The following is a 55,014-nucleotide window of genomic DNA, read 5'->3' as shown; positions in this document are numbered from 1 at the left end:
TTGTGGCGGCGCTGCGGGCGCAGAACGTGGTGCAGCCTTCCGGCACCATCCAGACCGGCGACGAGAAGCTGGCGATCGACGTCTCCGGCGCCTTCGGCTCCGAGAAGGACATTGCCAACATCAATTTCGCGGTCAACGGGCGCATGCTGCGGCTCGCCGACATCGCCACCGTGCGGCGCGGCTACGCCGACCCGCCGCGCCCGATGTTCCGCGTCAACGGCGAGCCGGCCATCGGCCTCGCCATCGCCATGAGCGAGGGCGGCGACATCCTCCAGCTCGGCCGCAACGTCGACAAGGCGATGGCGCAGATCACCGCCGAGCTGCCGATCGGCATCGAGCCGCATCTGGTGGCCGACCAGGCGGTGACGGTGGCGGGCGCGATCTCCGAATTCATGGAATCGCTCTGGCAGGCCATCGTCATCATCCTCGCGGTCAGCTTCATCGCGCTCGGCGTGCGCGCCGGGTTGATGGTGGCGCTGACCATCCCGCTCACGCTGGCGGGCGTCTTCGCCATCATGTGGATGATGGGCATCGACATGCAGCGGATCTCGCTCGGCGCGCTGATCATCGCGCTGGCGCTGATGGTGGACGATGCGATGACCACCACCGACGCCACGCTCGGGCGCCTCGCGGCCGGCGAGAAGAAGGAGGTGGCGGCGGTCTTCGCCTTCAAGACCTACGCCTTCGCCATGCTGGCGGGCACGCTCGTCACCATCGCCGGCTTCGTGCCGGTGGGCTTCGCCGCCTCCTCGGCGGGCGAATACACCTTCACCCTGTTCGCGGTCGTCACCATCGCGCTGCTGGTGTCGTGGCTGGTGGCGGTGATCTTCGCGCCGCTGATCGGCCTCGTCATCCTCAAGCCGCCGAAGAATGCCGGCGGCGAGCCGGGGCGGGTGATGCGCGTCTATCGCGGCTTCCTTTCCGCCGCGCTCACCGCGCGCTGGGTGACCATCGCCGTCACCCTCGGCCTGTTCGTGGTGTCGGTGCTGCTGATGCCGCTGATCCCGCGCCAGTTCTTCCCGTCTTCCGACCGGCCGGAGCTGCTGGTCGACCTGCAACTGCCGCAGAACGCCTCGATCTACGCCACCGAACGGGCCATGCAGCGGCTCGACGCGGCGCTGAAGGGAGACCCGGATGTCGAGCGCTGGAGCGGCTATGTCGGGCGCGGCGCCATCCGCTTCTATCTCCCGCTCAACGCCCAGCTTCCCAACGACTTCTTCGGGCAGGCGGTGGTCGTCGCCAAGGACGTGGCGGCGCGCGAGCGGCTGCACGCCAAGCTGGTGAAGCTGCTCGCCGACGACTTCCCCAATGTGGTGAGCCGCGTCTCGCCGCTGGAACTCGGCCCGCCGGTGGGCTGGCCGATCCAGTACCGGGTGATCGGGCCCGATCTGGCGCAGGTGCGCGACATCGCCTTCCAGCTCGCCGAGGTCATCGCCGCCGATCCGCTGACGCGAACGGTGAACTATGACTGGATCGAGCCGGCGCGCGAGATCCGCATCCGCGTCGACCAGGACCAGGCGCGCCTGCTCGGCCTGTCCACGGAGGCCATCGGCTCGGTGCTGAACACGGTCGTCACCGGCGCCCCGGTCACGCAGGTGCGCGACGACATCTATCTCGTCGACGTGGTGCTGCGCGCCACCGACGAGCAGCGCGTCTCGCTCGACACACTGCGCACGCTGGAAGTGCCGCTGCCCGGCGGGCGCACCGTGCCGCTCAGCCAGTTCGCCACCTTCGACTACGAGCAGACCTATCCGCTCGTGTGGCGACGCGACCGGCAGCCCTCGCTGACCGTCCAGTCGGACATCGTCGAGGGCGAACTGCCCGAGACGGTGGTGCAGCAGCTCACCCCGCCTATCGAGGCGCTGGCCAAGACGCTGCCGGCCGGCTATCGCATCGAGACCGGCGGCACGGTGGAGGAGAGCGCCTCCTCGCTCGCCTCGGTGATCGCGGTGGTGCCGGTCATGCTGCTGATCATGTTCACCGTGCTGATGTTCCAGCTCAAGCGCTTCTCGCTCACCTTCCTGGTAGTGAGCGTGGCACCGCTCGGCCTGATCGGCGTGGTGCTGGCGCTGCTGGTGTCGAGCCGTCCGCTCGGCTTCGTCGCCATCCTCGGCGTGCTGGCGCTGATCGGCATGATCATCAAGAACGCGGTGATTCTGATCGGCCAGATCGAATCCGAGCGCGCCGGCGGCAAGAATGTGCGCGAGGCGGTGATGGACGCGTCCTGCGCGCGCTTCACGCCGATCATGCTGACGGCGGTCTCCACCGTGCTCGGCATGATCCCGATTGCCCCGACCGTGTTCTGGGGGCCGATGGCCTTTGCCATCATGGGCGGCCTGCTGGTCGCCACCATGCTCACGCTGATCTTCCTGCCGGCGCTCTATCTGGCGGCGGCGGGGCGCGAGCGGCCGGCGACGCCCTGAACGGGCGCCGCCCTCAGGGAACCGGCGCGGGTTCGGCGGGCTCGGCGGCCGGCGCTTCCGGCTCGGGCACCGGCGGCGGCGCGGCGGCGGGCGTGCCGCCGGCCGGCGCCGCTGGCGCCGACGTCGGGCCGATGCGCTCGATCATGTAGGGAAAGAACGGGTTCGACGACATGCGCACCAGCGCGTCGAGGCTGACGATCAGCGCGCCGCGCTCGCCACGCACCGCCATGGCGCCGAGTTCGAGCCCGAAATTCTCGGATGGATCCGGGTGCGAGCCATAGAGCCCGTCCTCCGGCGGGAAGGGCAGGGCGACGTGCGAGAGCGAATAGACGTCCGGCGGGTAGCTCAGACCGAGCGGGCGCACGACCTCCTCGCTCGACCCCGCCGCGATGCTGCGCTCCACCACGAGGTCGCTGCCGGCATCCTCATTGGTGACGATCACCGTGCGGAAATTGCGCGGCAGCGGAGGTAAGAGGCGCAGCAGCGCCGAATAGGAGGTCGCGCGCAGCAGCGGGCCGAGCTTGGTGTTGCGGTTGATGTCGAACAGCACCAGCTCGCTGCCATTGCTCGGGAGCTGGCTGTAGAAGGCGTCGATGATCGCCCGCGTCGAGACGGTGAAGTCCATCACCGACTGGAAGGTGAGCGCCGGCGCGAGGTCCTTGAGCCGGCCGGCGCGCGCCTCCCGCGTGATGGCGGCCTGTAGCGCGCGCGTGAGCTGATGCGACTGCACCGCGCCGTTGACCGGGAAGCTGTTGTACTTGAAGGGGTTGAACTCCGGCACGATGCCGAGCCACGCCGCCTTGTCGAAAGCCGGCAGCAGGGCCGGCAGGGCGGCGAGGCCGGCAAAGCGGGCAAAGCGGGTGATGCCGATCATCGGCGATATGAGCACCAGCCGGTCCGGCCGCACGAGCTTGTCGTCACCGAGGGCGTCGAGCGCGTATTTCAGCGCCAGCGCTCCGCCATTCGAAAAGCCGACGATCTCCAGCTTCTTGCCCGGCGCGCGGGCGGCGGCCTCGCGCACGGCGAGGCGGGTCGCAGCCAGCCAGTCCTCCCATTCCGCGGCGGTGAGGCCGGCGGGCACGGTGCCGTGGCCGGGCAGGCGCGGGGCGACGACCACGTAGCCGGCCTCGGCGTAGCGCCGTCCGACATGGCGCAGGCTGTAGGGCGAATCCGTCAGCCCGTGCAGCAGCACCACGGCGCCGACCGGCTCGCCCGCCGGCAGCAGCTCATAGGAGCGGTTGAAATTCTGCGTCAGGCTGGGGGGATAGACGACGCTGCCGGCGAAGTAGCGGTTGGAGGGGATGCGCTCGTCCTCCGGCAGCTTCTGCACCACCTCGGCGATCACCTCGGCGAAGAGCTTGTCCTCGCGGGCGAGGTAGCCGGCCCAGTCGGCGGCGTCGAGCTCGGCGATGCTCATCTCCTCCGGCACGAAGGTGTGCCAGGCCTCCAGCGGCGCGCCGGTCTGGGCGAACCACACGCGCATGCCGAGGAAGGCGACGAAGCCCAGCACGAGCAGGATGACGAGCCAGCGGACGGTTCTCTTGAGACGGGCGAACATCAGGCGGCGGTCTCCGGTGCGGGTTCAGGCGCCGCCTCCTGGCGGCCGGACAGCAGGCGGGCGATCCAGCGCGTGCTCTCGGCCTCCTCGCAGAAGGTGAGGGCGGCGATGACCAGCGGCACGCCGATGAAGGCGCCGGAAAGTCCCCACATGAAGGACCAGAAGAACACGGCGAACAGGACGAGGAAGGGCGAGATGGCCAGCGCCCGTCCGGCCATGCGCGGCTCGATATAGCTGCCGCTGAAGAACTGGATGACGTTCATGGCGAGGAAGACCAGCACGGCGGTCTCCCACGAGCCGAACTGCGCCAGCGCGAACAGGGTCGGCAGCACGGTCGCCACCAGCGGGCCGATGAAGGGGATGTAGTTGAGCGCGAAGGCGATGACGCCGAAAGCCGGGGCGAGGTCGAGCCCCAGCGCCGCGGTGACGGCCCAGACGAAAAGGCCGGTGAGCACGCTCATCACCGTGCGCACCATCATGTAGGTGCGGAACTTGGCGGCGGTCGCGGTGCAGGCGCGCACCAGCATGCGGCCTCTCTCGCCCGCCTCGGCGATCAGCTTGGCGCGCACGATCTCGACTTCGAGCAGGCCGAGCATGACGAAGATCAGCGTCACCACGCCGAAGCCGACCATGCCGTTGAGCCGGCCGGCGGCCCCCTGGAAGAAGCGGATCAGCCAGGTGGCGTTGAAGGTGTCGGCGAGCATGCCGGCGGAATAGAGCCCGAGTTCCTCCAGCCGTGCGGCGGTCTCGGTGTAGAGCGTCTGGAAGCGGGCGGCGTTGGCGATGAGCCAGCGTCCGGCCTGGCTGAAGCCCCAGACGCTGACATAGGCGAGGGTGGCGATGACGAGGATGGTGGCCGCCAGCGTGATCGCCATGGCGAGCAGCGCGGGCAGGCGCTGCTGAAGCCGGAGCTGGAGGGGCCAGACCAGCGCGATGATGAACAGCGCGAAGGCGACGGGCGCCACGATCTGCCGGGCGAAGAACACCGCCCCGGCCAGCAGGACGAAGGCGATGAGGCCGAGGAAGACGGTATTGGCGCGGGAGGTCATGAAAGCCTGCAGGTCACGGGGGCTATACAGGCGGATATCACGCCGGCCCGCCGGTAGGAACCTGCCACCCGGTCGGGGTGGTCCTTCGTCAGGCTCCCCGCCCGCGACAGATGGCCGGAAGCACTGCTTGATCGGGTGAGCCACACGCTGGCGATCGCAGTGAGGTGGCAGGTCGACGGCGGGGCGGGGAAACGCCGGCCGGCGAAGGGCTATTTATCTATGGGTTTAGTAGCTTATAATCCGGACTCCGTACATAACGCGTTCAACACCCAACGCGGGCGCCCTCGCGGCCTTCGTGGCCGCCGAACTGTCGCAAGGAAGATCCGAATGACCCTCTCATCGACGGCCGACGACGGCCTGAACGTCCTGTGGTTTCTGCCCACCCATGGCGACGGGCGTTATCTCGGGACGAGCGCGGGCGCGCGCGAGACCGATATCGACTATCTGCGCCAGGTGGCGCAGGCCGCCGACCGGCTCAGCTATTACGGCGTGCTGATCCCCACCGGCAAGAGCTGCGAGGACAGCTGGCTGGTCGCCTCCGCGCTGGCGCCGGTGACGAAGCGCCTGCGCTACCTCGTAGCGGTGCGGCCCGGCCTTGCCTCACCCACCCTCTATGCCCGCATGACGGCGACGCTCGACCGCATCTCCGGCGGGCGCCTGCTCATCAACATCGTCACCGGCGGCGACCCGGTGGAGAATGCCGGCGACGGCATCTTCCTGAACCATGACGAGCGCTACGAGGTCACCGACGAGTTCCTCCAGGTCTATCGCCGCCTAATCGCCGGCGAGCATGTCAGCTATGCCGGCAGGCACATCAGGGTCGAGGACGCCCATCTCCTGTTCCCGCCGCAGCAGGAAGGCGGGCCGGCGCTGTATTTCGGCGGCTCGTCGGAGGCGGCGAACAAGGTCGCGGCCGAGCATGTCGACAAGTACCTCACCTGGGGCGAGCCCCCGGCGGCGGTCGAGGCGAAGATCAAGCAGGTCCGCGCGCTGGCCGAGGCCGAGGGCCGCAAGGTGAGCTTCGGCATCCGCCTGCACGTCATCGCCCGCGAGACCGACGCCAAGGCGTGGGAAGCGGCCGAGGATCTCATCCGCCATCTCGACGACGACACCATCGCGAGCGCCCAGAAGGTATTCTCCCGCCTCGATTCGGTCGGACAGGCGCGGATGTCCGCCTTGCATGGCGGGCGCCGTGATAAGTTGGAGATCAGCCCGAACCTATGGGCCGGCGTCGGGCTGGTGCGCGGAGGTGCGGGCACCGCGCTGGTCGGCTCGGGCGAAACGGTGGCGGCACGCATGCGTGAATATGCCGATCTCGGCATCGACAGCTTCATCCTCTCCGGCTACCCGCATCTGGAGGAGGCCTACCGTGTGGCGGAGCTGGTGCTTCCGCGCCTGAAGCTCAACCACTCCACTGCGCAGGCGGGCGGCAAGGTGAATACGGGCCCCTTCGGCGAGACTATCGCCAACGACTATCGCCCGCCTATCCGCGCGGCGCAGTCGTGAGCGCCACGGCCCAGAACGGGGAGGTGCGCGTCCCGGTCGCCATTGTCGGCGGCGGGTTCTCCGGCGCCGCCGTCGCGTGGCACCTGTTGCGCCAGCGCCCCGAGACGGAGCGGGTGATCGTCGTCGAGCCGCGCGCCGAGATCGGGCGCGGCCTCGCCTACGGGGCGGCCGATCCGAGCCACCGGGTCAATGTGCCCGCGACCCGCATGTCGCTGATTCCCGACCGGCCCGAGCATTTCAACGAGTGGTTCGAACGTTCGGGCCTCCTCGCCGCCGATCCCGACGCGCGCATGCCGGACGGACGCAACTTCCCCGCCCGCGCCGCCTTCGGCGCCTATGTGGCGCAGGAGATTGCCGCGCTGGGCGAGCGCGTCGTCCATCTGCGGGCGAGCGCGACCGAGGTCGTGCCGGTCGCGGACGGCTACCGCATCCTCGCCTCGGAGGGGACCCAGGTGATCGCGCGCGTCGTCGTGCTCGCCGTGGCCCATGTGGCGCCGAGCCCGCCCGCCGCGCTCGACCGCGCGCTCACCGGCCATCCCCGTTATGTCCGCGACCCCTGGCAGACGGAGAGGCTGGAGGCGATCCGCCCGGACGACCGGGTGCTGATCGTCGGCACTGGCCTGACCATGGCGGATATCGTGGCGAGCCTCGACCGGCTCGGCCATCGCGGTGAGATCGTCGCCATCTCGCGCCGGGGCCTGCGCTCGCGCGGCCATCCCGCCGAGGCGCACGATCCCTATGGCGACTTCACCGACCCGCCGGCGCGCACGACGCGCGAACTCGTCGCCCGGGTGCGCGCGACGGTCCGCGCTGCGCAGGCGCAGGGCAAGAGCTGGCACTGTGTGCTCGATCAGGTCCGCCTGCAGGGCAGCGCGATCTGGAAGGCGCTGCCGCCCGCCGAGCGGGCGCGGCTGCTGCGCCATATCCGCCCGTTCTGGGATGTTCACCGCTTCCGCATCGCCCCGCAGGTCGAGGCCGGGCTCGACCGTCGCCTCGCCGAGGGGAGGCTGAGCCTGCGCGCCGCCTCGCTGAAATCGGTCGAGCGCCACGGCGAGACGATCGAGGTCGCGCTGCGCGCGCGCCGCAGCGGTGAGGTTTCCACCGAGCGGTTCGACGCCGTGGTGGTGGCGACCGGGCCGGCGCATGGGCGCGTCTTCGCAGACTCGCCGGTACTCTCTGCGCTGGCGGCCGCCGGCCTCGCCCGGCCCGACCCGCTGCGGCTCGGCATCGACGTGACGCCGGACGGCCGCGCCATCGGCACCGACGGCACGGCGCGGGACGATCTGTTCGTCGCCGGCCCGCTGGCGCGTGGCACGGTGGGCGAACTGATGGGCCTGCCTGATGTGACCAACTACGCCATCCGCATCGCGGCGGGCGTCACTGCCCGGCTCGACGCTGAGGCCGTGCCGACGGTGCACCTCGCGGTCGAGGCGCCGTAATCGCCGCCTGAGTGGGCGGTGAGGGACTGTCCCTCACCGTGCATGCCGGGCGGAAAGGCTCTTTCGGCGAACAGAAAATAATCTACTAGAAAACTAGAAAACTAATTGACGACCTCCCCGCCTTCTGGTGTCATCACATCAACGACGCAGGGGCGCCGCCGACAGGCGGCGGGAGGGCAGGGGCCCGCCGGCGTCGTGCATGGGGGCACTTCAATGACCTGGACCTGTCGACGCGGCTGAGCGCCGATCTTCCATAACCCGCAGGACACCAGACGGCCACGATGAGGCGCAACGGCGCGCCCCGACGGCCCCAGACACGGAAATTCGCAACATGTTCAAGCTTTCCCGACGCGGCGTTTTCGCCGCCACGGCCGCGCTCGGCCTGCTGGCCGCCGGCTCCGGCCTCGGTGCCGCGCAGGCCGCCGAGCTGACCATCGGCTACCAGACCGGCGCCGACCCGGCCAAAGTTGCCCAGGCCGCCGGCGCCTATGAGAAGGCCACCAAGGCCAGGATCAACTGGCGCAAGTTCGACAGCGGCGCCGACGTGATCGCCGCCATCGCCTCGGGCGACGTCCAGATCGGTTATGTCGGCTCCTCGCCGCTCGCCGCCGCCGCCAGCCGCGAACTGCCCATCGAGACCATCTATGTCGCCGCTCTGCTCGGTGATGCCGAGGCGCTCGTCGTGCGCAACGGCTCTGGCATCGAGAAGCCGGCGGACTTCAAGGGCAAGAAGGTCGCCGTGCCCTTCGTCTCCACCACGCATTATTCGCTGCTGGCGGCGCTGAAGCACTGGGGCGTCGATCCCAAGAGCGTCGAGATCCTGAACCTGCGCCCGCCGGAGATCGCCGCCGCCTTCACCCGCGGCGACATCGACGCCGCCTATGTCTGGGATCCCGCGCTCGGCAAGATCAAGGAGAACGGCAAGGTCTTCGCCTCCTCCGCCGACGTCGCCAAGTGGGGCGCCCCGACCTTCGACGCCTGGATCGCCCGCACGGACTTCACGAAAAAGAATCCCGAGGTGGTCGCCGAATTCGTCAAGGTGACGGCCGACTCCTACGCCGACTACGCCAAGAACGGCGCGAGCTGGACCGTGGGTTCGCCGCAGGTCGCCGCCATCGCCAAGCTCACCGGCGCCAAGCCGGAGGAGATTCCCGAGCTGCTGAAGGGCAACAAGTTCCCGCTGCTGCAGGACCAGCTCTCCGAGGCGCTGCTGGGCGGCGGCACGGTGGAAGCTATCGTCGCCACGGCGAATTTCCTCAAGGAGCAGGGCCGCATCGAGGCCGTGCTGAAGGACTACGGCCCCTATGTCAGCCGCGCGCCGGCCGAGCAGGCCGCCAAGCTGAACTGAGCCTTCCTTTTCCGACCTCCTGAGTTCCCGAGCGCTGCGGCTGGGTGAGAGTCCGCAGTGTACCTTGGCCCGGCATGCCTCGTCCCTCCGGCGAGACGGCCGGGCCACTTTCTTCCTTTCGAGCCGCGACTGGAACGGCGGGCCCTGCAATGAAGCTGACGATCTTTCGACTGGGTGTGAGCTTTCCCGCGCCGGACGGCGGGCAGAACAAGGTTCTCGACGATATCGGCCTGAGCGTCGCGCCGGGCGAGTTCGTCGCGCTGCTGGGCGCCTCGGGCTGCGGCAAGTCCACCCTGCTCAACGCCGTGGCAGGCTTCCATCCGCCGACCAGCGGCGAGATCTGGGTCGACCGCCGGCGCATCGAGGGGCCGGGCCGCGACCGCGGCGTGGTGCTCCAGACCGATGCGCTGTTCCCTTGGCTCAATGCGCGCCGCAATGTCGGCTTCGGCCTGCGGCTGCGCGGCGTCGGGACAGCCGAGCGCGACGCCCGCGCCGAGGAGGCGCTGCGCCTCGTCGGGCTGGAAGGCAAGGGCGACCACGCGGTGTGGCAGCTTTCCGGCGGCCAGAGGCAGCGCGTGAGCCTCGCCCGCGCCCTCGTCGCCGATCCCGACATTCTTCTGATGGACGAGCCGCTCGGCGCGCTCGACGCGCTGACCCGCGAGCAGATGCAGGATCTGGTGCTCGGCGTCTGGCAGCGCACACGCAAGACCATCCTCTTCGTCACCCACGGCCTCGATGAGGCGCTTTATCTGGGCACCCGCATCGTCGTGCTGGCCGGGCGACCGGGGCGCATCGTGCTCGACGAGCCCGCCGCCTTCGGGCGTGCCGCGCTGGCCGATGGCGGCGGCGGGCGCATCAAGTCCACGCCGGAATTCGCCGCCGCCCGCGAGCGGCTGCGTGAGGTCATCTTCACCGGAGCCGAGCCATGAGCCCTTCCTCGCCCGTCGCGGTGCCCGACATCGCGGTGCCCCTCGTCGTGCTGGCCGAAGGCGTGCCACGCGGCGCCGAATCACGCGCTGCCGCCGCCCGGCAGGTCTCCCTTCAGCCCCGTCCCGGCCATGCGCGGCTGTGGATCTCCGCCGCGACGATCACCGTTCTGCTGGCGTCCTGGTGGGCGGCGAGCGCCTCGGGCGCAGTGCCGGCGCTGTTTCTGCCCTCGCCGCAGAGCGTGGCGAGCCGGCTCTGGCGCATCGCCACCGAGGGCTTCGTCGACGCCACGCTGGCCCAGCATCTGGCGGCCAGCCTGTTTCGCGTGTTCGCCGCGCTGGCGGCGGCGCTGGTCATCGGCGTGCCGGCGGGGCTCGCCATCGGCCTGTCGACGGTGGGGCGCGGCATTCTCGATCCGATCATCGAATTCCTGCGGCCAATCCCGCCTCTCGCCTATCTGCCGCTGGTCATCATCTGGGCCGGCATCGGCGAGACGGCAAAGGTGCTGGTGATCGGCCTCGCCATGCTGCCGCCCATCGTCATCGCCACCGCCGCGGGCGCGCAGGGCGTGGCGAAGGACCGGCTGAACATCGCCCGCGCGCTCGGGGCGACGCCGGCGCAGCTCCTGCGGCTGGTGGTCCTGCCCTCGGCGCTGCCCTCCATCCTCACCGGTACGCGCATCGCGCTCGGCGCCGGCTGGTCGACGCTGGTGGCGGCCGAGCTGGTCGCGGCGACGCGCGGCGTCGGCTTCATGATCCAGTCGGCGGCGAATTTCCTCGCGACCGACGTGGTGGTGGCCGGCATCGTGGTGATCGCGGCCGTGGCCTTCGCGCTGGAGCTCGGCATACGCCTGCTGGAGCGCGCGCTGGTCGGCTGGTCGCGCCACGCCTGAGCCCCGCAGCGTTCAACCGGGGACGCGGCCGCTGCTTCCACCCCGGGATGCCGCAGCGGCAAGCTCTGTTACGGCCGGGACATATGCGCAACACCTTGTGCGCGTTTGATCCGCGCGGGGGGCGCTGGGCCTCTGCCGGGTTAAACTGCGTGAGACGATGGTCTATCTTGCCCCGATCGGCCGGGGCGGCGATTGCAGCCTCCGGACGCAACGACAAAAGTCGACCAGAACGAGGGGGATGCGATGGGAGGGCTGCTGGCCTTCAGCCGCGTCATTGACGGGCTGAACGAGAAGTTCGGCTGGATCGCGGATTACTGCGTGCTGTTCGCCTGCCTCATCAGCGCGGGCAACGCCACGGTGCGCTATCTCCTGAGCTACAGCACCAACGGGCTGCTGGAGATCCAGTGGTATCTGTTCGGCGCGGTCGTGCTGCTTGGCGCGCCCTATACGCTCAAGCGCAATGAGCATGTGCGCGTCGACCTGCTCTACATGTCGGTGTCGCCGCGCGCCCGGCTGTGGATCGACACGCTCGGCTTCACGCTGATCCTGATCCCCGCCGGCATCTACCTGTCCTGGCTGAGCTTTCCATTCTTCTGGCAGTCCTTCGTCTCCGACGAGGTGTCGCAGAATGCGGGGGGGCTGATCCTCTGGCCGGCCAAGCTGCTGCTGCCGCTCGGCTTCGCGCTCCTCACCATCCAGGGCGTCTCGGAGCTGATCAAGCGCGTTGCGGCGCTCACCGGCGCCATCGAGATCGAGACCGACTACGAGAAGCCGCTGCAGTAGCCGGCCGGCACGCCGAAGCGCCCGCCTTCCTCTCCCTTTCCCGACGCGCGAGCCCCGCATGTTCTCCTACGGCGTGATGCCCCCGCTGATGTTCGCCGGCATGATCTGCTTCATGATCATCGGCTTTCCCGTGGCCTTCTCGCTGATCGCGGTCGGGCTGTTCTTCGGCTCCATCGGCATACTCACCGAGCATTTCCATCCGAGCTTCCTGCAGGCGCTGCCGCTGCGCTTCTACGGCATCATCTCGAACGACCTGCTGCTGGCCATCCCGTTCTTCACCTTCATGGGCGCCATTCTGGAGCGCTGCGGGCTCGCCGAGGATTTGCTGGAGGGTACCGGCAAGCTGTTCGGCCGGGTGCCGGGTGGGCTCGCCTATGCGGTGATCGTGGTCGGCGCCATCCTCGGCGCCATCACCGGCACGGTGGCGGCCTCGGTCATCGCGATGGGCGTGATCTCGCTCCCCGTCATGATGCGCTACGGCTACGACCAGAAGCTCGCCACGGGCGTCATCGCGGCCTCCGGCACCATCACCCAGCTCATCCCGCCCTCGCTGGTGCTGATCATCCTTGCCGAACAGCTCGGCAAGCCGGTGGGCGACATGTATCTCGGCGCCATCGGCCCCTCGATGCTGCAGGTGCTGATCTTCCTCGCCTATGTCTTCGTGCTCTCGCTCATCAAGCCGCACCACATGCCGCCGCTGCCGCCGGAGGCCATCGGCGAGGGCGGCTGGCCGCTGGTCAAGCAGGTGCTGTGGGGGATGATCCCCTCCATCGTGCTGATCATGCTGGTGCTCGGCACGCTGGCCATGGGCCTTGCAACCCCGACTGAAGCCGGCGCCATGGGCGCGGTGGGCGCCATCGTGCTGGCGGCGCTGCATCGGCGCCTGACCTGGCCGCTGGTGCGTCAGGCCATGGCGTCCACCGGTCGGCTGACCGCCATGGTGGTGTTCATCCTCATCGGTGCCACCGTGTTCAGCCTTGTCTTCCAGGGCATGGACGGTGCGCTGTGGATCGAGCACATGCTCTCGCAGCTGCCCGGCGGCCGGCTCGGCTTCCTGATCTTCGTCAACGTCTTCGTGTTCTTCATCGCCTTCTTCCTCGATTTCTTCGAGATCGCCTTCATCATCGTGCCGCTGCTGGTGCCGGTGGCGATCAAGCTGGACATCAACCTGATCTGGTTCGGCGTCCTGCTGTGCGTGAACATGCAGACCGCCTTCATGCATCCGCCCTTCGGCTTCGCGCTGTTCTATCTGCGCGGCATCGCGCCGAAGTCGATCCGCACCTCGCAGATCTACTGGGGCGCGATCCCGTGGCTGTTCATGCAACTCATCCTCGTGGTCGTGGTCATCATGTGGCCGGATGCCGTGACCTACTGGATCAGCGCCGGGCCGACGGTCGACCCGGCGACCATCGAGCTGAACATTCCCCAGTTCGAGCCGCCCCCCCTCAACATGGGCCCGCCGCAGTTCTGAACCCTTGATCCCTCCCGTGCACCGCGCGGGGGAGGCGAATTCACCGCGATTGTGACTTCCGGTCTATAGGGCCGGGCGGGAATCTGCGCGATAAGGCGGCCCGGCGCCCCGCCGCCGGACAGCCCGCCGGTAGAGCCAACGCACGGATTCCGTCATGAGCATGCACGCCCCCACGCCGGAGAAGGCCGCCGCCTCTCCGCATCCCGGCATGGGATTTCGCGAATTCGTGCTGTTCATCGCCGGGCTGATGGCGACCAACGCCATCGCCATCGATTCGATGCTGCCGGCGCTGCCCGCCATCGGCCATTCGCTCGCCATCGACACCGCCAACCACACCCAGCTGATCGTCACGGCCTATCTGCTCGGCTTCGGCGCGGCGCAACTCGTCTACGGCACGCTGGCCGACCGCTTCGGGCGCCGCGCCGTGCTGGTGTTCGGCCTCGCGCTTTACACCGCCGCCTCGGTGGGGGCGATCTTCGCCGGCTCGCTGGAGGTGATGCTGGCGGCGCGGGTGCTCCAGGGCGTCGGCTCGGCCTCGACCCGCATCCTCGCCATCACCATCGTGCGCGACTGCTATTCCGGCTCGCACATGGCGCGGGTGATGTCTCTGGCCTTCCTCGTCTTCCTGTCGGTGCCGGTGCTGGCGCCCTCCATCGGGCAGGCGATCATGATCGTGGCGCCGTGGCGGGCGATCTTCCTCATGCTGTGCCTGCTCGGCGTCGTGCTGCTGGTATGGACGCTGTGGCGCCTGCCGGAGACCCTGCACCCGGAGGATCGCTCGCCGATCTCCTTCGCGGGCATCTCCCATGCCTTCGGGCTGATCGTGCGCAGCCGCGTCACCATCGGCTACATGCTGGCGATGACGATGGCGATGGGCGGGCTGTTCGGCTTCATCAACTCGGCGCAGCAGATCTTCGCCGACGCCTTCAAGTCCGAGGAACTGTTCACGCTGATCTTCGCGGGTATCGCGGTGTTCATGGCCGCCTCCTCGCTGCTCAATGCCCGCGTGGTCGAGAAGCTCGGCATGCGGCGGGTCTCGCATTTCGCGCTGGCCGGTTATCTCGGCGTCACGCTGGTCCACGCCGCCATCGTGCTGGCGGGGGTGGAGAACATCTGGACCTTCTCGGCCCTGCAGGGGGCGATGATGTTCTGCTTCGGCCTGATGGTCTCAAACTTCAACTCGATGGCGATGGAGCCGGTCGGCCATGTCGCCGGCACTGCCTCCTCGGTGCTCGGCTTCGTCAGCACGGTGGGCGGGGCGCTGTTCGGCTTCGCGCTGGGCCAGCATTTCGACGGCACGACGCTGCCGCTGACGCTGGGTTTCGTCGCGCTCGCCCTCGGCGCGCTGGTCTTCGTCCTGTTCGCCGAGCGGGGCCGATTGTTCCGTGCTGATGTTCCTCTCTCGGATACCTCTAGCTGACAGATCATCCGGAGTCTCTTCTGCCGACGATGGAACGCATCTGCGTTCCATTCGTTAAGATGCCGCGAACGACGGCTAAGGGGCGACAGGAGAATACGATGATACGTCATGCGATTATTGCAGCTTCCCTGCTTATTGCCGCGCCTGTAGTGGCGAATGCTCAGGACGGTGCGGGCACGGCGGCCGGCGCGACGACCGGCGCCGTTGGCGGCGCGCTGGTCGGCGGCCCGGTCGGCGCGGTTGTCGGCGGCGTCGCCGGCGCGGTTGTCGGCGGCATCTCGGATGCCCAGCGCAGGCCGTTCCGCCAGTATGTGGTGGAGGAGCGCGTACCGTCCTACGCCTATGAGCGTGAGGTCGTGGTCGGCGCCGAGCTGCCGGCGTCCGGCGTGCGGTACTACGAGGTGCCGGCCGAATACGGCACCACCAAGTACCGCTACACCGTGGTGAACGACCGCACCGTGCTGGTCGATCCCTCGACGCACCGCGTCGTGCAGATTATTGAATAAAGCTCGCGGCCGGGAAAACCTGCCAGCAACGTGCATCGGGCCGCCCGCTGACAGTGGGCGGCCCGTGACGTTTCCGGAGTTGCCCCTTCGGGCTGCTTTCTAGCCGACGGGCGGCAGGGAGGTGGCGCGATCGGGCTTCGCGTTGCGCGGCGGGAACATGCGCCGGGCGGCCGGCGACTGGGCGAATTCCAGGATGAGGGCGCCGAGGTCGGGCTCGTCGAGCAGCAGGGCGGCTTCATCAGGGGCGACCCATAGCTGCGCGCGCTCGTGGCGTTCGGGCCAGTCGGCGAGTTGGCGGCGCACCGCCAGCGGATAGACCGAGACCTTGGCGAGCGCGAAGAAGGTGTCCATCCGCTTCCAGTAGAGATACTGCCCGATGCGCTTGCGGCCGATCTCGCCGACGACGCCGGCTTCCTGCCGCGCCTCGATCTGCGCCGACTTCCAGTCCTTGCGGTTCTTCATGGGCCAGCCCTTCGGGATGACGGCGCGCTGGGTTTCGCGCGAGGTCATGATGAGGATCTGAAGCTCCCCATCTTCCGCGAAGCGGAACGGCAGGGCGGCGACCTGCTCAACAGGCCGTCCAGTTGCCGTATGCCGTTTTATCTGTTTGCTCTTGGCCATGACTGCTAAATGAAATCCGCTTTGCGCCGAGGGCGCTGTTCGTCAATCTCCTGACAGGTAAACTCGCAGCAGGATGATGATGCGGCCATGACGACGGAACTTCTCCTGCTCGCCTGGACGCTCGTGCTTGCCCTTGTGCAGGTAACGCTCCCGGCCGTCTTGCGCAACCGCGAGACCGGCATGGAGTACAATGCCAGCCCCCGCGACGAGCCGGGCCCGCCGGTCGGTGTGGTCACGGGGCGGCTGCGGCGCGCGCAGGCGAACCTGTTCGAGACGCTGCCGCTTTTCGCGGCGGCGGTGCTGATCGCCCATGTCGCCGGCCGCGAGGGCGCGCTCACCCTGTGGGGCGCCTGGCTCTTCCTCGGCGCGCGCCTTGTCTACCTGCCGCTCTACGCCTTCGGCATACCCTATCTGCGCTCGCTCGCCTGGCTGGTCTCCGTCGGCGGGCTCGTCCTCATCCTCCTCGCCGTGCTGCGGCCGGCGTGACGTTCGCGGTGCCTGCCATGTCGGTCGATTTCGCCTCCTTCGATTTCCTCGTCGTTCCCGGCCGCGAGAATGCCCCGGCCGAGCACTGGCAGTCGCACTGGCTCGGTGCCTTCGCCAATTCGAGCCGGCTGATGCAGGAGGACTGGAGCCGGCCGGAACTGCGCGCCTGGACCTGGCGGCTCAACGCGGCGGTGGAATCGGCCCCGCGCCGCGTGGTGCTGGTCGCCCATTCGGTCGGGGTGGCGACGGTGGTGCGCTGGGCGCAGTCGCGGCCGGGCCTCGCCCGCAACAAGGTGGCGGCGGCCTTTCTGGCGGCGCCGACCAATGTCGACGATCCCGACCCGTCCTTCGATCTCGTGCGCAATTTCGGGCCGATGCCGCTGGCCCCGCTGCCCTTCCCGACGCTGGTGCTGTCCTCGCGCGACGATCCGCGCGTCAAGCCGGCGCAGGCGCGCGCCTTCGCCGAGGCCTGGGGGGCGGATTTCGCCGATGTCGGCGAGCTCGGCCATATCGGCTCGGCGGCGCGGCTCGACATCTGGCCGGCCGGCCTCGTGCTGCTCGGCGGGCTGCTGGCGCGCATCTGAAGGCGCCGCCGCCCGCCGGAGCGCGGGTTTTCAGGTATCAGTGCTGGGCGAGTACCAGCGCGAGCGCCTGCGCGACATGCTTGGTGACGCGCCTTTTATAGCGGCGGTGGACGAGCTGGCCGTTATGGTAGACGTCCTGCTCCACATAGAGGTTGGTGCCGTCCCAGCGCAGGATGTTGTCGGACTCGGTCGTCTCGATGACGCCGATATCGGGCTTGAGCTGTCCTTCCGGCGCGGTCGTGGTCATGCGGTTCCTCCTGCTATGGCGGGGGCGCTCTGCGGCACCCTCGCGCGATGATAGCCGAGCGCGGGGCGAAAGCTATCGGTGGGATTGCGGGTTCACCGGGTGCCGCCAGGCGGCCCGTCGCGACTCTCCGCCGGCTCGATGCGTCCGCGCCGCTGCAGTGCCAGCGCCACCAGCCAGCACATCAGCGCCCAGGCGGCGCCGAGGCACCAGCCGGCGATGACGTCGGTCGGCCAGTGCACGCCGAGATAGATGCGGCTCATGCCGATGGCGAGGGTGAGGGTGACGGCGACGCCGAGGACATAGGCCTTGATCCGCCGTCCGCTCTCCGTGCGCACGATCAGTGCGCCGAGGGTCAGATAGGTCACGGCGGCGCCCATGGCGTGGCCGCTCGGGAAGCTCAGCGTGCTGACGTCGACGAGATGGGCCACGAGGTCCGGGCGCGGACGCTCGAAGCCGAGCTTGAGCAGGTAGCTCAGCGCGCCGCCGCTGGCGGTGGCGGCCAGCACGAACAGCGCGGCGGCACGCTTGCGGTCGACCACAAGGAAGCCGGCCACCGCCAGCGTGATGAGCATCAGCACGGTGGTGCTGCCGAGCGCGGTGACGTCTCCGACCGCGATCTCCAGCCAGCGCGGGCCGATAGGGTCGGCGGGATCGCCCGGCGCGCGGAAGGCGAGCAGCACCGCCTCGTCGAAGGCGTGCGTCTCGCCCTCCACCACCTCGTCGGCGATGAAGGCGAAGACCAGCAGTCCGCCCGCCGCGCCGAGCAGGGCGACCAGCACGCCGATCTCCGCGCCGAGCCGGCGCACCAGATCGGACAGGCGGGCGAGGGAGGCGGCGAGTCCGCTTCGGGCGATAGGGGCGCCGGCGGAAGGGGAAGAGGGGGCGTCAGGCGGCATCGTCAGGCACCGGAAATCGGAAAACGGGGCATGCGGGGAGTAACCCGCGCGGAGCGGGAACCCAAACCGGGTCGCGCGTGTTCCCTTGGCACAACAGCGAGGAGGGTATCATGCTGAAGGGTGGGCTTCTGTGGCTGATCGGCATTCCGCTTCCGATCATCATCGTGCTCTGGCTGCTGGGCTACCTGCACTGAGCCGGCATATGATCACGAGACTGCGAGAAGGCGCCGGATGCCGGCCTTGCCGCATCCGTAACCTTTCCGAGAGAATGTTTTGCGCTACTGTCCGCTGGGGAACGCGCGTCCCAGCGGGTGCATCACCGGAATGCCAATGAACGTCACCGGCAGCCACGACCTGTCGCTCGTGGCTTTGTCGATCCTCATCGCGGTCGCCGCCTCCTACACGGCCCTGGACCTTGCCGGGCGCCTGCCGGAGGCGCGCGGCCGCGCGCGCGACGGGTGGCTGGCGGCGGCGGCGCTGGTGCTGGGCGGCGGCATCTGGGCGATGCATTTCATCGCCATGCTCGCCCTTCACGTCGGCGCGCCGGTTTCCTACGACATCGGGCTGACCTCGGTCTCCTTCCTGCTCGCGGTGGTCGCCACCGGCATCGCCTTCTTCGCGGTGAGCCGGGTGCGGCCCGGCCGGTCGGGTCCCGGCTGGGGCGCGGTGGCGCTCAGCGGCGTGTTCATGGGGCTCGGCATCGTCGGCATGCACTACACCGGCATGGCGGCGATGCGCATGGCCGGCGGCATGTCGCACGACATGCTCTATGTCGGCGGCGCCATCGTGCTGGCGGTGGCCGCTTCCACCGTCGCCGTCTGGCTCGCCTTCCACCGCCACTCCATTGCACAGCGCGCCGGCGCGGCGCTGGCGCTCGGCCTCGGCATCGCCGGCATGCACTACGTCGCGATGTGGGGCGTGACCTTCACCGCCCATGAAGGCTGGCACGCGCCGCTCGGCGGAATGGGCAATGTCGCGCTGGTGAGCGTGGTGACGGCGGCGACCTTCGCGATCTTCGTGGCCGTGCTGATCGCCGCCATGTATGACCGCCGCTTCGCCGTGATGGCGGACCGGGAGTCCGCCATGCTGCGCGCGAGCGAGGAGCGCTACCGCACGCTCTACCGTCGCACGCCGCTGCCGCTGCATTCGCTCGACGGCAATGGCTGCATCGAGCAGGTGAGCGACCGCTGGCTCGACCTGCTAGGCTACCGCCGCGACGAGGTGATCGGCCGCCCGCTCACCGACTTCATGACGCCCGACTCCTCCCGCCGCCGCAACGAGGAGCACTGGCCCCAGCTCGTGGGCAGCGGCGAGCTGCGCGAGGCGGAATACCGTCTCGTCACCAAGGACGGCCGCGTGCTCGACTGCAAGCTGTCCGCCGTCGCCGAGCGTGACGCGCAGGGAAACATCCTCAAGACCTCCTGCGGCCTGATCGACGTCACCGAGCATCGCGCCGCCGAGGAGGCGCTGCGGCAGGCGCAGAAGCTGGAAGCGGTGGGCCAGCTCACCGGCGGCATCGCCCACGACTTCAACAATCTGCTGGCCGTGGTGCTGGGCAATCTGGAGCTGGCCGCCAAGCGCTCGCCGAGCGACGCGCGGCTGCAGACCCTGCTCGACAACGCCATACAGGCCGCCCAGCGCGGCGCCGCGCTCACCCAGCGCATGCTGGCCTTTGCCCGCCGGCAGGACCTGCGGCCCGAACCCGTCAACGTGCCCGACCTCGTGCTGGGCATGGCCGAGATGCTGCGCCGCTCCATCGGCCCCAGCGTGCGCATCGAGACGCGCTTCCCGCTCGGTCTGCCGCAGGCACGGGTGGACGCCAACCAGCTCGAACTCGCGCTGCTGAACCTCGCGGTGAACGCGCGGGACGCCATGCCGGAAGGCGGCACCATCACCATCGCCGCCAGCGAACGGATGGTCGACGGCAGCGACGGCGCCGTCGACCATGGGGCCCTGCGGCCGGGGCGCTATTTCTGCCTCTCGGTGGCCGATACCGGCACCGGCATGGACGAGGAGACGCTGTCGCGTGCCGCCGAGCCCTTCTTCACCACCAAGGGCATCGGCAAGGGCACGGGCCTCGGCCTTGCCATGGTGCACGGCCTCGCCGCCCAGTCGGGCGGCCAGCTCGTCATGGAGAGCCGTGCCGGCCAGGGCACGACGGCGACCATCTACCTGCCCATCGCCGACGCTCCGCCCGTCGTCGCGCCGGTGGCCGTCGTGGTGGCCGACGAGATGGTGCCCGCCGGCAATGGCGGGGCGCAGCGCGTGCTGGTGGTCGACGACGACCCGCTGGTGCTTTCCGCCACCGGGGCGATGCTGGAGGACCTCGAATGCCTCGTGACCGAGGCTTCGTCCGGCGAGGAGGCGTTGCGCATCCTCGAATCCGGCGTCGCCTTCGACGTGGTGCTGACCGACCAGGCCATGCCGGGCATGACCGGCGTGCAATTGGCCGCCGCCATCGCCGCGCGCTGGCCGGACCTGCCGGTGATCCTCGGCACCGGCTACGCCGAGCTGCCGCCCGATGCGCGCGCCGGCATGATGCGGCTCGGCAAGCCGTTCAGCCGTGACGCCCTGCGCCGCGCGGTGATCGGTGCAACGCGCGGTGCCGGCGGCGACAATGTGGTGCCGCTCTCGCGCCACGCCTGAGCGTCGTCGCCCATCGCAGCCCGGCCATCAGGGAATATTGTGGACCGCCGGTGACATTAGCCGGGCAAGAGACTATATCCATTCCGTCCGGGGGAGCCTCGTCAGGAGGCTGAGAGGCCATCGGCGCGCGGCATGCGCGGCATGGCGACCCTTCGAACCTGATCCAGTTGAGACTGGCGGAGGGAGGAGTGAATGACGTCCAACCATGCTGAAACGATACAGGCCCCGAACCGGGCCGCCAATGCGATGCGCGTGCGCATCGTCGGCGGCGGCGTCGCGGGGCTGACCTGCGCGCACGCCTTCGCGCAGCGCGGGGCGCAGGTGACGCTGGTCGAGCGCAAGGCCGCCACCGGGCAGGGTTGCTCCTGGTATGCTGGCGGCATGCTGGCGCCGTGGTGCGAGCGCGAGAGCGCGGAGCCGATCATCGCCGAACTCGGCTTCGAATCGCTCGCCTACTGGCGCGAGACGGTGCCGGACGTGCCGAACGAGGGCAGCCTCGTTCTGGCGCCGGCGCGCGACCTGCCGGATCTGCGCCGCTTCTCCCGCCGCACCGAGGGCTATGAATGGCTCGACGGGGCGGGCATCGCCGCACTGGAGCCGGACCTCGACGGGCGCTTCGAGCAGGGGCTGTTCTTCCCCACCGAGGCGCATCTGGAGCCGCGCAAGGCGCTCGCCGCGCTGACCGCCAAGCTCGTGGGCGAGCATGGCGTGATCCTGCGCACCGAAGAGGATGGCTTCGAGGTGTCGGACGCCGCCGATATCGTGATCGACTGCCGCGGGCTGGCGGCGCGCGACACGCTTTCCGACCTGCGCGGCGTCAAGGGCGAAATGCTGGTGCTCTATTCCACCGAGATTTCGCTGAAGCGCCCCGTGCGCATGCTGCACCCGCGCATACCGGTCTATATCGTGCCGCGCGGCGACGGGCATTTCATGATCGGCGCGACGTCCCTTGAAAATGACGAGCGCGGGCGCGTCACCGGCCGCTCCATGCTGGAGCTGTTGGGCGCGGTCTATGCGCTGCACCCGGCCTTCGGCGAAGCGGAGATCGTCGAGATCGGCGCCGATGTGCGCCCGGCCTTTCCCGACAACCTGCCGCGCCTGCGCCGGCGCGGCGACACGATCTATGTGAACGGGCTCTACCGCCACGGTTTCCTCGCTGCGCCCGCGCTGGCGCGCCGTGCGGCGGAACTGGCCTTCGACGGGACGCAATTCCCGGAGGTGATGGATGAAGATCATCGTCAATGGTGAAACTGCCGACACCCGCGCCGGCACGCTGGCCGACCTGCTCGGCGAGCTCGGGTTCGGCGAGGCCATGGTCGCCACGGCGCTCAACGGCACCATGGTGCGCAAGGCGAAGCGCGGCGACACCCCGATTGCCGACGGCGACCGGGTGGAAATCCTCGCGCCCATGCAGGGCGGCTGACAGGAGACTGTGATGGACGCGATCAACAGGACGGGGACGCTGGCCGATCCGGTCGAATTCTACGGGACCAAGGTCGGCTCGCGCCTCCTGCTGGGCACCGCGCAATATCCCTCGCCCGCGATCCTCGGCGAGGCGATCCGTGCGTCGAGCGCCGACATCGTGACCGTTTCGCTGCGGCGCGAATCGGGGGCGGCCAAGGCGGGCCAGCCCGGTGGCGCGCCTCTCGCGGGCCAGAGCTTCTGGCAGCTCATCCGCGACCTCGGGGTGAAGGTGCTGCCCAATACGGCGGGCTGCAAGACGGTGAAGGAAGCCGTCACCACGGCGCAGATGGCGCGCGAGCTGTTCGACACGCCGTGGGTGAAGCTGGAAGTGATCGGCGAGGACGACACGCTGCAGCCCGACGTGTTCGGGCTTGTCGAGGCGGCGCGCATCCTCTCGCGCGACGGCTTCCAGGTGTTTCCCTACACCACCGAGGACCTCGTGGTGGCGGAGAAGCTGGTCGCCGCCGGCTGCGAGGTTCTGATGCCATGGGGCGCGCCGATCGGCTCCGGTCGCGGGCTCAACAACCCCTATGGCCTGCGCTCGCTGCGGGCGCATTTCCCCGGCCTGCCGCTCGTCGTCGATGCCGGCGTCGGTGTGCCCTCGCATGCGGCGGCGGCGATGGAAATGGGCTACGATGCGGTGCTGCTGAACACGGCGGTCGCCAAGGCGGGCGATCCGGTGCGCATGGCGCGCGCCTTCGCTCGCGCCATCGAGGCGGGCCGCGAGGCGCTGATCGCCGATCCCATGGAAGCGCGTGACATGGCGGCGCCCTCCACCCCGGTGATGGGCCGCGCCGTCCTCGGATAATCGGAAATCCGGCCTGCGGGCCCATGAGTGAAGTGATGAAGCTGGACCCGTTCTACCTGATCGTCGACCGCGCCTCCTGGCTGCCGCGCCTGCTGCCGCAGGGCGTCAAGCTGGTTCAGCTTCGCGCCAAGGGGCTCGACGAGCCGGAGTTGCGCCGCGAGATCGCCACCGCCCGCGAGGTGTGCGCGCGCTACGGCGCCCAGCTCATCGTCAACGACTACTGGCGCCTCGCCATCGAGGAGGGCTGCGACTTCGTGCATCTCGGCCAGGAGGATCTGGCCGATGCCGATATCGAGGCAATAAGGCGCGCGGGGGTCCGGCTCGGCATCAGCACGCATGACGAGGCGGAGCTGGAAGTCGCGCTGCTGGCGCGGCCGGACTATGTGGCACTCGGCCCGGTCTACCCCACCATCCTCAAGAAGATGCGCTGGGAGCCGCAGGGGCTGGAGCGCGTCGCCGCCTGGAAGAAGCGCCTCGGCAAGCTGCCGCTGGTCGGGATTGGCGGGCTGACCATCGAGCGCGCCCCCGGCGTGCTGCGCGCCGGCGCCGACAGCCTTGCCGTCGTCACCGACGTGCTGCTGAACGACAGCCCCGAGAAGCGCGCCCGCGAATGGGTGCTGGCGACGCGCGAGACCGTCTGACGCGGCTCCGCGAGGTGCTAGGCTGCGCGCGGAGGATATCGCCATGCCGCGCGCGCTTCGTCTTGCCTGCCGCCGTCTCCTGCCGACGCTGGCTCTCGTGCTCGTCGCCTTTCCCGCCCGCGCCGACGAGGCGGCGATCCGCGCGCGGCTCGATGCGTGGACGCGCGCCTTCAACGCGCGCGACAAGGCAGCGGCCTGCGAGCTGTTCTCCCGCAACCTGATCTCGGAATATCGCGGGCAGGGCGAGGCGGGTTACGAGGACCGCTGTGCGCTGATCGGCAAGGCGCTCGACGATCCCGCACGCCGCTTCCGTTACTCGACGGACATCAAGGAAATCATCGTCGCCGGCGACCTCGCCGTCGTCCGCCTCACCTGGAGGCTGACCGTCACGCCGGGCGACGTCACGAGCGTCGAGCCGGGGATGGACATCTTCCGCAAGGAGGACGACGGCGTGTGGCGGATCGTCCGCTACATCGCCTACGAAGAATAGCGATCAGGCGGCGGCGGCGAGCCGGCGCTGGCGCAGCAGGGAAGCGAGCTTGCCCATTTCCGGCGGCGGCTCGCGCTCGATGCGGCTGTATTCCCGCCCGTCCGGCGTGCGGCGGAACAGGCCGAACTCGATCAGTTCGCGCCGCAGCAGCGCATGATCGCCGAACAGGTGCTCGGCGTTGAGCAGCTCGTTCATCCGCCGCTCGGGGAACGTCTCGCCGGCCGGCAGGCGCGACCATAGCAGCCACAGGCACAGGATCTGCTGGTTGCGCTTCTTCGGCCAGCGGGCGAGCCGGCCCGATGGGTCGAACAGGCGCAGCGCCTTCTCGCAGCGGGCGTGGTCGGCGGGCGGGGCGGGGGGCTCGGGCGGCGTCTCCAGCCGGTCGCGCGCCTGCGCATCCGCGCGCATGTGCTGGAAGTTGCGGAAGCCGGCGCCGCGCGCCAGCAGGTTCAGCAGCTCGACATGGCCGGGCGTGCGCTCCAGCGCGGCGAGGCCCTGGTGCAGGGTGCGGGCGAGGGCGGAAATATCCGGCGCCTCATAGGCCAGAACGGTTCTGGGCATGACTTATCCTCGATTGGTGCCATTCCGCGAGGAAGTGTCGGGGTTGCCGTCTTGCGACCTGGCACAAGGACAAGTGCGGGGTGCGTCTCGATTGCAGGTTTAGCTCCCCTTGCGGGGCGGCAACGCCTCGGTGAACTGCAGACCGTGGCGCAGAGATAGGCGAAGCGAGGGGCGAAGTCCAGCACCTCGCCTCACCACCGGGGCACGAGGACGGCCCCCTAGCTGTCATCCCGGACGACGCAGCGCGTCGATCCGGGATCGCTTTCTGAGAGAGATCGGCACGCGATCCCGGCTCTTCGCTGCGCCGCGGCCGGGATGACACTCCGAGGTCAATCCGCTGGCACTTCGCTAAACCGCGCCCGAGAAACTCCGCTCCATCTCGCGGCGCAGGCGCACGGTGGGGCTGTCCTTCGCCTCCACATCGGCCCAGCCGACGACCTCGCCTTCCGCGATGTCCCGCTTCAGCGCCACGCCATGGGCGAGGCCGATGGGAAGGCCCCCGCGCGCCAGCGAGGCGGCGGCGGGCAGCAGCTTGCCCCACACGGTGAAGCCGCCTTCGCCATCGAGCGTCTCGCCGGCCTTCAGCGGACGCTTGGCGACCGCCACCACATCGGCGTTGAACGCCTCGGTGACGCCGGTCGGCTCGCCGCGCAGCGCGGCCGAGGCGACGCTGACGCCGAGTTCCAGCCCGATGAGGTGATAGGGCCGGTAGAGCGCGGTGTAGCGGCCGCTCGAATCCGTCACCACGCCATATTCCTTAAAGCAGCGTCGGGCGTAATCGCCGCGCGGGCCTGGGTCGGCCTCGAACACGACATAGACGCCCCAGCGCAGGTCGCGGAACACCGGCCGGCCGTCGCGCTCAAGCGAGGAGACGGTCTCCACCGTGCCGGAATGCTCCAGCACGCCGCCATGTTCGCGCGGCCGCAGGATGGTGGCGAGGTCGTCGACGCCGCAGGGCGGGAACAGCAGACCGTCGGAGGGCGCCTTCAGCCCCGCCGCATTGGCGATGGCGGCCATCTCGATGGAGGATTTGGTGCCATCGGCGAAGGAATTGAACATCTGCGCGTTCATGCCGCCCTGCGCCGCCTGCTCGGGCGTGAGGCCGTAGAGGTTCCAGATCGTGTCCGGCGTCGATTTGTGGAAGCTGGGCAGGTATTTGGTGCCCTTGCCGGCGCAGACGATGCGGAAGCCGCAGGTGCGCGCCCAGTCCACCATCTCGCAGACGAGGGCGGGCTGGTCGCCCGAGCCCATGGAATAGACGACGCCGGCCTTGCGGGCGCGCTCGGCGAGCAGCGGGCCGACCAGAACGTCGGCCTCCACCGTGACCATGACGACGTGGCGGCCGTTCTCGATGGCGAGCAGGGCGTGATGGGCGCCGGCGGCGGGATTTCCGGTCGCCTCCACCACCACATCGAGCCCGTCGGCGGCGATGAGCGCGGCGGCATCGTCGGTCAGCATGGTGCGCCCGGTGCGCAGTGCTTCGTCGAAGGAGGGGGCGATGGCGGCCTCCGCGTCCCAGCCGGTGGCGGTGAGCGCGGCGCGGGCGCGCGGCACGGAAAGGTCGGCGATGCCGATGAGGTGCAGCCCCGGCGTGGTGCGAAGCTGCGACAGGAACATGGAACCGAACTTGCCGGCGCCGATGAGGCCGACGCGGACCGGGCGGCCTTCGTCGGCGCGCGCCTTCAGCATGCGGGCGAGATTCATGGGGCGTTTCCCTGCGTTGGCGGCACGTTGGCCGTGCCTGTGGTCTGGTTCGTGCGGGCCTTGCCGGGCGAAGGCAAGGTGTTCGAGCCCATGGCCTCACCCTCGCCCTTGCCGTTGCCCTAGCGTCATCTTTCGCAGTCGCTGCGCCCGATGCGGGTCTGGCGCCCCGCCCGGACCTTCCGGCGATGATCGGGTTTATTCCGCCGCGTGGTTGGCGGCCGGCTCGGTCCCGCGCAGGGCGAGGATCCGGTCGGCCAGCGACGGCGCGGCGCCGTTGGCAGCCGGCGCATGGCCGGCGAGCAGGGCGTCGATGGGTGAGCCCGGCCCTTCGAGGCGCGCGGTGAGATGGGCGACCTCGGCGGCGATGTCGCCGATGCGCTGGCGCAGCAGGGCGGTGCCGTCCTCATCGCCCGGCGAGCCGGCCGCGAGCGGGCCCGAGGTGTCGAGCCGGCGCTGGAGCGCAGCGCGGTCCTCGCGCGCCTTGGCGATGGCGTCGTCGAGCATGGCTTTTTCGGCGCGCAGCATCTCGATGGTGTCCGCGAAGCTGCGGGCCTGCGCTTCGGCGGCGCGGCGACCTTCATGCGCCTCGGCGGTGACGCGATTGGCCTCGGCCTCGGTGGCGTGGCGCGCCTGCTCGGCGGCCTGCGTGCGCACTTCCAGCTCCGCCGCCCTGGCGGTGAGCGCGGCGCGCTCGGTGGCGAGCGCTGAGGCCTCGGCCTCGATGCGGGCGAGGCGGGTCTCGGTGTCGGCGAGGCGGTGCGTCAGTTCGCGGGTGCGGGCAAGCTCGCTCGACAGGCTGTCGGAGGTGGAGCGCAGCGAGTCGCGGGCGGTGGTGAGCTGTGCGTTGGCGGCGGAGAGGTGGCGGTCCAGCTCGCCGATGCGGTCCTTGAGCGTGTCGCGCAGCGTGGTGAGCGCGACATGGTCGATCTTGAGCTCCTCCTCGCGGGCGGTGGTGTCCTCCAGTGCCTCGCGGGTGGTGCGCAGCTCGGCCTTGGTCGCCTTGAGCGTCTGGCGGGTCTCGTCGAGGTCGCGGGTGCGGGTGTCAAGCGCGCCGGCAAGCCGGTCGCGCTCGCCGACCACCTCGACATGCTCGACCTGGATGGTGTCGAGCTCGCCGGTGAGCCGCTCGATGGTGGACTGGCGGGCGCGCAGCTCGTCGGCCTGGTCGTTCACCTCGCCCCATTGCGCGGCGGCGCGGGCCTGAAGCTTCTCGACCTCCAGCTCCAGCCGGCGGACGTCGACGGCGAAGATGGCGCGCTGCTCGTCCTTGTCGGCGAGGATCTCGGCGACGGAGCCGGGGATGGCGCCCTCGATACGCTTGCGCGTGAGGCGGACGGCACGGCGCCACACGGCGGGCAGAGCCAGCAGGGCCAGCAGCGTCGCCGTCAGGAAGCCGATGGCGGAATACATGATCGCTTCGATCATGCGGCGGTCTCACCTCGAACGCGGAACGCCCGTCTCAGGGACGGGAACGGGCAGGGTAGAACACTTAGGTTACAGATACCAAAACGGCCGGACCAGCCCGGCCGCGCGATATCCCGTAGGGGGCGGTCAGAAGGGGTTCCAGGTCGCCTTCGGCGTGAACTTGAGATAGCCGATATTGGCGCCGAGGCGCACGCCGACGCCGGAGCGGATCGGCACGACGACGATGTTGTCGGAGGCCAGCGCCGTCATGCCGAAGCCGGCGACGAAATAGGCCGAGCCGGAAATGCCGCCGAAGCGCCGGAAGATGTCGTTGATGGCGTTGAGGTTGTACACCAGGATCATGGTGCGCGCGCCGTCGCCGCCGAAGTCCCAGCCGAGCGAGGGGCCCTGCCAGAACACCGGCAGGTCACCGGCGTTGCGGGTGTAGAGCGTGCCGTCGCCGTAGCGCAGGCCGCCGACGAAGGCGCCGGAGCCTTCCTGGCCGAGAATGTAGCCGTTGGGCTGGCCCCACTGGCTCACCGCCTTCTCGATCGACAGCGCCAGGCCGCGCGAAACCTCGCCGAAGAAGCCGTGACCCTGCTGGATCAGCTCGTCGGACGAGTAGGTCCCATTGTTGGCCTGGGCGTGTGCCGGAGCGGCGGCGAAGGGGAGGGCGGCGAGGAGGGCAAGGCAGGCAAGAAGGGCGCGCAACGTCGGCATCGTCGGTCTCGCGTTTGATCTCATCAAGCGGGGAACGGCCACGAAGCCCCCCGAGTCGGAGGCGGCCACCAGTCCCCAAAGCCTACCATTAGCATGGAGTGCGGCGCTAGGAAGGCGCCGAGGCACTCTCCCGGCACGGTTGAGTCGGGGCTGTGACCCTCATGCCTCGGCTCCACGGGCGATGAAGCCATGCACGCGGTAGTCGGCGTCGGTACATCCGTAGGGTAGTGCGCTTCCGTCCGGCCGGCGCACGCTGCCGCCCGCCGCCCGCACCAGCGCGTGGCCGGCGGCGACGTCCCATTCGCACACCGTGCCGAGCCGGGGATAGATGTCGGCGCGGCCCTCGGCCACCAGCCCGAATTTGAGCGCCGAGCCGCAGCTTATCCGCTCGGCGACGTCGAGCCCGGCGAGAATGGCCTCGGTGCCGGGGTCGGGATGCGAGCGGCTGGCCACGGCGACAATGCCGCGCGCAGGCACCGGGCGGCAGTGGATGGGCGCCCAGAAATTCGGGTTCGGCTCCAGCCCCGCGAGGAAAGCGGCGGCCCCGCCGGCGAAGGTGGCGCCGGCATAGAGCCGGCCGACGGCGGGGGCGAGCACGATGCCGAACACCGGCACGCCCTGCTCGACGAGGCCGATATTCACGGTGAACTCGCCGCTCGCGCCGATGAATTCGCGCGTACCGTCGAGCGGGTCGACGAGCAGGAAGCTGCCGGCGGTGCCCGGCGCCTCGCCCTTGCCCTGCGCCACCGCCTCCTCGGCGATGACGGGGATGCCGGGAAGAATACGCGCCAGCTCGCCGCGCAGCAGTTCCTCGGAAGCAAGGTCGGCGGCGGTCACCGGGCTCTCGTCGCTCTTGCGCGCTACGTCCAGCCCCTCTGCGCGGATGCGCAATATGACCTCGCCGGCCTTCAGCGCGGCACCGGCGAGGGCGGCGAGAAGCTGGACATGCGAGGGCAGCGAGGACGGAGCGGAGGACATCGGGGAAGCCGGCTTTCGGTGGGTCGGTAACGGTTGGCGTCGGTGGGGGTGCGGTGTATCACACCCCCGATGCCGGCCGTACCCGTTGCGGCCGATTCGCCGCACTCTCTCGGTAAGGGACGCGATGACGACCCCCATCGACCTCGACAAGCTCGATCTTGCCGCCCTCCTGTGCTCGCGCGTGTGCCATGACGTGATCAGCCCGGTCGGCGCCATCGTCAACGGGCTCGAGGTGCTCGACGACGAGGACGATCCGGCCATGAAGGCCTTCGCGCTCGACCTGATCGCCAAGAGCGCCAAGCAGGCCTCGGCCCGCCTCCAGTTCGCCCGGCTTGCCTTCGGCGCGGCCGGCTCGGCCGGGGCGCAGATCGACACCAGCGAGGCGGAAAAGGTGGCGCGCGGCTTCATCGAGGACGACCGTACCCGCCTGAGCTGGGGCCTGCCGCGCGTGCTGGCGCCGAAGAACAAGGTGAAGCTGCTGCTCAACCTGCTCATCGTGGCGACCTCGACCATTCCGCGCGGCGGCCATATGTCCGTCGAGGCGACGGGGGAGGGCGACGAGGGCGGGCTGCGTCTCATGACCGAGGGCGGCTATTCCCGCATACCCCCGCATCTCGTCGAGCTGCTGAACGGCGGCGCGCCGGAGGGCGGCGCCCTCGATGCCCACGCCATCCAGCCGCATTATACCGGACTGCTGGCCCGCGCCACCGGCTACGGCTTCGACCTCGTCCATGAGGGCGAACGGGTCACGATCCGCGTCGAGCGTGTATAGGCGCTCTCCCGCAGCGTCACTTTCAGACGGCGTTAACGTGAACGGGTGAAACTGTACCCCGCAGGCCGGAACGGCGTGCGCGTTGTGTTCAGTATTGCCGGTCGCCCATGCTCCCCGTCGATTCCCTTTCCGCCGCTCCGCGCGGCACCGTTTCCGGCGAGGCGTCCCGTACCGGTGCGTTCCGCCCGCAGGACGGCGTGCGCCCCGAGGCCCCGCGCGGCGAGGCACGCCCGGCACCGGCCCGCGTCGAGGTGCTGAGCTTCTCCCTGTACGGCATGCGCTTCGCGCTGCCCGCCGCGCAGGTGCTCGACGTGATGACGGTGGCCGGCGAGCGCTGGCAGAAGCTGCTCGCCATGGCGACGAACGGCACGCTCGGCTCCAGCGGCCTGCCGCTGATCCGGCTTTCTTCCCGCATGGGCCTCGTGCCGGCGCCCTCGGCCGAGGGCGGGCTGGCGCTGTTCGGCACCGGCGGTAAGGTGCGCGCGGCGGTGCTGATCGACGAGGTGCCCACCCGCCAGCGGGCGGCCGTGGAGAGCATGCCGGCAAGCTGGCGCGACCGTTTCAGCCCCTGCGAGGACATGATCGCCGGCGTCGCGCTGATGGCCGACGGCCTGCAGGCGGCGATGCTCGACCTGCCGCTCGGCGTGGTGGCGCCGCGCCCGCGCACCGGCGTTGCGCCCGAGCACGACACCGCGCATCTTCTGGTGCGCGCCGGCCGCGCCCAGTTGGAGGCCGTGCGGGTCGCCACGCTGCGCGGCGCGACCCCGCTCGACGAGATGCCGGGCATCGCCGTGCTGCCGAGCCCGCGGCGCGGGCGGCGCATGATGCTGGAATTCGGCGGCGAAGGCGACGTTATCGCGGTCGACGAGGTGGTCGGGCTGGCCCCGGCCGGCCGCATCGAGCGCGTCGGCAGTCTGCGCTTCCTCGCCACCGCCACCGGCCGCTACCGGCTGCTGGAGCCCGGCGGCACGCAGCCCGGGCGCACCCGGCCGATGCGGGTGCTGGTGACGGCACCGGACGGCGCGGCGCGGACGGGACTGCGCGATCTCGTGCGCTCCATGGGCCATGACGTGTCGCTGGCTGATGATCCGCGCGCCGCGCGGCTGGCTGGTGGGCGCTTCGACACCGTGCTGTTCGATCTCGACGCCTATGCGGATGTGCGGGCCGAGGGCGTCGCCACGCCGGACGGGGCGCGCCGCATCGGCCTGTGCGCCGGTGCGCAGCCCCGGGCGCCGCGCGGCTTCGACGGCGTTGTGCCGGCAGGTGATCCGGTGGCGCTGGTGCTCGCCCTGCTGCGCAGGCCCGGCCGGGCCGGCTGAGCCGACCTTCGCGCGATCTTCACGCTTGATCTTCACGGATGCGCCATCCGTGCTTGTCCGCTCTGGCCGGCGGGGTTGATGCTGCTAAGCTCGCGTGATCCTGTCCGAGCCCGGACCCCGCGCCGAAGACCCGGTACCCTCATGCGAGCGCTCCGCCTGATAATCGCGTTCCTCGCGCTGACCGCCGCCCTGGCGGGCTCGGCGGCGGGCAGCGTGGCGATGGCGCGCGCGAGCATGCCGTGCCATGAGCCGGCGGTGAGGGAGGTCGCGGACGCACACGGGGGACATGGCGGGCCATCCGCCCATGCAGCTTCGGTCGCCGTCGTCATGGGGCAGGGCGCCGCATTGGCGCAGCCGCCCGCGCCGGATGCCGTTCGGCTCCATCTGTGCTGCGTGCTCAGCCAGCTTCTGGTGACGCCGCTCGCCGCGCCGGCGCTGCAGCCGCGCCTGCCGGGCGCACTCGTGCTCGCCTTGCCGCCCGGCACCGAGAGGGCCGGCCGCGTCGAGCCCATTCCGGTGCCGCCGCCCCGCTCCGCCTGATCGTCCGAGCCGCGGCCTCGCGCCGCTTTCCCACGATCTCATGGAGACCAATCATGAACCGCACCACACGCGCGGCATTTGCCGTCGCCGTCCTGACGCTCGTTCCCGCCTTCGCCCTCGCGCAGAACATGCCGATGCAGCCTGGCGACATGCCCATGGACCACAGCGCCCATATGAGTGGCGGGGCTACCGCGCCCTCGACAAAGGCGTTCGAGGGAGCCAATGCCCGCATGCATGAGGGCATGGCCATTCCCTTCTCCGGCAATGCCGATGTCGACTTCGCGCGCGGCATGATCCCGCACCATCAGGGCGCCATCGACATGGCGCGCATCGAGCTGCAGTACGGCAAGGACCCGGAGCTGAAGAAGCTGGCCGAAGAAATCATCAAGGCGCAGGAGAGCGAGATCGCCTTCCTCAAGGCCTGGCTGGCGAAGAACGCGAAGTAGGGCGTGCCTGAGGGGCCGACCCGACGACCCCTCCCGGACCGATCCGGGCGGGGTTCGGGGCAGTCGACCACTCGTCATGCCGGACGGCCGGAACGGCCGATCCGGGATCGCGCCCGGCATGGGAAGCGATCCCGGCTCTCGCTCCGCTCGGCCGGGATGACGGCAGTGGGGAAGGGCCTGCTCAGCCGGGATCAAACACCTGCCGCCCAAACAAAAACCCCGCCTTGCGGCGGGGCTTGAGTTGGGGAGGCGGGTGTCGCGCCTCGCCGCTCGGGTTCGGATCCGGCCCTCAGGCCGAGATGCGCTGTTCAGGCTCGCCCATCTCGCGCAACACATAGCCGCGGCCCCACACCGTCTCGATGAAGTTGTGGCCGTCGGAGGCGTTGGCGAGCTTCTTGCGCAGCTTGCAGATGAACACGTCGATGATCTTGAGCTCGGGCTCGTCCATGCCGCCATAGAGATGATTGAGGAACATCTCCTTGGTCAGCGTGGTGCCCTTGCGCAGCGAGAGCAGCTCCAGCATCTGGTATTCCTTGCCGGTGAGATGCACGCGGTTGCCCGCGACCTCGACCGTCTTGGTGTCCAGATTGACCACGAGGTCGCCGGTGGTGATGACCGACTGGGCGTGCCCCTTGGAGCGGCGCACGATGGCATGGATGCGGGCGACCAGCTCGTCTTTGTGGAACGGCTTGGTGAGGTAGTCGTCGGCGCCGAAGCCGAGGCCCTTCACCTTGTCCTCGATGCCGGCGAGGCCGGAGAGGATGAGGATCGGCGTCTTCACCTTGGCGACGCGCAGGCCCTTGAGCACGTCGTAGCCCGACATGTCGGGCAGATTCAGGTCCAGCAGGATGATGTCGTAGTCGTAGAGCTTGCCGAGATCGACGCCTTCCTCGCCCAGATCGGTCGTGTAGACATTGAAGTTCTCGGACTTGAGCATCAGTTCGATGCTCTGCGCGGTCGCGCGGTCGTCCTCGATGAGCAAGACGCGCATGCCAATCCCCTTCCCTCGCCATGGCCCCGGGGGGTTTAAGCGCTCAACCGGACACTTCCAGACTGAGCGCGACCCCACCCCGCGCCCGGCCCGACTCACCGATTCGTTACTTCTTGCAACAGGGGTAACAAACTCAGATTCCCGAGCACAAGCGGAGACTGAAGTTTTCTTCGAGTCTTATCGCAAGAGGTTGTTCAGAAACCCGAATCTGGCGACCCGGATGTTGAAGTCGAACCTTAGAAAATCAGCCTAAGTGAGTCAGCCGACTCACGCTTTCGCGCAAGCGGCCGTCACACCGGACGTTGCCCCGATCATTAACGAGCCCGGTAAACAAATCGTTTCCAACCGACGGGCCGCGCACGCTTTCCCGGTCGTGGGCTACCGTTTGCGACAAAAGAGTAAGGAAGCGGCAACATCTGTCCGCCAGAATGCCCTCTGCCGCCGCGTAAAGGCGGCTCGAACCGGATGGCGCAGGCCCCCTCGGGCGCGCGTCGCCGGCCCGATAGCGGAGTTAGCCGGTCATGAAGTCGCTCGACACCCTCACCCGCCTCAAGCGTTTCCAGGCGGAGGAAAAGCGCCGCCACTTCGCCCAGATCGAGACGATGATCGCGGATTTCGACCGCATGTCGCGCGATCTGGAGCGGGAGATCGAGGCGGAGGAAAAGCGCACCGGCATCACCGACACGCAGCATTTCGCGTATTCCACCTATGCCCGCGCCGCCGCTACCCGCCGCGACAATCTGCGCCGCTCGGCCGACGAGCTGAAGGGCCAGCACGAGGAGGCGCGTCTCGCCTATGAGGACGCGCTGGACGAGCTGAAGAAGGTCGAGGCGCTGGGCGAGCGCGAGCGCGCCGAAGCCCCGGTCGAGACGCCGCCGCGCAGCATCGCCGGCCGCGCCCGGGCCAGCCTCTCGCTCTGAGCTTTCCCGCCCTAGCCGCCGACGATCGGGATGTGCGGGGCGGCCCCGCGCGGCAGCGCGCCGGTGAGGCGCGGATCGTCCACCACCTCGATCGACTGCGCCACCGGCACGAAGCCCGCCTTGCGGTAGAAGCCGAGGGCGCCCGGATGGTCGTTCGTGCAGGTGTGCACGAAGAAGCGCGATATGCCGCGCGACCAGGCCCGTTCATTGGCGCGGTTGATCATGAAGCGCCCGGCGCCGACGCCGACAAGGGCCGGCACAACGCCGAAGAAGGCGAGCTCCGCCTCGCCGGGCTGGCGGAAGTCGAGTTCGACGAGGCCGAGATCGCGTTCGCTCCCACCTGCGCCCTCCCGCTCCAGCACATAGATCTCCACCTGCGGATCGGCGATGATCGCCGCCAGCGCCGCATCGTCCATCCGCGCGCGGGAGAACCACAGCCAGTCCTCGCCGATGGCGCGGAACAGGGTGCGGTACCATTCGGTATCCGGCTTCGTGACGTGGCGCAGGCGGAAGCCCTCCTCCGCGCGCTCGGCGAGCGGGACGGGCGGCGCACGCATCTCCAGAAAGGTGACGACGGTCGCGTTCTTGCCGGGCGGCAGCGCGGTGTAGCCGTCGAGATTGAGCGCGCGCGGGGCGGGGATGGGCGTGTCGGTCATGATGGCCGAGGCATACAGGCTTCGCGCGCGGCGGGGAAGCGGCGGCGTGCCGGCCGGACGCGGCCATTGTAAATTGCCCCCTGGGCGAAGGGATTCCGAGCGCGAGAAAGGGCCGGCGCGCGGGAGCTGCGCGGACATTATGACCTCGCCGGGGTTCACAGCGGCGAATTTTCAGATATCTTGCGGATAATTCGATTTAGTACATCTATTGAGAGTGAATTCATGACGGTCGCCGTCACCATCGACCAGGTCGGCAAGAGCTTCGGCAGCGGCGCGCCGGCGCTTTCCAACGTGTCGCTGGAGGTGCAGCCGAGCGAGCTGGTGGCGCTGCTCGGGCCCTCCGGCTCCGGCAAGACCACGCTTCTGCGCATCGTCGCCGGTCTGGAGCAGCCGAGCCATGGCCGCGTGCTGTTCGATGGGCACAACGCGCTCTCCGTGCCGGTGCGCCGGCGCGGCATCGGCTTCGTGTTCCAGAACTACGCCCTGTTCCGCCACATGACGGTGTTCGAGAACGTCGCCTTCGGGCTGCGCTCGCGCCCGCGCGCCGAGCGCCCCTCGGAGGCGGAGATCCGCACGCGCGTGGCCGACCTGCTGGCGCTGGTGCAGCTCGACGATTTCGGCGGTCGCTTCCCGGCCCAGCTCTCCGGTGGCCAGCGCCAGCGCGTGGCGCTTGCCCGCGCTCTGGCCATCGAGCCGAAGGTGCTTCTTCTCGACGAGCCGTTCGGCGCGCTCGACGCGCTGGTGCGCAAGGAACTGCGCAAATGGCTGCGCGAGCTGCACGACCGCACCGGCCACACCACCCTGTTCGTGACCCACGACCAGGAGGAGGCGCTGGAGCTGGCCGACCGCGTGGTGGTGATGGGCAAGGGCAAGATCGAGCAGGTCGGCACGCCGGACGACGTCTATGACCGGCCGGAGACGGCGGCGGTGTTCGGCTTCATGGGCGAATCGAGCCGCATCGAGGTCGAGCTGAAGGACGGCGTCGCCTTCGCCGGCGACACGCCCATCGCGGCAGCGACCCAGCCCGTACCGGACGGGCCGGGCCTCGTCTATGTCCGCCCGCAGGACGTCTCGCTCGGCCTGCCGGGCACGCCGGGGCTGAAGGGCCGGGTGCGCGCCTTCCGCCGCCACGGCGCCATTCGCCGCGTCGAGATCGAGGTGGGTACGGCGCTGTTCGAAGCCGATATCGCCCCGACCGTGCGGGTGCCCATCGGCGAGGCGGTGGCGGTGCGGCTCGACCGCGCTCGGCTGTTCGCCAATGGCGGCACCGGTGTCGACTGCCGCGCCCCGGCGGCGCAGCAGACCGGCGAATACGCGATCTGATCCGGCCGTGCCGGACGGGCTGGCGCGTGGTGCCTCAGCGCCGCTCCAGGCGCCAGACCGCTTCGGTTACCGGCGTCACGCCGCGCAGCCCTTCCTTCAGCTCGTGCCGGCCGAGGCAGGCGACGCGGTAGGCCGTGCCGTAGTGGCGGCGCAGCTCGGCTTCCGGCACCGCGAAGGGCGGGCCGACCAGCCGCGAGGGGTCGTACTCGAAGGTGACGACGAGCTGCGGCGCGGTGTGGGTCAGATGTATCAGATGGCCGGCATAGCGCTCGCGCATCGCCTCGGGCAGGGCGACGATGGCGGCGCGGTCATACACCGCGTCGACCGTGCCGAGCCTGTGGCGGTCCAGATCGAAGAAATTGCCGGCGAAAACGGTGAGCCGCTCGGCGTCGAAGCGGCGCAGCGGGCCATCATCGGCGATTTCGGGCTTCACGCCGAGCTCCTCGAAGAGCTGCTCGACGGCGAGTTCGCTCAGTTCCGAGCCGACCACCTCGTGGCCCTGCGCCAGCAGCCAGCCAATGTCGCGCGTCTTGCCGCAGAGCGGCAGCAGCAGCCGCGCATCGGTGGCGAGGCCGAGCGCGGGCAGATGGTGCAGCAGGAGCGGGTTGGCGTCCTCCCGGTGGAAGCCGATCTCGTTGTCGCGCCACTTGCGGTGCCAGAACTGCTCGTCCATCGCTTCGCGTCCCGCGTCTGTCGTTCCAAATCTCTCGATCCGCCGCTCAGTCCGGCGGGGTGCGCCGGATGAAGGCGCCGAAGGCCCGCGGACCGTCGGCGACGGGAACCTCCGCGACGAGCCTGAGCGTCTTCGCGTCGATCACCCCCAGCGTGTTGCTCTCCCAGCACGCCACATAGACGAGGGCGCCGTCGCGGCTCGCGGCGATGCCTTCGGGATAGTCCCCGACGGGAATTGTCTCAACCTTGCCTAAGGTGGCGAGGTCGAACACGCTCACCGTAGAGTCGTACTGGTCCGTGACGAAAGCGCGACCGCCGGCCAGCGCCACCGCATAAGGCCGCTGGCCCACCTTCACCGTGCCGACCACCCGGCGGGCGGCGAGGTCGATCACCGTCACGTCGTTGGAGCCGACATTGGCGGTGTAGGCGCGCCGGCCCTCCGCGTCGATGGTGACGCCGAAGGGGCGGCTGCCGACGGGAATGGAGGCGAGGCGGGTGAGGCTGCGTGTGTCGACGAGGCTGATCTCATCGGAATCGCGGTCGGCCGAAACCAGCAGCGTGCCGTCCGGCGTCACCGCCAGCCCGGAGGGCGAATTGCCGACCGCCACCTCGCCGGCAAGGGCGCCGGTCCCGGCGTCCACCGCCACGATGCGCGCCTTGTACCAGTCGGCGACATAGGCCGGATTGCCGGAGGGGTGCACGGCGACGCCGAGCGGGCCGCCGCCGACCTCGACGCGGCGGATGACGCTTCGCGCCGCCGTGTCGACGATGCTCAGCGCCTTGCCGTCCGGCGAGGTGACGAAGGCGCGCCGCCCGTCCGGCGACACCGCGATGCCGGCCGGCTTGCCTGGAACAGGCAGGGTGGCGACGACCTTGAGCGTGTCGAGATCGACGACGGACAGGGTTTCCGCCGGCTGCGAGGTGATGAAGGCCTCGTCCGCGCGGGCCGGTGGGCAGGCAAGGAGCGAAGTGGCGAGGAGGAGGAGGGCGGCGAGCGTAGCGGCCAAAGGCCTGGATGCCCGGGTCAAGCCCGGGCATGACGAACCTCCGATGGCGGCCTGTCCCACTGAAACACCGTCATGGCCGGGTCTGGCCCGGCCATCCACGCTCTTTCCCTCGCCCCGTCGGGGAGAGGGGGAAAGGCCGCCCGTTATCGACACCGCTGTCGCCCGAGGCTCAGCTGCCGCCTTCGATCTGCTTCTTCAGCGACTCGAGACCGGCCTTGTAGAGCCCGGTCACCGCGTTGATGGCGGCCTCGTCGTTCAGCTCCGGCGGGGGATCGTTGTTGGGGTAGCCGCGGTAGAAGGCGCCGCGCCACTCCACCTTGGACTTGGCGCCGCCGTCCTCGGGCGTCACCACCAGCCAGGAGGAATAATTGGTGACCGGCAGCACCGCCACGTCGACCTTGTCGATGCGGTACATGAGGGTCATCTTCTCGGGTTCGAGCTTGGCGACTTCTTCCTCGACCGTCGCGCCATTCTTCAGCGTCAGCGTGCGCTTGGCGCCGGGGGCGTTGCCGCCGGTGCCCTCGGTCTTGGCGACCACCGGAATCCAGCCGCCGTCCTGGAAGTTCGACACCACACCCCAGACCTTCTCCGGCGCCGCGTTGATGACGACGCTTTCGGAGATCTTCTGGCGGGTCGGGCCATGTGCGGAGGCGGTGCCGACAGCAGCCAGCAAGGAGGTGGCGGCCAGCGCCGCCGTGAACAGTTCAAACTTCATCGTTTCCATCCCGGAGCAGTTTTCTTCGCGGACTATTCGGGTCCGTTGACCGGCAGTCTAGGGATGGAATCGACGTTCGTGAACTCTCCAGTCGGTGAAAAACTTCCCGATTTTATTATTTGAATTCTCTAAGAGAATTCTTTGAGAATCTTAAGAAACGCGGCGCCGAAGGCTTCCAGCTTGGCGGCGCCGACGCCCTTGATGCCGGCGAGCTCGGTGCGGGTACGCGGATGCTCCACCGCCATCTCCTCCAGCGTGCGGTCGGCGAAGACCACATAGGCCGGCACGTTGCGCTCGGCGGCGAGTTCGCGGCGCAGCGCCTTCAGCTTGCCGAGCAGCGCCGCCTCGGCCGGCGCCAGTTCGGCGCCGCTTTCGCTGCGGGCGAAGCGCTCGCGCTTGCGGCGCGTGGGCGCGCGCAGCGTCACGGCGCGGGTGCCGCCGAGCACGGCGAGGCCGGTCTCGGTGAGGGTGAGCGCGCCGAAGCGCTCGGGGTCGGCGTGCAGCGCATTGGTGGCGACGAGCTGGCGCAGCAGGGCGCGCCAATCGGTGGCGGGCTTGTCGGCGCCGGCGCCGAACTCGGCCAGGCGGTCATGGCCACGCGCGCACAGCGGATCGGTGCGCTGGCCGGTGACGACGCTGGCGATGTAGGCGGCGCCGTAGCGCTCACCGGTGGCGCGCACGATGCGCAGGGCGAGCTGGGCGTCGCGGCTGGCGTCGACCACCTGCGGCGGGTCGCGGCAGACGTCGCAGGTCCCGCAGGCCCTCGCCCGCTCGCCGAAATAGCCGAGCAGCACGGCGCGCCGGCACGTGACCGCCTCGCAGAAGCCGACCATGGCGTCGAGCCGGCGTGCCTCCACCATCTTGCGCTCGGGCGGGGAGGGTTCCTCGTCCAGGAAGCGGCGGCGGGTGGCGATGTCGCCGGCGGAATAGAGCAGCAGCGCCTCGGCGGGCTGGCCGTCGCGCCCGGCGCGGCCGATCTCCTGATAATAGGCCTCCAGCGTGCCCGGCGCGTCGGCGTGCAGCACGTAGCGCACATCCGACTTGTCGATACCCATGCCGAAGGCGACGGTGGCGACCATCACCACCCCGTCCTCGGCGAGGAAGACCTCCTGATTGGCGGCGCGGACCTCGGGCGTCAGCCCGGCATGGTAGGGCAGGGCGCGGATGCCGGCGGCGGACAGGCGTTCCGCTGTCTCCTCCACTTTCTTGCGCGAGATGCGGTAGACGATGCCCGACAGGCCCTCGCGGGCGCGCACGAAGCTCTCGATCTGGCGCGCCGGGTCCTTCTTGTCCTCGACGCCGATGAAGATGTTGGGCCGGTCGAAGCCGGAGACGAACACCCGCGCCTGCCCGCCGAACAGGCGCTCCACGATGTCGTCGCGGGTCGCACGGTCGGCAGTGGCGGTGAGCGCGACCAGCGGGATGCCGGGGAACATCTCGCGCAGCTTGCCGAGCTCCAGATATTCATTGCGGAAGGAATGGCCCCATTGCGAGATGCAGTGCGCCTCGTCCACCGCCACGAGGCCGAGCGGCAGGCGCGAGAGGGCGGCGAGCATGCGCTCGGTCATCAGCCGCTCGGGGGCGAGATAGAGCAGGCGCACCTCGCCGGCCGCCACGCGGCGCCAGATCGCAACGTTTTCCTCGCGGGATTTTCCCGAGTGGATGGCCTCGGCGGCGACGCCCTGCAATTTCAGCGCGTTGACCTGATCGTCCATGAGCGCGATGAGCGGCGAGACGACGATGGAGATGCCGCCCAGCACCAGCGCGGGGAGCTGGTAGCACAGCGACTTGCCCGCGCCCGTGGGCATCACCGCCAGCGTCGGCACACCCGCCAGCACCGAATCCACCACGTCCTGCTGGCCGGGGCGGAAACGGTCGAAGCCGAACACCTCGGCGAGGCGCGCGCGCTTGGCCGCCTCGATGGGCGGCGGCAGGATGCCGTGCGTGGAGGTGACGGGCACGTTCATGCGGCGGGCGTCGTCCCGGTTGATGGCGCGGCGGGCGCGCCGGCTGGGTCTTGATGGCGCGCGCGCGGGCGGAAATGGTGGAACCGCGCGGGCGCCGGATTCGCAGCGTCGCGGAAGCGCCCTCACAGAGAATCACTTCCGATGAGCCTCGAACTTACTCTCGGTTTAACGCTGGCGGCGCTGCTGTTCGAGGCCGCGATCGGCTATCCCGCGATTCTGCTGGCGCGGGCGGGGCATCCAGTGATGTGGATCGGCCGGCTTATCGCCGCGCTGGACCGCAATTTCAACCTCGACAGCGAGACGCCCGGCCAGCGCCGCATCGCCGGCGTGGTCTCGCTCCTCCTCATCGTCGGGCTGAGCGCGGCGGCGGGGCTGGGGTTGCAGAAGCTATTGATGCTGTTGCCGCTCGGCTTCCTCTACGCCGCCTTTGCCGGCTCGACGCTGTTCGCCCAGCGAAGCCTGCATCACTATGTGGGCAAGGTGGCCGACGGGCTCGACGTGAGCCTGGAGGCCGGGCGGCGGGAGGTGTCGCACATCGTCGGGCGCGATCCGGAGGCGCTCGACGAGGCGGGGGTGGCGCGCGCCGCCATCGAGAGCCTCGCCGAGAACTTCTCCGACGGCGTGGTGGCGCCGGCACTGTGGATGGCGGTCGGCGGGCTGGCCGGCGGGGCGGTCTACAAGGCGGTGAACACCGCCGACAGCATGATCGGCCATCGCGACGCACGGCATGGCGATTTCGGCTGGGCCTCGGCGCGCTTCGACGACCTGATCAACCTGCCGGCCTCCCGGCTCGCCGGCGTTCTCGTAGTGGCCGGCGCCTTCTTCGTGCCGGGCGCCTCGCCCCTGCATGGCTGGGCGGCGATGCGCCGCGATGCCGCTCGCCACCGCTCGCCCAATGCCGGCTGGCCGGAGGCGGCGATGGCCGGCGCGCTCGGCATCGCCATCGCCGGGCCGCGCTACTATGGCGGCAAGCTCTCGGTGGACGGGCTGATGGGTGAAGGCGGGCGCTACGAATGCACCGCCGACGACATACGCCGGGCGCTGCGGCTCTACCGCGCTGCCGACGGGGTACTGGTGACGCTGGTCGCCGTGCTCGCCTTCGCCGCGCTAAGCTGGTGAGGGATGAAGGGACCGTCATCCCGGACGACCGCAGGCCGATCCGGGATCGCGTGCCGCGAAGCGGGGGACGATCCCGGCTCTCCGCTTCGCGGCGGCCGGGATGACGTACGGGGGTGGTGCTCAGCCGCGTCGCGCGATTTCCAGCAGGCGGTCGAGGTCGATATGGCGGGCGAGGTGCGCGGCCAGCGCGTCGAGCGTCGCTTCCACCCCGGCCTCGTAGTCGAGGCCGGCCGGTGCCGCGCCGAGCGTCTCCAGCCAGCGGCCGCGCTGGCGGTCGTCGGCGAACAGGCCGTGCGCATAGGTGCCGGCGATGCGCCCATCCTTTGAGACCGCGCCTTCCGGCCCCTCGCCGTCGATCTGCGCGAACGGGCGGGCGCGGCCGGGGCCTTCCGTCGCGCCCATATGCATCTCGTAGCCCGCGAAGGGCACGCCGCCCGCCATGCCGGTGACGGCGACGAGGCGCTTCTCGCCCGACAGCACGGTGTCGACGTCGAGCAGGCCGAGGCCGGGAACGGTGCCGGGCGGGCCCTCGATGCCCTCGGGATCGGCCAATGTGCGGCCGAGCATCTGGTAGCCGCCGCAAAGCCCCAGCACCCGTCCCCCGCGCCTGATATGGGCGAGGAGGTCGATGTCCCAGCCCCCGCGGCGGAAATCCTGAAGGTCGGGGATGGTCGATTTGGAGCCCGGCAGGATGACCAGCGCCGCGTCGGCCGGCAGCGGCGTGCCGGGGCGCACGCGCACCACCTCGACGCCGGGCTCGGCGTCGAGCGGATCGAGGTCGTCGAAATTGGCGATGCGCGGCAGCAGAGGCACGGCGATCCTCACCGTCGCGCCCGGCTTGGCGGCACGGGCGGCGTCGAGCGCAAGCGCGTCCTCGGCCGGCAGGCGGCGGGCGTCCGCGAAAAAGGGGATGAGGCCGAGCGCTTCCCAGCCGGTGCGCTGCGCGATCTCGTCCATGCCGGAGGCGAAGAGGGAGGGATCGCCGCGAAAGCGGTTGACGAGGAAGCCGGCGATCATCGCGGCATCCTCCGGCGGCAGCACCGCCTTCGTGCCAACGAGGCTGGCGATGACGCCGCCACGGTCGATGTCGCCAATGAGGATGACGGGGACGTTCGCCGCGCGGGAAAAACCCATATTGGCGATGTCGTTGGCGCGCAGGTTGATCTCGGACGCCGAGCCGGCACCCTCGACCAGCACGAGGTCGGCCTCGCCGGCAAGATGGGCGTAGCTCTCCAGCACCGCCTCCATCAGCGCGGGCTTGAGCTTCTGGTAGTCGGCCGCCTTCGCGGTGCCGCGCGCGCGGCCCTGCACCACCACCTGAGCGCCGATCTCGCTCTGCGGCTTCAGCAGCACGGGATTCATGTGGACGGAGGGGGGAATGCGCGCCGCGCGGGCCTGCAGCGCCTGCGCACGGCCGATCTCGCCGCCATCGGCGGTGACGGCGGCATTGTTCGACATGTTCTGCGGCTTGAAGGGGCGCACCTTCAGCCCGCGATCGGTGAAGGCGCGGGCGAGGCCGGCGACGATCAGCGACTTGCCGACATCCGAGCCGGTGCCCTGGAACATGAGGGCGAGGGGTTTATGGAGGGGAGGAGCGGTCATGCTCCCTCTCCCCGACAGCTCTGAGCCGCCGTCATGGCCGGGCTTGACCCGGCCATCCACGTCTTCGAGGAGCGCGGCGCTAGAGGGAAAGCCGTGGATCCCCGGGCCAGACCCGGGGATGACGTCGTAAGGCGCCTCAGCCGCGCCGGGCCTCCAGATAGTCCACGCGGCGCTCGAGATTCGCTTCGCGCACCATGCCGGGGATCAGGAACAGGTCGACGATCTGGCCGATGCCCAGCAGGCCGAGGGTCAGCAGCCAGAGCGCGCCGGTCCAGTAGCGGCCGGTATAGAAGCGATGGATGCCGCAAATGCCGATCAGGCCGAAGAGCCAGAACAGATAGGCGACGGGGGTCGAACGCATCGAGGCGTTTCTCCATGAAAGCGTTGCGCCGCATCATCCGGCGCCGCCAATGACATGGGGATGTCGCGGCGGAATTGCGAGATCGCGGGGTGCAATTTCCGTTTCCGGCGGCACGGGCGCGCATCAGAACTCGATGCCCTGCTGCGCCTTTACCCCGGCTTTGAAGTGGTGCTTCACCAGCGCCATTTCGGTGACGAGATCGGCGGCTTCGATCAGCGCGGGTTTCGCGTTCCGGCCGGTGACGACGACGTGCAGCCCCTCCCGCCGGGCGGAGAGGGCGGCCACCACCTCGTCGAGGGGCAGGTAGTCGTAGCGCAGGGCGATGTTCAGCTCGTCGAGGATGAGAAGCCCGACCGAGGGATCGGCCATCAGCTCGCGCGCCTTCTGCCAGGCTCGCTGCGCGGCGGCGATGTCGCGGGCGAGGTCCTGCGTCTCCCAGGTGAAGCCCTCGCCCATCGAGTGCCACTCCACTCGCCCGCCGAAGGTCGCGAGCGCATCCCGCTCGCCTGAGTGCCAGGCGCCCTTGATGAACTGCACCACGCCGACGCGCCCCCCGTGCCCGAGCACCCGCAGGGCGAGGCCGAAGGCGGCGGTGGACTTGCCCTTGCCGGGGCCGGTGTGGACGATCAGCAGGCCCTTTTCGGCTGTCTTCTCCGCCACTTCCGCGTCCTGCACCGCCTTGCGCTTTTCCATCTTGGCGCGGTGGCGGGCGGCTTCCTCGGGCGAGATATCGCTCATCACTTCACTTTCACGGGCAGGCCGGCGACCATGAAGATCACGGCCTCGGCGCGGGCGGCGACCATCTGGTTGAGCCGGCCCTGCGCGTCGCGGAAGCGGCGGGCCAGCGCGTTGTCCGGCACGATGGACAGGCCCACCTCGTTGGAGACGGCGACCGTGACGCCCGCGCGGGCGGCGAGGGCGTCGGCAAGGGCGGCGCTCTCGGCGGCGACATCGGCCTCCGCCAGCATGCGGTTGGTGAGCCACAGCGTGAGGCAGTCGACCAGCACGGGCCTCTCCGACGGCAGCGCGCCGAGCGCACCCGCGAGCTCGTGCGGCACGTCGAGCGTCTGCCATTCCCCGCCGCGCCGGGAACGGTGGAGCGCGATGCGCTCCACCATCTCGTCGTCCCACGCCTGCGCGGTGGCGAGGTAGCTCCAGGGCGGGGCCGCCTGCGCGACCAGCACCTCGGCGTGTGCGCTCTTGCCGGAGCGGGCGCCGCCGAGGACGAGGGTGAGGCCCATGCCTCAGCCCGCCGGGCGCGCCAGCCGCGGCCGCAACCAGCCGGCGAGCCCGCCGAGCAGCGCCCAGAACACGAAGCTGACCGCCACGCTCGCCACCACGAAGCTGTGGTGCAGCGCCTCGGGGATTGGGCTCTCATGGCTGTCGGGCTGCGGGGCGCCGATGACATGCGGGGCGAGGACCAGCGCCACGCCGAGCACCGCGAGCAGCGGCGAGCGGCCGAAGGCGATCAGCGCGAGCCCGCCCGCCGTCGCCGCCACCGTGCCGACCCACCAGAGCTGGCGGGCGGCAAGGTCGGCGGCCGGCATGGCCGGCAGTTCGGGCGGCAGGCCGAGGCCGGGCGCCACCGTGAAGGCGGCGAAGCCCGCGAGGCCCCAGAGCAGGCCCTGATGCCAGCCCTTGAGCCCGCCGGCGATCTCGCTCGCGGCCACGAGCAGCAGGCCGAAGCCGAAGCCGGTGAGCACGGTGAAGATGACGGTGAGGCCGTTGCGCTCGATCCCGTCGGCCGGGCCCCATTCCTCCTCGTCATGCGAGTGGGCGGCGGTGCCGGGCGCGTGCTCGTGCACGTCCGTAGTGACGGCGGGGGCGGTCTCCTCGCCGGCGTTCTCGAAGGTCTCGGCCTGAAGGATCAGCGGCACGGTGGTGAACAGGTGCAGCGCCGAGGCGATGAGGCCCGTGCCGATGCCGGCAAGCGCGGCGACGAACAGAATCGTCCTGAAAAGCGACATGATGGTTCCCCCGGATCAGTGGCAGGGGAAGGCGTTGGCGTGGCGCACGTCGTGCGTCGCGTTGTGCACGGCGCTGATGTGGGAGAAGCCCACCCCGCCGAGCACGAAAACGCCGAGCAGGGCGGCGAAGGTGATCTGCAAAGCGCGCGAGGCGAGCGAGCTGTGCAGCGAATCGTGGGAGGCAGCCGCGTCGCGGCTGTTATGGGTCGTCATGGCAGCTCCTTTGGCCCTCCACCCGAGGGCCGTTGCGGTTCTGTCGACGGCCGGTCTCCTGGCTCGCGGGTCACGGCCCCGTCTCCGCCTTCCCGGCTTGCGCCAGTGGCCGATGGAGGAGGGCTCGCCGCTCACAGTTGCGGGGGCAGCCGCGGATTCGGCGATTCCCTTCGAGGAAGGTTTCCGCCCCACCGCGTTCCCGTCTTGCGTCCCGTGCGCATCACGGGAACCGACGACAGCCGCGACTATAGCGGCATGCCGGCGGGCCGCAATGGCATCGTCGGCCCGACGCCCGGCACGCCCTACCCATGGCCGTTTGACTTTCCCTCGTCGCGCTCCTTTAGTGGGGGCGACCGTCGGTTTCCTCTTCCGGGAGGGACGAAAAGGGAATGCGGTGAGGGGGCTCCGACGCCCCGATTCCGCAGCTGCCCCCGCAACTGTGAGCGGCGAGCCTGCGCCGAAAGCCACTGGAGAACGCTCTCCGGGAAGGCGGCGACGAGGCGGCGACCCGCGAGCCAGGAGACCTGCCGGCGGTCCGGTCGTGCGTGCCGGCGGGGTGCCCGGCAGTCAGGCAGAGCCGCCGGGGACACCCGGAGGCTTCGCGCGGAAATTCCTTCCGCGACCGGCGCATCCCGCGATTGCCTTTTTGCGTGGAGACGCCGCATGTCCGTTGCCGACCGAACCTCCCTCGACCGCGTGCCCTGCACCATCGTCACCGGCTTCCTCGGTTCGGGGAAGACGACGCTGATCCGCCACGTGCTGGAGAATGCGAAGGGCAGGCGGCTGGCGGTCATCGTCAACGAGTTCGGCGATGTCGGCATCGACGGCGAGATCCTGAAGGGATGCGGCATCGACACCTGCCCGGAGGAGAACATCGTCGAGCTGGCCAATGGCTGCATCTGCTGCACCGTCGCCGACGATTTCGTGCCCGCGCTCGACGCCATCCTCGCCCTTGAGCCGAAGGTCGACCACATCCTCATCGAGACCTCCGGCCTCGCGCTACCCAAGCCGCTGGTTCAGGCCTTCCACTGGCCGGCGATCAAGAGCCGGGTGACGGTGGACGGCGTGGTGGCGGTGGTCGACGGCGAGGCGCTGGCTTCCGGCCGCGTCGCGCATGACCATGACGCGCTGGCCGAGCAGCGCGCCACCGAGGTGGTGCTCGACCATGACGACCCGATCGAGGAGGTGTTCGACGACCAGATCGCCTGCGCCGACCTGGTGATCATGACCAAGGCCGACTTGATCGACGAGGCCGGCGCGATGCGCGCCCGCGCGGCGCTCGACGCCGAGCTGCCGAAGGGCGTGCGCGTGGTCGCCGTCACCGAGGGGCGCATCGACCCGGCGGTCCTGATGGGGCTCGGCATCGGCACCGAGGATGACATCGAGAACCGCAAGACGCATCACGACGACGAGCTCGACCATGACCATGACGACTTTGACAGCTTCGTCGTCGAGGTGCCCGAAATCGCCGATCCCGTGGAGTTCGCCGCGCGCGTGGCGCGGGCAGCGGAGGAGGCCGAGGTGCTGCGGGTGAAGGGTTTTCTGCCTGTCTCCGGCAAGCCGCTGCGGCTTCTGGTGCAGGCGGTCGGCCCGCGCGTGGTGCATCATTTCGACCGCCCGTGGGGCGCCGGTCCCCGCACGGGCCGCCTCGTCGCCATCGGCCTGAAGGGGCTCGACCGGGCAAAGGTGGAGGCGATCCTCGCCGGGGAGAGCGTGCCGGCGTGAAACGAAAGCGTTGGGGCGCCATCCCGGAACTCGTCATCTCGGACGGCCGCAGGCCGGTCCGGGATCGCGTGCAGAACGGAGAACGATCCCGGCTCTGCGCTTCGCTCCGGCCGGGATGACGGCCTTCTGAGGGACGCTCGACTCCATGCATATCCTCACCACCACCTCGACCAGCCTCGACGATCTCGTCGAGCCGGTCGACCTCGGCCAGACGCCGGGGGAGGTGGTGGTCGTTTCCTTCACCGACAGCGACCTGATGGGGCTCGCCACGGCGCTGGCCCGCGCGCAGGGCGAGGGCGATGATCTCCCGAGCCTTCGCCTCGCCAGCCTGCGCGACCTGCGCCATCCGCTCTCGGTGGACCTGTGGATCGACAAGGTGGCGGTCCATGCCCGCATCGTGGTGGTGCGGCTGCTCGGCGGGCTCGACTGGTGGCGCTACGGCGTCGAGCGGCTGAGCGCCGAGGCGCGCGCGCGCGGCTTCACGCTCGCCGTGCTGCCCGGCGAAGACCGCGACGACCCGCGCCTCGCCGACCTCTCCACCCTGCCGGCGCCGGAGCTGGAGGCGCTGCTCGGCTATTTCCGTGCCGGCGGGCCGGACAACATGCGCGCCCTGCTGCAGCGGCTGGCGGGGCATGCCGGGCGGGCGCTCGTGGCGGCCGAGCCGACGCCGGTGCCGCTCGCCGGGTTCTATGGGTGGAGAGGTGAGGCGCCTTCGCCGGCCGGCCGCGCCACGCCCGCCATCCCCGTCATCTTCTACCGTTCCATGTGGCTTGCCGCCGACACCGCGCCGGTCGACGCGCTGTGCGCGGCGCTGGCGGAACGCGGGCTCGATCCGCGTCCGATCTTCGTCGCCAGCCTGAAGGAGCCTTGCTCCGTCGCCTTCCTGAAGGGGGCGCTGGCGGGCATGAACCCGGCCGCCATCGTGACGCTTACCGCCTTCGCCGCGGCCGATCCCGGGGAGGCGATCGTGCTCGATATGCCCGGCGTGCCGGTGCTGCAGGCCATCGTCGCCACCACGGCGCGCGAAGCCTGGGCCGAGGGCGTGCGCGGGCTGACGGGGGCGGACCTCGCCATGCATGTCGTGCTGCCCGAGCTCGACGGGCGGGTGCTGGCCGGCGCACTCTCCTTCAAGGCGCCGGCGGAATCCTCCGCCGTGCCGGGCTTCGCCGGGCTGGTGAACCGGCCCGAGCCGGACCGCGTGGCGCAGGTCGCCGGCCGCGTGGCGGCACTGGCGCGGTTGCAGGGTCTTTCTCCCGCGCAGCGCCGGGTGAGCGTGCTGATGCCGGACTATGCCGGCGTCCCCGGCCGCACAGGCTGGGCGGTCGGCCTCGACGTGCCGGCGAGCGTGCTGGCGCTGCTGGACAACATGAAGGCCGCCGGCTACCGGGTGAAGGGCGTACCGACGGATGAGCGGGGGCTGCTGGAGCGGCTCGGTGCGGGGGGGAGCGACTCGCGGGAGACATGCCTCTCCCTCGCCGAGTACCGTGCCCATCTCGCCACCCTTCCGCCCGAGGCGGTGGCCGCCGTTCACGCGGCGTGGGGCGCGCCGGAGGACGATACGGACCTCGTCGACGGCGCCTTCCGCTTTCGCGCGGCGCGATTCGGCCATGTCACCGTCGCCCTCGCGCCGGATCGCGGTTCGCACGCCGAGCGGCGGGCGCAGTATCACGCCCCCGCGCTGCCGCCGCGCCACGCGCTGCTCGCCTTCGGGCTGTGGCTGCAAGGCGAGGCCGACGCGCTCGTCCATATGGGCGCGCATGGCACGCTGGAATGGCTGCCGGGCAAGCATGTGGCGCTGACCGCCGGCTGCTTCCCCGAACTGGTGCTGGGCGCAATGCCGGTCGCCTATCCCTTCATCGTCTCGAACCCCGGCGAGGCGGCACAGGCCAAGCGGCGCATCGCGGCGGTGACGCTCGGCCATCTGCCGCCGCCCACGCTGGAGGCGGGGCTCGCCGGCGAGGCCGCCGAACTGGAGCGGCTGGTGGATGAGTATGCGCAGGCCGACGGGCTCGACCGCCGCAGGCGCGAGCTTCTGGCGAAGCTGATCGTCGAGGAGGCGGCGCGTACCGGCCTTGCCCGCGACGCCGGGCTGGCCGGCGATGCGGCGCCGGACGAGGCGCTGCAGCGGATCGACGCCTTTCTCTGCGACATCAAGGAGATGCGTCTCAAGGACGGCTTCCATGTCTATGGCCGCGGGCCGTGCGGGGCGGCCGAGCGCGACGGGCTGCTCGCTGCGCTCGACGGCCGGCGCGTGCCCGCCGGGCCGGCCGGCGCGCCGGGGCGCGGGCGCACCGACGTGATGCCGACCGGGCGCAACCTCTATGCCAGCGATCCTCGCAGCCTGCCGACCCCGACCGCCATGGACCTCGGGCGCCTCGCTGCCGACGAGGTGCTGCGCGCCTATGCGCAGACCCATGGCGACTGGCCGCGTTCGCTGGTGCTCGATCTGTGGGGCAGCGCCACGCTGCGCACCGGCGGCGAGGAGATCGCGCAGGGCCTCGCGCTGATCGGCGCCCGCCCGGTGTGGGACCCGGCGACCGGCCGCGTCACCGGCGTCGAGGTGCTGCCGCCGGCCGCGCTCGGCCGCCCGCGCGTCGACGTCACCTTCCGCATCTCGGGGCTGTTCCGCGACCTGTTCCCGGCGCAGATCGCGCTGCTCGATGCCGCCATCCGCGCGGTGGCGCGGCGCGAGGAGGGCGACGAAGAAAACCCGCTGCGGGCGGCAGGGGAAGGAGCGGTGCGCATCTTCGGCACCGCGCCGGGCGCCTACGGCGCGGGGGTTGACGGGCACGCCAGCGGGATCGAGCGGGAGATGCTGGGCGAGGATTATCTCGCCAGCGCCTCGCACGCCTATGGCGGGGCGGAAGGGCTGGCGCGCCCGGCCGGCGATGCCTTCGCCGCGCGGGTGGCGGCGGCCGACCTGCTGGTCCATGGCGCGGACGATCCCGGCCGCGACCTTCTGGAAGGCGATGCCGACCTTGCCTTCATTGGCGGCTTCGCGGCGGCGGCGGAGCGGCTGGGCCGCGCGCCGGGCCTCGTGGTGCTGGACACTTCCGACCCGGGAAAGCCCGTCGCCCGCCCGCTCGAAGGGGCGCTCGCCCGCATCGTGCGCGGCCGGGTGAACCCGCGCTACATGGCGGGGCTGCGCCGGCACGGGCCGCGCGGGGCGGCGGAAATGGCCGAAACGGTAGACCGGCTGATCGGCTTTGCCGAAGCGACGCGGGCGGTGCCGGGCCATCTGATCGACACGCTGCACGCCGCCTATGTCGACGACGCGGCGATGCGCGATTTCCTGATCGACGTGTCGCCCGAGGCGGCGCGCTTCGTTGCCGCCCGCTTCGAGGGCGCGCGTGAAAAGGGCCTGTGGCACCCACGCCGCAACGATGTCGGGCAGGCGCTGGCGGCGCTCGCGGGGAAGGGCGCGGCATGAGCGCGACCGCGATGCGCCGGGGCGCCTGTCCCTCGCTGCCCGCGCCGATGCCGACCGGCGACGGGCTGCTGGCGCGGCTGCAGCCTGTGGAGCCCATGACTTTTGATCATGTGGTCGGCCTTGCTCGCCTCGCCCACGAACTCGGCAACGGCATTCTTGAAGTGACCGCACGGGGCAAGCTGCAGATTCGTGGGCTGACGCCGGTGAGTACGCCGCGGCTGGAGGAAGGCGTGGCGACCCTAGCCATTGCGCTGCCGGACGGTTTTCCGGTGGAACACTCCGCGCTGGCCGGGCTCGACCCGGCGGCGCACGCCGATCCGCGTACGCTGGCGGCGGCGATAAGCGAGGGCGCGACCTCGCTGGTGCCACGCCTCGCGCCGAAAGCTTCGGTGACGCTCGACGCCGGCGGGGCGCTCTCGCTCGCCGCCCTGAAGGCCGACATCGCGCTGACCGCGACCGGAACCGGGTGGACCGTCACGCTGGCAGGTCGGCCGGCCGGCACCGTGGAGGACGCGCGTGCGGCGGGGCTCGTCGTCGCGCTGCTGGGCGATCTCGCGCAGGCCGGGCCGCAGGCGCGCATGGACGAATTTCTGGCGCGCGAGGGGTTGGCAGCGCTCGCCGCGCGGCACGCGCTCACGCTTGGAGCAGACACGCCCGCGCGGGAGACCACGGACCCGGTGGGTCCCCACGCGTTGAATGACGGTTCCTTCGCGCTCGGTGTCGGCCTCGCCTTCGGTCAGACGCGCGCAGAGGCGCTGGAGGCGCTGATGCAGGCGGCGCGCGCGGCCGGCGCCCGCCATGCCGAGCCCGCCGCCGGGCGGGCGCTGCTGCTGGTGGGGCTGGCGCGGGCGGCCGTGGCCGGACTTGCCGCGCGGGCGGATGCACTCGGGTTCATCACGCAAGCGGACGACCCCCGCCGCCGCGTCTTCGCCTGTGCCGGCCGCCCCGCCTGCGCCTCTGCCCGCATCGAGACGCATGCCCTGGCGGTGGCGCTCGCTCCCCATGTGCGGCGGGGCGAACTGCACGTTTCGGGCTGCGCCAAGGGCTGCGCGCATCCCGCTTCCGCGCGCCTCACCATCGTGGGGCTGGACGAAGGGGCGGGTCTCGTGGTCGAAGGCACGCCGCGCGACGTTCCGGCGTGGCGCGTGGGCGTGGCGCGGCTCGCCGAGGCCGCGCGGGAGTTTCTGGACAAGGACGAGGGCTGAGTGTCGATCCCTACCGACTATGAGCGCGACGGCAATGCGATCTATGAGCGCTCCTTCGCCATTATCCGCGAGGAGGCAGAGCTCGGCCGGTTCACGCCCGACGAGGCCGACGTCGCGGTGCGCATGATCCATGCCTGCGGGCTTGTGGAGGCCGCCTTCGCCATCGACTTCGCGCCCGGCGTCGTGCGTGCCGCGCGCAACGCGCTGAACGCGGGCGCGCCGATCCTGTGCGACGCCGCGATGGTGGCGCACGGCATCACCCGCGCGCGCCTGCCGGCGAACAACGAGGTGATCTGCACGCTGCGCGAGCCTGCCGTGCCGGGGCTCGCCGAACGGCTCGGCACCACCCGCTCGGCCGCCGCGCTGGAACTGTGGCGCGACCATATGGAAGGCGCCGTTGTCGCCATCGGCAATGCGCCGACCGCGCTGTTCCGCCTGCTGGAAATGCTCGATGCCGGGGCGCCCCGGCCCGCCGCCATTCTCGGCATCCCGGTCGGCTTCGTCGGCGCGGCCGAATCCAAGGACGCGCTGGCGGCCGGCGACCACGGCGTGCCGTGGCTGGTGGTGCGCGGGCGGCTGGGCGGCAGCGCCATGACGGCGGCGGCGGTCAACGCGTTGGCGAGGCCGGGAATATGAGCGCGCTTCCCGCAGGCCGTCTCGTCGGCGTGGGCGTCGGGCCGGGCGATCCCGAGCTGATGACGCTGAAGGCGGTGCGCGCGCTCGGCACGGCCGATGTGGTCGCCTATTTCGCCAAGCTGGGTAATGCGAGCCATGCGCGCGCCATCGCCCATTCGCATTTCCGCGCGGGGGCGGAGGAACTGCCGCTCGGCTATCCCGTGACCACCGAGATGGCGAAGGACGAAGAGCCCTATCGCGACGCCATCGCCAGCTTCTACGACGCCTCGGCGCGCGCTGTGGCGGCCCATCTCGACGCCGGGCGCACGGTGGCGGTTCTCTCCGAGGGCGACCCGATGTTCTACGGCTCCTACATGCACCTGCATGTGCGGCTCGCCGACCGCTACCCGACGCAGGTCATCGCGGGCGTCACCGGCATGTCCGGCTGCTGGTCGCTGGCCGGCGCGCCCATCGCGCAGGGCGACGATGTGCTTTCCGTGCTGCCGGGCACGCTCGCGGAAGGCGAGCTGGCGCGCCGGCTTGCCGGCACGGATGCGGCGGTGATCATGAAGGTGGGGCGCAACCTGCCGAAAATCAGGCGCGCGCTGGAAGCTGCCGGCAAGCTCGGGCAGGCGCTCTATGTCGAGCGCGGCACGATGGACGGGGGCTATTGCGAGAGGCTGGCGGGGCGGGCGGACGGGCCGGCGCCTTATTTCGCCATCGTGCTGGTGCCGGGCTGGGGAGGACGGGAATGACGAATTCGGGCAAGGCTGCGGGCTCTAGGGCCGGCCGGCTGACCGTCATCGGCCTCGGGCCGGGCGAGGAGCGCTTCCTCACCGGGCAGGCGCAGGCGGCGCTGGGCGAGGCCGAGGCGGTCTACGGCTACATTCCCTATCTGGAGCGGGTGCCGACCCGCGAGGGCCAGACGCGCCACCCTTCCGACAACCGAGAGGAGCTTGCACGCGCCGGCGCGGCGCTTGCCCATGCGGCGGGCGGGGCGCGGGTGGCGATGGTCTCCGGCGGCGACCCCGGCGTGTTCGCGATGGCGGCGGCGGTGATCGAGGCGATCGAGGCCGGGCCGGCGGAATGGCGCGCGCTGGAGGTGGAGATCGTCCCGGGCATCACCGCCATGCTGGCGGTGGCGGCCAGGTGTGGCGCGCCGCTCGGCCATGATTTCTGCGCCGTCTCGCTGTCGGACAACCTCAAGCCGTGGGAGGTGATCGAGCAGCGCCTGCGGTTCGCGGCGAAGGCTGGCTTCGCCATGGCGTTCTACAACCCGGTCTCCAAGGCGCGCCCGCACCAGCTCGACGCCGCCTTCGACATATTGCGCGAGGAACTGCCCGCCGAGGTGCCGGTGATTTTCGGCCGCGCGGTGGGCCGGCCGGACGAGCGCATCCGCGTGGTGCCGCTCGGCAATGCGCGCGGGCACATGGCGGACATGGCGACCTGCGTCATCGTCGGCTCGCCGGAGACGCGCATCGTCGCCCGTCCGGGCCGGCCGGCGCTGGTCTATACGCCACGGCGGTCGGGGGAGGAGTGATGGGGGAGGCGCTCCAGCCACGCCAGCGCCGCCTCGACGCTCGCCGCCGTCTCGACCTGCGGGCGGGGCGGGCGGGCAACCATGATCACCTCGATGCCGAGCGCACGGGCGGCGGCGATCTTGCCGTAGGTGGCCTCGCCGCCGCTGTTCTTGGAGAGCACGGCGTCGATCCGGTTTTCCGCCAGCAGCGCGCGCTCGTCCGCCTGCGCGAAGGGGCCGCGCGCCTCGATGTAGCGCACGCGCGGCAGGGCGAGCGGCGGCGCGACGGGATCGATGCTGCGCACGAGCCAGTGGTGCTGCGGGGCGGCTTCCAGCGCGCGTACCTCGTTGCGTCCAA

At 70.3% G+C, this 55,014-nt stretch carries 54 protein-coding genes and 3 riboswitches (2 of these 57 only partly in view); of the genes, 31 read left to right on the top strand and 23 right to left on the bottom strand.

Annotation, left to right across the window (positions count from 1 at the left end; translation table 11 throughout):
- Window positions 1–2,423, top strand: the 3' portion of a protein-coding gene (locus tag MWN33_RS16805) for an efflux RND transporter permease subunit (RefSeq protein WP_247202281.1). 616 nt of this gene lie to the left of the window's left edge; 2,423 of the gene's 3,039 nt are visible here — the last part of the coding sequence; its start codon lies beyond the left edge, outside the window; it ends in the stop codon at window positions 2,421–2,423.
- A 13-nt stretch (window positions 2,424–2,436) separates the two neighbouring features.
- On the opposite strand, the gene MWN33_RS16800 is transcribed toward MWN33_RS16805, so the two are convergent.
- On the bottom strand, window positions 2,437–3,981 hold the full coding sequence (locus MWN33_RS16800; RefSeq protein WP_247202194.1) for an alpha/beta hydrolase: 1,545 nt from the start codon (window positions 3,979–3,981) through the stop codon (window positions 2,437–2,439).
- Window positions 3,981–5,030: an AI-2E family transporter gene (locus MWN33_RS16795; RefSeq protein WP_247202193.1), complete on the bottom strand. Its 1,050-nt coding sequence runs from the start codon at window positions 5,028–5,030 to the stop codon at window positions 3,981–3,983. Before MWN33_RS16795 ends, MWN33_RS16800 begins: the two co-directional genes overlap by 1 nt.
- Window positions 5,031–5,357: 327 nt before the next feature.
- Between MWN33_RS16795 and ssuD the strand changes: the two genes are divergently transcribed.
- The 9 genes from ssuD (at window position 5,358) to MWN33_RS16750 (ending at window position 15,322) form a co-directional block, all read left to right on the top strand.
- Complete coding sequence (gene ssuD / locus MWN33_RS16790) at window positions 5,358–6,536, top strand: FMNH2-dependent alkanesulfonate monooxygenase (protein WP_247202192.1); 1,179 nt, start codon at window positions 5,358–5,360, stop codon at window positions 6,534–6,536.
- Window positions 6,533–7,975, top strand: a complete 1,443-nt coding sequence (locus tag MWN33_RS16785) for an FAD/NAD(P)-binding protein (RefSeq protein WP_247202191.1) — start codon at window positions 6,533–6,535, stop codon at window positions 7,973–7,975. Before ssuD ends, MWN33_RS16785 begins: the two co-directional genes overlap by 4 nt.
- Before the next feature lie 331 nt (window positions 7,976–8,306).
- Entirely contained in the window at window positions 8,307–9,323 is a 1,017-nt protein-coding gene (tauA, locus tag MWN33_RS16780; protein ID WP_247202190.1) for a taurine ABC transporter substrate-binding protein, read from the top strand.
- Between the two features lie 149 nt (window positions 9,324–9,472).
- The gene (locus MWN33_RS16775; protein WP_247202189.1) at window positions 9,473–10,252 is read left to right on the top strand and encodes an ABC transporter ATP-binding protein; all 780 of its coding nucleotides are present in this window, start codon (window positions 9,473–9,475) and stop codon (window positions 10,250–10,252) included.
- Complete coding sequence (locus tag MWN33_RS16770; protein WP_247202188.1) at window positions 10,249–11,142, top strand: ABC transporter permease subunit; 894 nt, start codon at window positions 10,249–10,251, stop codon at window positions 11,140–11,142. Before MWN33_RS16775 ends, MWN33_RS16770 begins: the two co-directional genes overlap by 4 nt.
- 243 nt (window positions 11,143–11,385) lie before the next feature.
- The gene (locus tag MWN33_RS16765; protein ID WP_247202187.1) at window positions 11,386–11,925 is read left to right on the top strand and encodes a TRAP transporter small permease subunit; all 540 of its coding nucleotides are present in this window, start codon (window positions 11,386–11,388) and stop codon (window positions 11,923–11,925) included.
- 58 nt (window positions 11,926–11,983) lie between these two features.
- A complete protein-coding gene (locus MWN33_RS16760; RefSeq protein WP_247202186.1) occupies window positions 11,984–13,396 on the top strand; it encodes a TRAP transporter large permease in 1,413 nt (470 codons plus the stop codon).
- 154 nt (window positions 13,397–13,550) lie between these two features.
- Entirely contained in the window at window positions 13,551–14,816 is a 1,266-nt protein-coding gene (locus tag MWN33_RS16755; protein ID WP_425532021.1) for a multidrug effflux MFS transporter, read from the top strand.
- A 98-nt stretch (window positions 14,817–14,914) separates the two neighbouring features.
- Entirely contained in the window at window positions 14,915–15,322 is a 408-nt protein-coding gene (locus MWN33_RS16750) for a DUF1236 domain-containing protein (protein WP_247202185.1), read from the top strand.
- Between the two features lie 99 nt (window positions 15,323–15,421).
- Here MWN33_RS16750 and MWN33_RS16745 read toward each other — a convergent pair whose 3' ends face one another.
- Entirely contained in the window at window positions 15,422–15,832 is a 411-nt protein-coding gene (locus MWN33_RS16745) for an NUDIX hydrolase (RefSeq protein ID WP_247202184.1), read from the bottom strand.
- A gap of 198 nt (window positions 15,833–16,030) precedes the next feature.
- Here MWN33_RS16745 and MWN33_RS16740 point away from each other — a divergent pair, with 198 nt between their 5' ends.
- Together MWN33_RS16740 and MWN33_RS16735 are read left to right on the top strand one after the other, a co-directional pair.
- The gene (locus MWN33_RS16740) at window positions 16,031–16,429 is read left to right on the top strand and encodes an MAPEG family protein (protein WP_247202183.1); all 399 of its coding nucleotides are present in this window, start codon (window positions 16,031–16,033) and stop codon (window positions 16,427–16,429) included.
- Window positions 16,430–16,446: 17 nt separating this feature from the next.
- The gene (locus MWN33_RS16735; RefSeq protein WP_247202182.1) at window positions 16,447–17,013 is read left to right on the top strand and encodes an RBBP9/YdeN family alpha/beta hydrolase; all 567 of its coding nucleotides are present in this window, start codon (window positions 16,447–16,449) and stop codon (window positions 17,011–17,013) included.
- A gap of 37 nt (window positions 17,014–17,050) precedes the next feature.
- On the opposite strand, the gene MWN33_RS16730 is transcribed toward MWN33_RS16735, so the two are convergent.
- Together MWN33_RS16730 and MWN33_RS16725 are read right to left on the bottom strand one after the other, a co-directional pair.
- A complete protein-coding gene (locus tag MWN33_RS16730) occupies window positions 17,051–17,260 on the bottom strand; it encodes a hypothetical protein (RefSeq protein WP_247202181.1) in 210 nt (69 codons plus the stop codon).
- A 92-nt stretch (window positions 17,261–17,352) separates the two neighbouring features.
- Window positions 17,353–18,039, bottom strand: coding sequence for a phosphatase PAP2 family protein (locus MWN33_RS16725; RefSeq protein WP_247202279.1), 687 nt, complete (start codon window positions 18,037–18,039; stop codon window positions 17,353–17,355).
- A 447-nt stretch (window positions 18,040–18,486) separates the two neighbouring features.
- On the opposite strand from MWN33_RS16725, the gene MWN33_RS16720 reads away from it, so the two are divergent.
- From MWN33_RS16720 to MWN33_RS16695, 6 genes are all read left to right on the top strand, one after another.
- Window positions 18,487–20,802: an MHYT domain-containing protein gene (locus MWN33_RS16720; protein WP_247202180.1), complete on the top strand. Its 2,316-nt coding sequence runs from the start codon at window positions 18,487–18,489 to the stop codon at window positions 20,800–20,802.
- Between the two features lie 79 nt (window positions 20,803–20,881).
- Window positions 20,882–21,004: riboswitch (TPP riboswitch) on the top strand.
- A 44-nt stretch (window positions 21,005–21,048) separates the two neighbouring features.
- The gene (locus MWN33_RS16715; protein ID WP_247202278.1) at window positions 21,049–22,050 is read left to right on the top strand and encodes an FAD-dependent oxidoreductase; all 1,002 of its coding nucleotides are present in this window, start codon (window positions 21,049–21,051) and stop codon (window positions 22,048–22,050) included.
- Window positions 22,028–22,225, top strand: coding sequence for a sulfur carrier protein ThiS (gene thiS, locus MWN33_RS16710; protein WP_247202179.1), 198 nt, complete (start codon window positions 22,028–22,030; stop codon window positions 22,223–22,225). The genes MWN33_RS16715 and thiS overlap by 23 nt, the downstream gene beginning before the upstream one ends.
- A gap of 12 nt (window positions 22,226–22,237) precedes the next feature.
- On the top strand, window positions 22,238–23,074 hold the full coding sequence (locus tag MWN33_RS16705) for a thiazole synthase (protein ID WP_247202178.1): 837 nt from the start codon (window positions 22,238–22,240) through the stop codon (window positions 23,072–23,074).
- Window positions 23,075–23,109: 35 nt separating this feature from the next.
- Window positions 23,110–23,715 carry a thiamine phosphate synthase gene (locus MWN33_RS16700; protein ID WP_247202177.1) on the top strand — a complete coding sequence of 202 codons (606 nt, stop codon included), beginning with the start codon at window positions 23,110–23,112 and terminating at the stop codon, window positions 23,713–23,715.
- 43 nt (window positions 23,716–23,758) lie between these two features.
- The gene (locus MWN33_RS16695; protein WP_247202176.1) at window positions 23,759–24,205 is read left to right on the top strand and encodes a YybH family protein; all 447 of its coding nucleotides are present in this window, start codon (window positions 23,759–23,761) and stop codon (window positions 24,203–24,205) included.
- A gap of 3 nt (window positions 24,206–24,208) precedes the next feature.
- On the opposite strand, the gene MWN33_RS16690 is transcribed toward MWN33_RS16695, so the two are convergent.
- The 5 genes from MWN33_RS16690 to cysQ form a co-directional block, all read right to left on the bottom strand.
- Window positions 24,209–24,766 (bottom strand): DUF2087 domain-containing protein, encoded by a 558-nt coding sequence (locus MWN33_RS16690; RefSeq protein WP_247202175.1) that lies wholly within the window; start codon window positions 24,764–24,766, stop codon window positions 24,209–24,211.
- Between the two features lie 348 nt (window positions 24,767–25,114).
- The gene (locus MWN33_RS16685; RefSeq protein WP_247202174.1) at window positions 25,115–26,470 is read right to left on the bottom strand and encodes an NAD(P)H-dependent oxidoreductase; all 1,356 of its coding nucleotides are present in this window, start codon (window positions 26,468–26,470) and stop codon (window positions 25,115–25,117) included.
- Window positions 26,471–26,665: 195 nt separating this feature from the next.
- A complete protein-coding gene (locus MWN33_RS16680) occupies window positions 26,666–27,895 on the bottom strand; it encodes a coiled-coil domain-containing protein (protein ID WP_247202173.1) in 1,230 nt (409 codons plus the stop codon).
- A gap of 126 nt (window positions 27,896–28,021) precedes the next feature.
- Window positions 28,022–28,594 carry a DUF1134 domain-containing protein gene (locus MWN33_RS16675; RefSeq protein WP_247202172.1) on the bottom strand — a complete coding sequence of 191 codons (573 nt, stop codon included), beginning with the start codon at window positions 28,592–28,594 and terminating at the stop codon, window positions 28,022–28,024.
- A gap of 159 nt (window positions 28,595–28,753) precedes the next feature.
- A complete protein-coding gene (gene cysQ / locus MWN33_RS16670; protein WP_247202171.1) occupies window positions 28,754–29,572 on the bottom strand; it encodes a 3'(2'),5'-bisphosphate nucleotidase CysQ in 819 nt (272 codons plus the stop codon).
- A gap of 124 nt (window positions 29,573–29,696) precedes the next feature.
- On the opposite strand from cysQ, the gene chpT reads away from it, so the two are divergent.
- The 4 genes from chpT to copM all read left to right on the top strand — a co-directional run bounded on the left by chpT (window position 29,697) and on the right by copM (window position 32,649).
- On the top strand, window positions 29,697–30,344 hold the full coding sequence (gene chpT, locus MWN33_RS16665; RefSeq protein WP_247202170.1) for a histidine phosphotransferase ChpT: 648 nt from the start codon (window positions 29,697–29,699) through the stop codon (window positions 30,342–30,344).
- A gap of 107 nt (window positions 30,345–30,451) precedes the next feature.
- On the top strand, window positions 30,452–31,663 hold the full coding sequence (locus tag MWN33_RS16660; protein ID WP_247202169.1) for a chemotaxis protein CheW: 1,212 nt from the start codon (window positions 30,452–30,454) through the stop codon (window positions 31,661–31,663).
- A 141-nt stretch (window positions 31,664–31,804) separates the two neighbouring features.
- Entirely contained in the window at window positions 31,805–32,203 is a 399-nt protein-coding gene (locus MWN33_RS16655) for a hypothetical protein (protein ID WP_247202168.1), read from the top strand.
- Between the two features lie 53 nt (window positions 32,204–32,256).
- Window positions 32,257–32,649 (top strand): CopM family metallochaperone, encoded by a 393-nt coding sequence (gene copM / locus MWN33_RS16650; protein ID WP_247202167.1) that lies wholly within the window; start codon window positions 32,257–32,259, stop codon window positions 32,647–32,649.
- A gap of 289 nt (window positions 32,650–32,938) precedes the next feature.
- On the opposite strand, the gene ctrA is transcribed toward copM, so the two are convergent.
- Window positions 32,939–33,640 (bottom strand): response regulator transcription factor CtrA, encoded by a 702-nt coding sequence (ctrA, locus tag MWN33_RS16645; RefSeq protein ID WP_247202166.1) that lies wholly within the window; start codon window positions 33,638–33,640, stop codon window positions 32,939–32,941.
- A 521-nt stretch (window positions 33,641–34,161) separates the two neighbouring features.
- Between ctrA and MWN33_RS16640 the strand changes: the two genes are divergently transcribed.
- Window positions 34,162–34,560 (top strand): flagellar export protein FliJ, encoded by a 399-nt coding sequence (locus MWN33_RS16640; RefSeq protein ID WP_247202165.1) that lies wholly within the window; start codon window positions 34,162–34,164, stop codon window positions 34,558–34,560.
- An 11-nt stretch (window positions 34,561–34,571) separates the two neighbouring features.
- Here the strand turns inward: MWN33_RS16640 and MWN33_RS16635 are convergent, their stop codons facing one another.
- Window positions 34,572–35,216: a GNAT family N-acetyltransferase gene (locus MWN33_RS16635; RefSeq protein WP_247202164.1), complete on the bottom strand. Its 645-nt coding sequence runs from the start codon at window positions 35,214–35,216 to the stop codon at window positions 34,572–34,574.
- Between the two features lie 222 nt (window positions 35,217–35,438).
- Between MWN33_RS16635 and MWN33_RS16630 the strand changes: the two genes are divergently transcribed.
- Window positions 35,439–36,539, top strand: a complete 1,101-nt coding sequence (locus tag MWN33_RS16630; protein WP_247202163.1) for a sulfate/molybdate ABC transporter ATP-binding protein — start codon at window positions 35,439–35,441, stop codon at window positions 36,537–36,539.
- Window positions 36,540–36,573: 34 nt separating this feature from the next.
- On the opposite strand, the gene tmpT is transcribed toward MWN33_RS16630, so the two are convergent.
- From tmpT to recQ, 4 genes are all read right to left on the bottom strand, one after another.
- Entirely contained in the window at window positions 36,574–37,212 is a 639-nt protein-coding gene (gene tmpT, locus MWN33_RS16625) for a thiopurine S-methyltransferase (protein ID WP_247202162.1), read from the bottom strand.
- Between the two features lie 46 nt (window positions 37,213–37,258).
- A complete protein-coding gene (locus MWN33_RS16620) occupies window positions 37,259–38,218 on the bottom strand; it encodes a YVTN family beta-propeller repeat protein (RefSeq protein ID WP_247202161.1) in 960 nt (319 codons plus the stop codon).
- Between the two features lie 169 nt (window positions 38,219–38,387).
- Window positions 38,388–38,933, bottom strand: a complete 546-nt coding sequence (locus tag MWN33_RS16615; protein ID WP_247202160.1) for an SRPBCC family protein — start codon at window positions 38,931–38,933, stop codon at window positions 38,388–38,390.
- Between the two features lie 128 nt (window positions 38,934–39,061).
- Complete coding sequence (gene recQ, locus MWN33_RS16610) at window positions 39,062–40,900, bottom strand: DNA helicase RecQ (RefSeq protein WP_247202159.1); 1,839 nt, start codon at window positions 40,898–40,900, stop codon at window positions 39,062–39,064.
- A gap of 141 nt (window positions 40,901–41,041) precedes the next feature.
- On the opposite strand from recQ, the gene cbiB reads away from it, so the two are divergent.
- A complete protein-coding gene (cbiB, locus tag MWN33_RS16605) occupies window positions 41,042–42,019 on the top strand; it encodes an adenosylcobinamide-phosphate synthase CbiB (protein WP_247202158.1) in 978 nt (325 codons plus the stop codon).
- Window positions 42,020–42,139: 120 nt separating this feature from the next.
- Here cbiB and MWN33_RS16600 read toward each other — a convergent pair whose 3' ends face one another.
- The 6 genes from MWN33_RS16600 to MWN33_RS16575 all read right to left on the bottom strand — a co-directional run bounded on the left by MWN33_RS16600 (window position 42,140) and on the right by MWN33_RS16575 (window position 46,162).
- Window positions 42,140–43,621 (bottom strand): cobyric acid synthase, encoded by a 1,482-nt coding sequence (locus tag MWN33_RS16600; RefSeq protein ID WP_247202157.1) that lies wholly within the window; start codon window positions 43,619–43,621, stop codon window positions 42,140–42,142.
- Window positions 43,622–43,757: 136 nt separating this feature from the next.
- Window positions 43,758–43,982, bottom strand: coding sequence for an NINE protein (locus MWN33_RS16595; protein ID WP_247202156.1), 225 nt, complete (start codon window positions 43,980–43,982; stop codon window positions 43,758–43,760).
- Window positions 43,983–44,105: 123 nt separating this feature from the next.
- Window positions 44,106–44,720 (bottom strand): cob(I)yrinic acid a,c-diamide adenosyltransferase, encoded by a 615-nt coding sequence (gene cobO / locus MWN33_RS16590; protein WP_247202155.1) that lies wholly within the window; start codon window positions 44,718–44,720, stop codon window positions 44,106–44,108.
- On the bottom strand, window positions 44,720–45,223 hold the full coding sequence (gene cobU / locus MWN33_RS16585; RefSeq protein ID WP_247202154.1) for a bifunctional adenosylcobinamide kinase/adenosylcobinamide-phosphate guanylyltransferase: 504 nt from the start codon (window positions 45,221–45,223) through the stop codon (window positions 44,720–44,722). The genes cobO and cobU overlap by 1 nt, the downstream gene beginning before the upstream one ends.
- 3 nt (window positions 45,224–45,226) lie before the next feature.
- Window positions 45,227–45,949, bottom strand: coding sequence for a CbtA family protein (locus tag MWN33_RS16580; protein WP_247202153.1), 723 nt, complete (start codon window positions 45,947–45,949; stop codon window positions 45,227–45,229).
- 15 nt (window positions 45,950–45,964) lie between these two features.
- Entirely contained in the window at window positions 45,965–46,162 is a 198-nt protein-coding gene (locus tag MWN33_RS16575) for a CbtB domain-containing protein (RefSeq protein WP_247202152.1), read from the bottom strand.
- Window positions 46,163–46,193: 31 nt separating this feature from the next.
- Window positions 46,194–46,411: riboswitch (cobalamin riboswitch) on the bottom strand.
- 91 nt (window positions 46,412–46,502) lie between these two features.
- A riboswitch (cobalamin riboswitch) is annotated at window positions 46,503–46,708 on the top strand.
- Window positions 46,709–46,825: 117 nt separating this feature from the next.
- Between MWN33_RS16575 and cobW the strand changes: the two genes are divergently transcribed.
- The 6 genes from cobW to MWN33_RS16545 all read left to right on the top strand — a co-directional run bounded on the left by cobW (window position 46,826) and on the right by MWN33_RS16545 (window position 54,677).
- Window positions 46,826–47,887: a cobalamin biosynthesis protein CobW gene (gene cobW / locus MWN33_RS16570; RefSeq protein ID WP_247202151.1), complete on the top strand. Its 1,062-nt coding sequence runs from the start codon at window positions 46,826–46,828 to the stop codon at window positions 47,885–47,887.
- A gap of 145 nt (window positions 47,888–48,032) precedes the next feature.
- On the top strand, window positions 48,033–51,317 hold the full coding sequence (gene cobN, locus MWN33_RS16565) for a cobaltochelatase subunit CobN (protein WP_247202150.1): 3,285 nt from the start codon (window positions 48,033–48,035) through the stop codon (window positions 51,315–51,317).
- Complete coding sequence (cobG, locus tag MWN33_RS16560; protein WP_247202149.1) at window positions 51,314–52,522, top strand: precorrin-3B synthase; 1,209 nt, start codon at window positions 51,314–51,316, stop codon at window positions 52,520–52,522. Before cobN ends, cobG begins: the two co-directional genes overlap by 4 nt.
- Window positions 52,523–53,158 carry a precorrin-8X methylmutase gene (locus tag MWN33_RS16555; protein WP_425532020.1) on the top strand — a complete coding sequence of 212 codons (636 nt, stop codon included), beginning with the start codon at window positions 52,523–52,525 and terminating at the stop codon, window positions 53,156–53,158.
- Window positions 53,155–53,892, top strand: a complete 738-nt coding sequence (locus tag MWN33_RS16550; RefSeq protein WP_247202148.1) for a precorrin-2 C(20)-methyltransferase — start codon at window positions 53,155–53,157, stop codon at window positions 53,890–53,892. Before MWN33_RS16555 ends, MWN33_RS16550 begins: the two co-directional genes overlap by 4 nt.
- Window positions 53,889–54,677: a precorrin-3B C(17)-methyltransferase gene (locus MWN33_RS16545; RefSeq protein WP_247202147.1), complete on the top strand. Its 789-nt coding sequence runs from the start codon at window positions 53,889–53,891 to the stop codon at window positions 54,675–54,677. Before MWN33_RS16550 ends, MWN33_RS16545 begins: the two co-directional genes overlap by 4 nt.
- On the opposite strand, the gene MWN33_RS16540 is transcribed toward MWN33_RS16545, so the two are convergent.
- On the bottom strand, window positions 54,647–55,014 hold the end of the coding sequence (locus MWN33_RS16540) for a cobalt-precorrin-6A reductase (protein ID WP_247202146.1). 436 nt of this gene lie beyond the right edge of the window; the window shows 368 of its 804 coding nt (coding positions 437–804); its start codon lies beyond the right edge, outside the window; the stop codon is at window positions 54,647–54,649. The genes MWN33_RS16545 and MWN33_RS16540 overlap by 31 nt on opposite strands.

Source organism: Ancylobacter koreensis (assembly GCF_023016525.1).
In the GTDB taxonomy this organism is placed as follows: Bacteria; Pseudomonadota; Alphaproteobacteria; order Rhizobiales; family Xanthobacteraceae; genus Ancylobacter; species Ancylobacter koreensis.
Note: the sequence above shows the minus strand (reverse complement) of the source record. Positions and strands in the feature narration are given on the sequence as shown.

Excerpts from the sequence above, each read along its gene's own strand:
- MWN33_RS16800 (WP_247202194.1), bottom strand. The coding sequence starts at position 3,981 with ATGTTCGCCCGTCTCAAGAGAACCGTCCGCTGGCTCGTCATCCTGCTC.
- MWN33_RS16795 (WP_247202193.1), bottom strand. The coding sequence starts at position 5,030 with ATGACCTCCCGCGCCAATACCGTCTTCCTCGGCCTCATCGCCTTCGTC.
- ssuD (WP_247202192.1), top strand. The coding sequence starts at position 5,358 with ATGACCCTCTCATCGACGGCCGACGACGGCCTGAACGTCCTGTGGTTT.
- tauA (WP_247202190.1), top strand. The coding sequence starts at position 8,307 with ATGTTCAAGCTTTCCCGACGCGGCGTTTTCGCCGCCACGGCCGCGCTC.
- MWN33_RS16775 (WP_247202189.1), top strand. The coding sequence starts at position 9,473 with ATGAAGCTGACGATCTTTCGACTGGGTGTGAGCTTTCCCGCGCCGGAC.
- MWN33_RS16770 (WP_247202188.1), top strand. The coding sequence starts at position 10,249 with ATGAGCCCTTCCTCGCCCGTCGCGGTGCCCGACATCGCGGTGCCCCTC.
- MWN33_RS16765 (WP_247202187.1), top strand. The coding sequence starts at position 11,386 with ATGGGAGGGCTGCTGGCCTTCAGCCGCGTCATTGACGGGCTGAACGAG.
- MWN33_RS16760 (WP_247202186.1), top strand. The coding sequence starts at position 11,984 with ATGTTCTCCTACGGCGTGATGCCCCCGCTGATGTTCGCCGGCATGATC.
- MWN33_RS16755 (WP_425532021.1), top strand. The coding sequence starts at position 13,551 with ATGAGCATGCACGCCCCCACGCCGGAGAAGGCCGCCGCCTCTCCGCAT.
- MWN33_RS16750 (WP_247202185.1), top strand. The coding sequence starts at position 14,915 with ATGATACGTCATGCGATTATTGCAGCTTCCCTGCTTATTGCCGCGCCT.
- MWN33_RS16745 (WP_247202184.1), bottom strand. The coding sequence starts at position 15,832 with ATGACCTCGCGCGAAACCCAGCGCGCCGTCATCCCGAAGGGCTGGCCC.
- MWN33_RS16740 (WP_247202183.1), top strand. The coding sequence starts at position 16,031 with ATGACGACGGAACTTCTCCTGCTCGCCTGGACGCTCGTGCTTGCCCTT.
- MWN33_RS16735 (WP_247202182.1), top strand. The coding sequence starts at position 16,447 with ATGTCGGTCGATTTCGCCTCCTTCGATTTCCTCGTCGTTCCCGGCCGC.
- MWN33_RS16730 (WP_247202181.1), bottom strand. The coding sequence starts at position 17,260 with ATGACCACGACCGCGCCGGAAGGACAGCTCAAGCCCGATATCGGCGTC.
- MWN33_RS16720 (WP_247202180.1), top strand. The coding sequence starts at position 18,487 with ATGAACGTCACCGGCAGCCACGACCTGTCGCTCGTGGCTTTGTCGATC.
- MWN33_RS16715 (WP_247202278.1), top strand. The coding sequence starts at position 21,049 with ATGCGCGTGCGCATCGTCGGCGGCGGCGTCGCGGGGCTGACCTGCGCG.
- thiS (WP_247202179.1), top strand. The coding sequence starts at position 22,028 with ATGAAGATCATCGTCAATGGTGAAACTGCCGACACCCGCGCCGGCACG.
- MWN33_RS16705 (WP_247202178.1), top strand. The coding sequence starts at position 22,238 with ATGGACGCGATCAACAGGACGGGGACGCTGGCCGATCCGGTCGAATTC.
- MWN33_RS16700 (WP_247202177.1), top strand. The coding sequence starts at position 23,110 with ATGAAGCTGGACCCGTTCTACCTGATCGTCGACCGCGCCTCCTGGCTG.
- MWN33_RS16695 (WP_247202176.1), top strand. The coding sequence starts at position 23,759 with ATGCCGCGCGCGCTTCGTCTTGCCTGCCGCCGTCTCCTGCCGACGCTG.
- MWN33_RS16690 (WP_247202175.1), bottom strand. The coding sequence starts at position 24,766 with ATGCCCAGAACCGTTCTGGCCTATGAGGCGCCGGATATTTCCGCCCTC.
- MWN33_RS16685 (WP_247202174.1), bottom strand. The coding sequence starts at position 26,470 with ATGAATCTCGCCCGCATGCTGAAGGCGCGCGCCGACGAAGGCCGCCCG.
- MWN33_RS16680 (WP_247202173.1), bottom strand. The coding sequence starts at position 27,895 with ATGATCGAAGCGATCATGTATTCCGCCATCGGCTTCCTGACGGCGACG.
- MWN33_RS16675 (WP_247202172.1), bottom strand. The coding sequence starts at position 28,594 with ATGCCGACGTTGCGCGCCCTTCTTGCCTGCCTTGCCCTCCTCGCCGCC.
- cysQ (WP_247202171.1), bottom strand. The coding sequence starts at position 29,572 with ATGTCCTCCGCTCCGTCCTCGCTGCCCTCGCATGTCCAGCTTCTCGCC.
- chpT (WP_247202170.1), top strand. The coding sequence starts at position 29,697 with ATGACGACCCCCATCGACCTCGACAAGCTCGATCTTGCCGCCCTCCTG.
- MWN33_RS16660 (WP_247202169.1), top strand. The coding sequence starts at position 30,452 with ATGCTCCCCGTCGATTCCCTTTCCGCCGCTCCGCGCGGCACCGTTTCC.
- MWN33_RS16655 (WP_247202168.1), top strand. The coding sequence starts at position 31,805 with ATGCGAGCGCTCCGCCTGATAATCGCGTTCCTCGCGCTGACCGCCGCC.
- copM (WP_247202167.1), top strand. The coding sequence starts at position 32,257 with ATGAACCGCACCACACGCGCGGCATTTGCCGTCGCCGTCCTGACGCTC.
- ctrA (WP_247202166.1), bottom strand. The coding sequence starts at position 33,640 with ATGCGCGTCTTGCTCATCGAGGACGACCGCGCGACCGCGCAGAGCATC.
- MWN33_RS16640 (WP_247202165.1), top strand. The coding sequence starts at position 34,162 with ATGAAGTCGCTCGACACCCTCACCCGCCTCAAGCGTTTCCAGGCGGAG.
- MWN33_RS16635 (WP_247202164.1), bottom strand. The coding sequence starts at position 35,216 with ATGACCGACACGCCCATCCCCGCCCCGCGCGCGCTCAATCTCGACGGC.
- MWN33_RS16630 (WP_247202163.1), top strand. The coding sequence starts at position 35,439 with ATGACGGTCGCCGTCACCATCGACCAGGTCGGCAAGAGCTTCGGCAGC.
- tmpT (WP_247202162.1), bottom strand. The coding sequence starts at position 37,212 with ATGGACGAGCAGTTCTGGCACCGCAAGTGGCGCGACAACGAGATCGGC.
- MWN33_RS16615 (WP_247202160.1), bottom strand. The coding sequence starts at position 38,933 with ATGAAGTTTGAACTGTTCACGGCGGCGCTGGCCGCCACCTCCTTGCTG.
- recQ (WP_247202159.1), bottom strand. The coding sequence starts at position 40,900 with ATGAACGTGCCCGTCACCTCCACGCACGGCATCCTGCCGCCGCCCATC.
- cbiB (WP_247202158.1), top strand. The coding sequence starts at position 41,042 with ATGAGCCTCGAACTTACTCTCGGTTTAACGCTGGCGGCGCTGCTGTTC.
- MWN33_RS16600 (WP_247202157.1), bottom strand. The coding sequence starts at position 43,621 with ATGACCGCTCCTCCCCTCCATAAACCCCTCGCCCTCATGTTCCAGGGC.
- MWN33_RS16595 (WP_247202156.1), bottom strand. The coding sequence starts at position 43,982 with ATGCGTTCGACCCCCGTCGCCTATCTGTTCTGGCTCTTCGGCCTGATC.
- cobO (WP_247202155.1), bottom strand. The coding sequence starts at position 44,720 with ATGAGCGATATCTCGCCCGAGGAAGCCGCCCGCCACCGCGCCAAGATG.
- cobU (WP_247202154.1), bottom strand. The coding sequence starts at position 45,223 with ATGGGCCTCACCCTCGTCCTCGGCGGCGCCCGCTCCGGCAAGAGCGCA.
- MWN33_RS16580 (WP_247202153.1), bottom strand. The coding sequence starts at position 45,949 with ATGTCGCTTTTCAGGACGATTCTGTTCGTCGCCGCGCTTGCCGGCATC.
- MWN33_RS16575 (WP_247202152.1), bottom strand. The coding sequence starts at position 46,162 with ATGACGACCCATAACAGCCGCGACGCGGCTGCCTCCCACGATTCGCTG.
- cobW (WP_247202151.1), top strand. The coding sequence starts at position 46,826 with ATGTCCGTTGCCGACCGAACCTCCCTCGACCGCGTGCCCTGCACCATC.
- cobN (WP_247202150.1), top strand. The coding sequence starts at position 48,033 with ATGCATATCCTCACCACCACCTCGACCAGCCTCGACGATCTCGTCGAG.
- cobG (WP_247202149.1), top strand. The coding sequence starts at position 51,314 with ATGAGCGCGACCGCGATGCGCCGGGGCGCCTGTCCCTCGCTGCCCGCG.
- MWN33_RS16550 (WP_247202148.1), top strand. The coding sequence starts at position 53,155 with ATGAGCGCGCTTCCCGCAGGCCGTCTCGTCGGCGTGGGCGTCGGGCCG.
- MWN33_RS16545 (WP_247202147.1), top strand. The coding sequence starts at position 53,889 with ATGACGAATTCGGGCAAGGCTGCGGGCTCTAGGGCCGGCCGGCTGACC.